The sequence below is a fragment of the Bradyrhizobium sp. SZCCHNS3016 genome (assembly GCF_032484535.1).
Taxonomy (GTDB): domain Bacteria; phylum Pseudomonadota; class Alphaproteobacteria; order Rhizobiales; family Xanthobacteraceae; genus Bradyrhizobium.
Genome location: NZ_JAUETE010000001.1, coordinates 570,297 through 627,967, shown reverse-complemented (window position 1 = coordinate 627,967; position 57,671 = coordinate 570,297). Strand labels below are relative to the sequence as shown.

Genomic DNA, 57,671 nt, shown 5'->3' with positions numbered 1-57,671 from the left:
AGGCCGCATCCATCTCCTTCTTCTTCGACAGGTCGGTGACGAAGATCTGGCCGGAGACGACGCGCGACTTGTCGGTGCCGGCCTCTTTCAGGAAGCCGTCGATCTTGCCGAGAATATTACGGGTCTGCTCGCCCATCGACACCGAGGTGTCGTCGGCGATGGTGCCGCCGATGAAGACGAAGCCGTTGGCCTCGACGATGCGGTGATGAATGGCGGAGCGGATCTTGCGGGTGATCGTCATCATGTCCTCATGTCGTTGACGAAGGGGTGGAAGTCTGAAAGCGCGCAATGCTGAGATCGCCGATGCGCGTCTGGGTGCCGCCGTGCACGATGAGCTCGGCCATCACCGCGCCGGCGCCGGGGCCGAGCTGGAAGCCGTGCGCGGAGAAGCCGAACTGGTGATACAGCCCCTCGTGCCGCGCACTCGGTCCAAACACCGGAATGTCGTCGCGCATGCGCGCCTCGATGCCGGCCCAGGCACGCACGATGGTCGCGCGACGCATCACCGCGAACAGCTCCGCGACAGTGCGCGCACTCTCCGACAATTTGCGCCAGTCCAGCATGGTCTCGTTGCGGTCCTGGTCGGGCGTTGCAAGATGGCCCCCGCCGATCAGCACCGTGCCGTTGGGGAACTGCTTGAACGACAGCTTGCGGCCGCGCAGGATGACGACGGGATCGATGAAGTGCGCGACGGGAGACGTGATCATCAGCATCGGCGCGATGGTCTCGACCGGGACCGGCTCGCCGAACTGTTCTGCAACGCGGCCGGCCCAGGCGCCGGCGGCATTGACCAGCACCGGCGCGGCAAAGCTCTCAGGGCCGACGTCGACATGCCAGAGCTTGCCTTCCTTGCGGATGTTGGTCGCAGGCACGCCCTCGCGAATGAGGGCACCGAGCTGCTCAGCCTTGCGGCGGAACGCGGTGGTGGTTCGCGCGGGCTGCGCGGCGCCGTCGCGCCGCGACACCACACCGCCCGGACAGTTCTCCGCCACCGCCGGCACGAGGCGGCGCAATTCCGTGCCGTCGATCAGCTCCTCATGGGTGAAGCCGCGCGCGTTGAGATCGACGACGCGGGCACGGCAGGCGTCGAGCTCCGCGTCGTTCTCGGCGACCAGCACCTGGCCGAAGCTTTCGAAGCCGCAATCATCGTCGACCAGGTCGCTGATATTCTCCCAGATGCCCATCGAGCGGATCGACAGCGGAATCTCCGCGACGTCGCGCGCGAGCTGGCGCACGCCGCCGGCGTTGACACCGGAGGCGTGGCGGCCGGCATAGTCCTTCTCGATCAGCACCGGCTTCAACCCGGCCAGGCATAGATGCAGCGCGGTCGAGCAGCCGTGGATGCCGCCACCCACGATGATGGCATCCTTCTTCACCGTCATCCGCGCACCACGGCCTTGGTGGCCTCTTCGGTCTTCGGCAGGCTCGCGAGCTCGGACAGCATGATCGGCTTCACCGGCGCGCGCAGCCGGTAGTAGCCGATCTCCTGCGGGCTCTTGCCGCGCGCCTGCGCCATCAGCTCGGTGACGGTGAGGCCGCACAGCCTGCCCTGGCACGGCCCCATGCCGGTGCGGCGATAGGCCTTGAGCTGGTTCGGTCCGGTGGCCCCGATCGCGACGGCGTCGAGCACGTCCTTGGCGGTGATCTCCTCACACCGGCACACGATGGTGTCGCCTTGCGGAATGCGGAATTGCTTGGCCGGCTGGAATAGAACGTCGAGGAAGACACGGCCACGCTCGGCGCGTTTCAACTGCGCTGAATAGTCCAAAACCTTTGCCTGGGGCCGAAGGGCCTTGATGGCGCTGGCTGCCGCGATACGTCCGCGCCACAGCGCGGCCTGCGCACCGCCGATGCCGGCACCGTCGCCGGCAATCGCGATGCCCGGAATCGAGCTGTTGCCGCCGGCGTCCAGCACGGGCGTCCAGCACAGCTGCAGCTCATTCCAGCGATGCTCGACGCCGGCGGCCATCGCCAGATTGACGTTCGGCACCACGCCCTGGTGCAAGAATAACAGCTCGGCCGGCAGCGTCTCCCGCTTGCCGCCCGCGGCGACATAGCTGACGGCGTCGAGCTTGCCGTTGCCGGTGGCGGCGAGCTCCACCACGCCCGTGGTGACCGGCACCTTCGCGCGCACCTCGCGCATCATCGCCAGACCCTTGAGAAAATAGGACGAGGTCACGAAGGCGAAGGCGTGCGGCAGTGCTGTGATGTAGTTCGCGCGCGGCGTGGTGTCGAGCACGCGGTCGATGCGGCCGCCAAGCCGCAGGATCTGGGCGGCGAGCAGCCACAGCAGCGGTCCCTGCCCTGCGATCACCGCCGGACAATCCGGCACCAGCCCCGACGATTTCAGCATCGTCTGCGCCGCGCCCGCCGTCATCACGCCGGGCAGGGTCCAGCCGGGAATCGGGAACGGGCGCTCCTGCGCCCCGGTCGCGATGATGACCCGCCCGGCCTTGATGAAGGCCGAGCCGCCGCCGACGGAGACGCCGAGCTCGAGCTTGCGATCGAGGCTCCACACCGTGGCCCGATGGATGATCTCGGCGCCGCTGGTCTCGGCAGACTTTGCGATCTCGGCCCCGGACCAATAATCGGTGCCGAGCAGCGCTTCACTCTTCACCGGCGTCGAATTGATCGCGCGCCAGACCTGCCCGCCGGGACCAGCATTCTCGTCCAGCAGCAAAGTCGACAGGCCGGCGCCGGCCGTCGCGGTCGCTGCGGCCAGCCCGGCCGGGCCAGCGCCGATCACCACGACGTCGTATTGATCATGCTTCGGCGCCGCGCTCATTTGCCGATCTCCCGCTTGCCCTTCTGGATTTCGATTTGCATGCCCTCGGCGACCGGGACCAGGCAGCCCTGCCGATTGCCGACGCCATCGATGGTGACCAGGCAATCGAAGCACACGCCCATCATGCAGTAAGGCAGCCGCTTGGCGCCGCTGACCGCGGTCGAGCGCCTGACGTCGAGACCCGACGCAAGCAGCGCCGCCGAGACCGTGTCGCCTTCGCGCGCGGCGATCGCCTTGCCTTCGACATGGATCGTCACCGATCGCCTGGCGTCACCCTCTGCTCGCTTGAACATCATCATCTCCGTGCCCGTGCCGGGCCTCTCACTATCAGTAGTAGCCACTGCCGCCCGCTCCCGCTTCGCCGTCGAAGCGCCTGGCTGTGAATGCGCCGACCAGCTCCGGCTCCAGCGCGCCGTCCTTGACCATGCGCGCGATGTCGAACGCGTGGTTCGCCGCGAGCGTCACGCCGGAATGGCAGCAGGCGACGAAGGCGCCTGGGTGGCTCTCCGACTGCTCGTAGATCGGGAAGCCGTCCTTCGGCATCACGCGGATGCCGGTCCAGCTCCTGACGACGTTGAGCCGCGCCAGATGCGGGAAGGTGCGCTGGGCGCGATCGGCCATGACCGCGTTGATCGGATGGTTCTGCACGCGATCGTCGAGCTCATCCTCCTTGCTGTCGCCGATCATCACCGTGCCCTCGTCGGTCTGGCGGATCGTGGTCAGCGGATGCGGCAGGAACGGCATCGTGCGCTCGGTCACGACGATCTGGCCGCGCGTCGGGCCCATCGGCGCCGACAGTCCAACCATGGGGGCCAAGGCCTGGTTGGCATTCCCTGCCGCGAGCACCACCTTCGCTGCGCGTACCTCGCCCTGCGCCGTCGTCAGCCTGAACTCATCGCCCTCACGGGCAATCGCGCCGACCGCGCGTTCCGGCAGATAGTCGACGCCGAACTGCTTCATGCCGGCATGCAGGGCGCGGAAGGTGCGCAGCGAATTCACGTGGCCATCATAGGGACAGAAGCTGCCGCCGGAGACCTCCGGGCCGATCAGCGGCAACATCTTCTTCACCTCTGCCGCCGGCAGCATCTCCATCTGATAGTCGGCGGCGCCGACCTGATTGTGCATGCGCGCCACGAGCTGCGCGCGCTGCTCGTACTCGGCCTCGCCGAGGGTAAGGTGAAAGCCGCCGTTCTGCTGCAGCACGACGTCGAGCCCGGTCTGAGCCTTCAGCTCCTCGGCGAGCTTCGGCCACGCCTTGGAGCCGCGCACCGTCCAGCCGGTATAGGCCGGCATGCCCAGGCCCTTGCTCTGCACCCACACCAGCGCGAAGTTGGCGCGCGAGGCGCGCTTGGCGATATCGCCCTCGTCGAGCACGGCGACGCGCTGGCCGAGCCGGCCGAGCCCCCAGGCAATCGCAGAGCCGAGCAGGCCGCCGCCGACGACGGCGACGTCATAGTCTCTCATCGTAGTGTCTCCTATCGTCCTGCGTCGCCGCCTTTGGCGGTGAGCACGCGGTCGAGCCCGTAGAAGCGGTCGAGCAGGATCAGGACGGTCATGGTGATGGCGATGACGCTGGCCGATACCGATGTCACCAGCGGATCGATGTTGTCCTGGATGTAGAGGAACATGCGCACCGGCAGGGTCTCGGTGCCGGGCGTCGCCAGGAACACGGTCATGGTCAGATCGTCGAACGACTGGATGAAGGCGAGCATCCAACCGCTGACGATGCCGGGCAGGATCGCGGGCAAGGTGACGCGGCGAAACATCGTCCAGCCGTCGGCGCCGAGCGAGATCGCGGCCATCTCGATCGAGCGGTCCATGCCGGTCGCGGCCGCAAGCGTCAGCCGCAGCGCGAACGGAAACACCACGACGACATGGGCGATCACCAGCGCCACGAACGTGCCGCCGATGCCGACCGACGTGAAGAAGCGCAGGAAGGCGATGCCGAGCACCACATGCGGGATCATCAAGGGCGACAGGAACAGCGCCGACAGCGCGTCACGGCCGCGGAAGCGATAGCGGCTGATCGCGAGCGCCGCCGGCACCGCGAACAATAGCGCCACGCACGACGACAGCGCGCCGAGCCACAGGCTTACGCCGAAGGCGTGGACGAATTCCGGATAGTCGGCGAGCGCCCTGAACCAGCGCAGAGAGAAGCTCGTGATCGGAATCGACAGAAAGCCTTCCGGGGTGAACGCGACCCAGCACACGACGACGATCGGCGCCACCATGAAGACGACGAAGACGGCATGGAAGATCAGCGCCAGAGGACCGTTCCTGCTCATCGGAACATCTCCTGGTAGCGGCGCTCGATCAGCGCATTGGAGCCGACCACGATCAGGACGAGCGCGATCAGCAGCAGCACGGCAACCGCGGCGCCGAGCGGCCAGTTCAACGTATTGAGGAATTCGTCATAGGCGAGCGTCGCGGCGACCTTGAGCCTGCGGCCGCCGATGATCGCCGGCGTCGCAAAGGCGCTGGCGGACAGCGAGAATACGATGATGGCGCCCGACAGCACGCCCGGCATGATCTGCGGCAGCACGATGCGGCGGACCACCGTCAGCGAGCTTGCACCCAGCGACAACGCCGCATTCTCGACCTGCGGATCGAGCCGCTGCAGTGCGGTCCATACCGCGAGCACCATGAACGGCATCATCGCGTGCGCCAGCGCGATCACCATGCCGGTTTCGGTGAACATGAACCGGACCGGTGAATCGATCAGGCCGAGCGTCATCAGGAGCTTGTTGGCGAGGCCGTTGTTGCCGCCGAACAGCAGCGCCCAGCCGAGCGTGCGCGCAACGACCGAGATCAGCAGCGGGCCGATGATCACCAGCAGGAAGAGGCCCTTCCACGGCCCCTGCATGCGGTTGAGGATGTAGGCCTCGGGCACGCCGAACACCGCCGTGATCAAGGTTGCCAGCACCGCGACGCGGAAGGTGCGCCAGAACATCTCGGCGTAGTAGGGGTCGTCGAAGATCTCGATCCAGTTCTTCAGGATGAAAACCGGCTCGATGCCCTTGTACTGGCCCCAATCATGGAACGACAGCATCACCGTCATCGCCAACGGGATCACGACGACTCCCAGGAACAGCATCAAGGCCGGCAGCGCCAGCGAGAGGCCGGCGCGCGTCTCGGACGAGTTGGACGCGATGGTCGCGCTCATGCTGCAGCCTTCGCGGCGCGCAGGCTCATGTCCGAGACCTGCCAGACGAGATGCACCGCTGCGCCCTGCTCAGGCTGCGGCTGGCCGTCATTCTGCCGGATCACGGTGGCGGGCCCGCATTCGGTGTCGCATTGGAACAGCCAGTGATTGCCCTGGAAGATGCGGCTCGTGATGCGCCCTGCAAGACCGGCGTCACCGAAGTTGATGCGCTCGGGCCGGACGCTGACGGCGACGGAGCCGGCCACGCCGGCCGGCGCCGGCGCGCTCCAAGATCCCGCCACCAGTCTGGCCTGCCCCCCGGTGCGGTCCACGGTCGCAGCAAACTCGTTGGTCTTGCCGAGAAATTGCGCGACGAAGGCGGAGGCCGGCTGCTCGTACACCTGCTGCGGCGTGCCGATCTGCTCGATCCTCCCCTTGCTCATCACGACGATGCGGTCGGACAGCGACATCGCCTCGATCTGATCATGGGTGACGAGGATGGTCGTGGTGCCGAGATTGCGCTGGATCTGGCGCAGCTCAATCTGCATGTCCTCGCGCAGGCGCGCATCGAGATTGGACAGGGGCTCATCGAGCAGCAGCAGGCTCGGGCGGATCACCAGCGCACGCGCCAGCGCGACGCGCTGCTGCTGGCCGCCGGACATGCGGCGCGGATGACGGTCCTCATAGCCGGCGAGGCCGACCAGCGCGAGCGCCGCGCGCACGCGCTCCTCACGATCCTTGCGCGCGACCTTGCGCATCTCCAGGCCGAAGGCGACGTTCTCGGCCGCCGTCATGTGCGGAAACAGCGCGTAGCTCTGGAACACGATGCCGAGCCCGCGCTTCGCCGGCGGCATCGCGACCAGATCCCTGCCCTCGAGCCGGATCGCGCCGTGCGACGGGTCGAGGAAGCCCGCGATCATCTGCAAGGTTGTCGTCTTGCCGCAGCCGGACGGCCCCAGGAACGAGATGAACTCGCCCTTGGCGACGCCGAGGCTGAACTCCTCGACCGCCGTGTTGGGGCCGAAGGACTTGCCGACGCGGTCGAGCTCGAGGAAGGACATGCTTTGGATCCAGATGGGCGAGGAATGCTGGCGCCGCGCGCACGGTGCACTCCCCTCGCCCTTGCGGGGAGGGGCCGGGGGTGGGAGGCGGCCCGAAGACCATTGGTGTGGTCCCTCCCTCCCAACCCTCCCCCACAAGGGGGAGGGAGAAGACCGCCGTCGACGAGAGAGGTTCGCAACAAGCGACTGATTAGCGCTCGACTTCGCGATTCCAGCGCTTGGTCCATTCCTCGCGCTTCTCGTTGACCACGCTCCAATCCGGCGCATAGACCTTGGCGGCACGCTCGCCGATCGGCGCCATCGCGCCGACGCCCTCGGGGACCACGACGGACTTCACGACCGGGCCATAGCCATATTCCTTCAGCATCGTGAGCTGGATCTTCGGATCGAGCAGCAGCTTGATGAAGCTCGACGCCAACGGCGAGACCGAGGCCTTGGCGATCGGACATGCCGTCGTCAGCAGGCTGACGGCACCTTCCTTCGGATAGACGAAATCGACCGGGAAGCCGGTGTTGGCAAAGCTCTGCACACGGCCGCTGCCCCACACGGCGATGACGGCCTGGCCCGATTGGAAGAGCTCGGTCATCTTGCCGGGCGACGGCTCGTAGGCGAGCACATTCGGATTGATGTCGGTCTTGAATATCTTGAAGCCGGCATCGACGTTGGCTTCGCTGCCGCCGTTCATCTTGGCCAGCATCAGCAGGACGTTGAGGCCGTAGGTGTTGTTGATCGGCGGGATAACGAGCAGCTGCTTATATTTCGGATCCTTGAGATCATTCCACGACGTCGGCGCGGCCCAGCCTTTCTCGGCGAACACCTTTTTGTTGTACATCAGGCCCGTCGCGACAAGACCGATCGCGACCGCCTTGTCGTCCTTGAAGCGCGCGACATCGAGGAGATCGCCAGGCAGTCCGGTGACCTTGTCGCAGAAGCCGAGTTGGATCGCCTGGTACATCGGACCGTCATCGACAATCGCGACGTCGATCTGCTGATTGCCCTTCTGCGCCTGCAGCTTCGCAAGTGTGTCGGTGGAGTTGCCGGCGACGTATTCGACCTTGACGCCGTTGGCCTGCTCGAACGGCGGGATCACTTCCTCGCGGATGGTCTTCTCGAACGAGCCGCCATAGCCGGCGACATAGAGCGTCTTCTGTTGAGCCCATACCTGGGAGGCTGAAGCCAGGACGGCGACGCTGACCGCCATCAGGAGTTTAGGGTGCTTCATCGGACCGATCTCCATCATCTTGGATATGAGACGGTATTAAATAACCGTCCCAGGGAGATCGGGCTTGGCCGATGCATCCGCAGTCCAGAAAACCCGGAGCTGACGAGCCTAAAAAACGAGCCACCCCTCACCCTGCCAAAAAAGATCGCAGCAGAGGCTTTGATCGTCCAATGAATAATGGCACCCTGTTCATACGCAAATGTTATGGACTGGAGGACTGATGGCGCGGATCAACTCGCGGCAGGTCGAAGCCTTCCGGGCGATGATGCTGAGCGGCAGTGTGACGGAAGCCGCCAAGCTGATGGCGGTGACGCAGCCGGCGGTCAGCCGGCTGCTGCGCGACCTTCAGGCTTTGCTCAAGATGGAGCTGTTCGAACGGCGCGGCACCGGGCTGGTGCCGACCGCCGCGGCAACAGCGCTCTACATGGAGGTGGAACGCTCCTTCGTCGGGCTCGATCGCATCACTGCAGCAGCGGAGGAAATTCGCGGCCGGCGCACCGGCACGTTGCGCATCGCCGCCCTGCCCGCTCTTGCCAATGGCTATCTGCCGCGGCTGGCGGGCCGCTTCCTGCAGGAGCGGCCCAATCTCAATCTCGCTTTTTTCGGCGTGATCTCGCCGATCGTGATCGACTGGGTGCTGAACGCGCAATGCGACGTCGGCTTTGCCGAGGTGCCGATCGCCCATGCCGGCCTGCCGAGCATCAAGCTGCCGGCGCTGGCGCGCGTCGCCGTCCTCCCGGCAGGCCATCGGCTTTGTGCGAAGACAATCTTGGTGCCGCGCGACTTCGAGGGGGAGACCTTCATCTCGCTCTCGTCAGGCTCCACCAGTCGGCATCTGATCGATCAGATCTTCCATCGCGAGGATGTCAGGCGCGTGCTGCGGGTCGAGACGACGCTGTCGGAAATCATGTGCGGGATGGTGTCGTCGGGACTGGGCGTCTCGATTTGCGATCCGTTCACCGCGCGCGAATTCGACGGCCGCGGCGTGGTGATGCGGCCATTCACGCCGCGCATCGATTTCGAATTCGCGGCGGTGTTTCCGCCGCAGCGCAGCCCCTCGCCGGTGGCGCTGGACCTCGTCGAGTCGGTGCGACGGGCCCTGGAAGAGCTCGGCCGGGCATCGATCCCTGGAGAAACCGGGGAAGGCTTGGTGGGAGAAAGGCTAGGTGGGCGAACCTAGGACCCGCTGATTGAGCGGCGTGTGATCCGGTCCTTCGCTTAGACCAGCGGCAACCGGTCAGGCCGCGGGCGCTTCAGCGATTGCGCCCCCAGAGCCGGTATCGCGCGGAAAGCGCCATGTCGACAGCTCCGCAAGCTCAGCCTCGGGCCGTTGTGCGACGATTTCGCCGCGCCCCAGGTAGAGACGGCCCGTATTGCCGTCGACGGTGATCCAGTCGCCGAGGGACACGACCGCTGCGCCGATACGTGCCTGCTGCGCTTCACCATCGAGCCGGATCGCGGCGCAACCGACCACGCAGGGCTTGCCCATCTGACGGGCGACGAGCGAGGCATGCGCAGTGCGGGCGCCAACGGCCGTGACGATCCCGGAGGCCGCGGCGAAGCCGGCGATGTCCGCGGTGCTGGTGTCGTGACGGATCAGAATGACCGGATTACCTGCCGCCGCGAGGCGTTCCGCGGACGCGCTGTCGAAGGCCGCCCGACCCGTTGCGACACCGCCGGAAGCCGCAACTCCGACGGCTGCGGGCTGGCCGGCCGAAACGAGCGACGTCTCCGTGAGTGCCTCGACATCGATGCCTTCAAGTCTTCCCAGGGCCTCTTCCCGCGTGATCGATCCTTCGTGCACGAGGTCGACCGCGATGCGGAGCGCGGCGCGCGGGGTGCGCTTGGCGGCTCTTGTCTGCAGGATCCACAATCGGCCTTCCTCGATGGTGAATTCGATGTCCTGCACATCGCGAAATTCACTTTCCAGCCGCTTCAGAGTTGCACGCAGCCCCAGCGCCACATCCGGCAGCGCCCGTGACAGGGCCCTCTCGGTTTCCGGCGTCCTTCGGCCGGAGACGACGTCCTCGCCCTGCGAATCGAACATGACGTCGATGACCGGCTCGTCCGCTCCCGTCGAGGGATCGCGCGAGAATGCGACGCCCGCACCGGACGACATGCCGCCATTGCCGAACACCATGGCCTGCACCGTGACCGCCGTGCCCTTGAGATGCTCGAGGCCCTCGAGCCGGCGATAGGTCCGCGCCCGCTCACTGGTCCAGGATCGATAGACGGCCCGCGCCGAGCGTTCCAGCTGCACCGCGGCATCTTCGAGCCATCCGTCATCATCGGCCTCTTCCAGGAGCTTGTGTTCGTCGCAAACCAGCCGCTCGAGCGCCTCGCTGTCCAGCTCACGCTCGTTGCTGACGCCTTCAGCGGCAATCATCTGGCTCAATCGCTCGGCGAGCGGGGCGGGATCGATCCCGATGACCGTTTCGGCGTAGCTCTCGAGCAGGCGCCGCCGGCAGTCCCAGGCCAGCCGCGGCCGCCCCGTTGCACGCACCAGACCGCGCACGGCGCGCGACGTGCAGCCGACATTGAGAACGGTATCCAGCATGCCCGGCATCGACCGCGCCGCACCGGACCTGACGGACACGAGCAGCGGATTGCGCGAGCAGCCGAACGACTTTCCGGTCGCCTGCTCGAGAAAGGCGATCCCTCCTTTCAGTCCGTCAACGAGCTGGCGCATTGCCTGCCCCTTGCCGGCCACCACGTCGGCGCAGAGCTGCACCGGCAGCACGAACGCAGGCGGCACCGGCAGACCCAGCGCCGCCATCCGTGCGAGATTTGCCGCCTTCGCCCCGACCTCTTCGGCGCCAGGCAGCTCGCGCCGGCCATCCCCGATCCGCACCATCATCATCACTTCGTTCCCTAGGCCGAGAGGTCACTCATCGTGTAGCGCCGCAGCAAATGGCCGAAGCTCGCCAGGCAGTCGGTCGCGCGCTCGATCGCCCGCGCGAGCTCCAGAGCGCCAAGAGAGGCTGCCAGATCGAGCCCGCCGGAGAACACGCTCGCAGTGATTTCCCGTTCCTTGGCATCCGCCTGGTGCTCGGCATCCATCAGCCGGGCAACCGCCGCCAACGCATCTTCCGAATCTGCTCGGCGGCCTTCCTGGACCTCGGCAGCGGCGGCGAGGCCCGACGCGGCGTGCTCGGTTGCTGACACCGCCACCAACGCGAGCGCCCCCAGTGCGGACCTGATCTCGGGCTTCAGCGCGCCCGGCGCCAGCGACGCAATGAACGCAGCCTGCTCCAACTCATCGATCGCCTGCTCGATCCGGTCGACCAGGTCGCCGATCACCGGCCGCGCAGCGAGCCGCGCGATTTCCGCACGCGCCTCGATGGCGATCCTGTCGGCCTTCCGCTCGATCCGGCCCGCCCGCTCCGCGAGCTGCCTGACCAACGTCGGCTCCGGCTCGATCATCGACACGGCCTGTTGGACCAGCGCCGCCACATCGCGCGCCAGGCCGATCTGTCGGAGCACCATCGCGAGCAATTCGCTATCGACGCGATCGAGATGCCTGACCAGGTCGGCGCCGATCCGGTCCCGCGCCAGCCGTGACGACTGCCCCTCGCGCAAAGCCTCGGTCGAGACCTGCAGGCACGTCTTGAGGAAACCGATCGCGGGCTCTCGCCCCAGCACCTGGTCGAGCCGCTCGCCGAAGCCGATGCGCGTCGGTGCCGCGCTGCGCACGGCTGCGCCGAGCAGCTCGCTGCCGCCAAGCTCCAGAAAGCCGCGGTGACCGACACGCTGCCGCGCCGCCCATTCCAGGATACGAACCGCATCGGTCTTGGCGACCCAGCTGCGCAGCAGTTTGCGCGCCTTGTTCCAGTCGATCAGGAACACCAGCGAAGATCCGATGGCAGCGAGCAATTCGTCGCGATCGTCGGGCGCTCCATACTCATAAGATCCGGTGACGAGATAGAACGTCCCGTCGTCCTCGAGCCCCGCGGCGGCATGCTTGTCCAGGCCGCTCCATTTCAGCGAACACTCGTCGAACAGCGATACGAAGAACTTCGCGCGCGCCAGATGAACGTCGGTATAGGTGATGGTCACGACGCTCGCCGTGACCACGATGACGATCACATGCGCATCGGTGGTGCCGATGTCGTTCTGGATGACCAGCCGGTCGCCCGCCCGGATTGCGGTCGTATCGAGCCCGGGATGATTGAACTTGAGCGGTCTCGTCTCGTTGAGCCCGCGCATGAAGCTCGCGATCGGTGCGCGATCGGCGTCCTGCACGCCGAAGACATGCGCGCCGGCGATGACCTCTTCCGAGTTGCTCGCGGCCAGACGGTTCAATGCCTTGTGCAGGTCCATCACCAGCCGATGCAGGCTATCCGGTCCGTCATGCTCGACCCCCGTCAGCCGACCGACGCGGGCGATCTCGATCTCCGGCGTCGCTTCGAGGTGACCCGCGCTGCGGATCGAGGCCAGGCGTCCTTCGAACTGCTGGCCTTCCGACGGATTGCCTGCGGCGGCGGCACCGATCATCGCGAGAATATCGCCCTCGATGCCCTTCAGCAGAGGAGCGAGTCCTGGTGCGACCACCTTGTCGTCGCCAGCAAGATGTGCGCCGCCGATCAGTGTGACGAGCGCCGCAGGCGCCAGCCCGGCAGCGCGGCTCTCCATCGCGAGATCAGGCACGTTCGCGCGCGGCTGTCTTGCATGTTGGACCGCGGCCTGCAGCGCGCTGAGGCGGAGCTTGATGCGATCGTTGGCGGCCAGTCCATCTGCCACGAGCTGCGGCAGCAGGATGTCGGGTTGTCCGAGCTCTCTGACAATTTCAGTTTTCATCGGCGCACGTCGCAGTTTGATAACGGCCTCGTAGCAGCCGGCGAACGGTGCGGTATTGCGCTGGATCATTCATCGAAATGTCACATGCGGCGATCAGCGCTGGAGCTCGGCAGTCCGCAGATTGCGCGCGTCTCTCCCAAAATGTCGCAGTCGTGCGATCGATGCCTTCGTCCAAGCCTGCGACGACAGAGCTGAACCCTTCGTCTGGATCGAGAAAAAGGCTCGCCAGCGCCCCTTCAAAGGCCGACGTATCCCCCGGCTATGAGTCCGGGTACTAGAACTCGATCAGTACCTTCAGGGCGTGCGTACTGGCAGCTGCTCCGAAGGTCTCATAGGCGTCCAGGATCTGTTCGAACTTGAACCGATGGGTGATGAGCTTCTTCGCGTCGATCCTGCGAGATTGTACCGTTTTAAGCAGCATCGGCGTGGTGACAGTGTCGACGAGCCTTGTCGTGATCGCAATATTGCGGTCCCACAGTCGCTCCAGGTGCAAATCGACCTTGACGCCGTGAACACCGATATTGGCAATGACGCCGCCGGGCGCAACGATATCCTCGCAGACGATGAAGCTCGCCGGCACACCGACCGCTTCCATGGCGGTGTCGACGCCGCGACCGCCCGTCATCTCCATGATCTTTTCAACAGCCTTGCCATCCTTGTTGTTGATGACAGTTGTGGCGCCGAACCGGGACGACATCTCCAGGCGATTGTCGTCGAGGTCGATCATGATGATTTCGGCCGGCGAGTAGAATTGGGCCGTCAGCAGGGCTGCCAAGCCGATCGGGCCGGCGCCGACGATCGCCACCGTCGAGCCGGGCTGGACCTTACCGTTGAGCACGCCGCACTCGAACCCGGTCGGAAGAATGTCGCTCAGCATTACCAACGCATCTTCCTCGGTTCCGGCCGGCACATGATAAAGGCTAGTGTCAGCAAATGGAGTACGCACGTATTCCGCCTGCGTTCCGTCGATTCGGTTGCCAAGGATCCAGCCGCCGTTCACACAATGGGAATACATTCCGCGCCGGCAATAGTCGCAGGTCCCGCAGGAGGAAATGCAGGAGATGATGACGTGATCGCCCGGCCCGAAGGCGGTAACGGCGCCGCCGATCTTGTCGACGATGCCGACGCCCTCATGGCCAAGAATTCGGCCGGGTACGCAGGTCGGAACGTCGCCTTTCAATATGTGGAGGTCAGTCCCGCAGATTGTCGTCTTCACAAGCTTGACGATGGCGTCGGTCGGAGCCGAAATCTTGGGTTTCGGCCTTTCCTCAACGGCCTTCTTTCCCGGACCGTTATAGACGAGCGCCTTCATGACCATCTCCTCTGCGTCGCGGACGAAAATTCGCAGAGGAAGCTAGATGGGTGACGATGCGCGAGCTTGATGTTGGTCAAACCTCTCCATCCAGCCGCATCACGATGATTTGTCGGAACCAAAATCCAGCATCGAGAGCCAATCCACCGCATGGCCGTTTGCCGCCGTACCTAGGCAGCTAGGCGGAGCGCGTGCACATCGACCTCACCCATGTGATAGATCTTGCCGCCTCATCTCCGCCGACGCTGCCCAAGGCACCTCGAACGCCGGACCGACGGGAATCTCGACCAACCTCTCGTTCCCTCGCTGGATAAGCAGGGCACTGAGGCCCTGCTCCTGCGCCAGCGCCTTGCTCTGCACCGGACCGAGGACCATGAATGCCGTCGCCCATGCGTCAGCATCCATGCAGCTTGCCGCGACGACGGAGACTGAGGCGATTGCGTTGTCGATGGGACCGCCGCGTGACCGGTCCATGGTGTGAGACAGACGTTTTCGCCCGAGATCGATCCAATGCCGGTAATCGCCTGAAGTAGCGACCGCCGCGTCCCATAATTCAACGACGCCAAGCGGACCGCGCCGTTCGTAGTCGGGCTTTTCCACCGCCACGCGCCACGGTGTTCCGTCCGCCTTGGCGCCTCGTGCTTTCAGCTCTCCATCCAGACTGACCAGCGCATTGGAAATACCGAAGGCCTCGACCGTTCGCATCATCTCGTCCACGGCGAAACCCTTGGCGATTCCTGAAAGGTCCAACGTAGACTGCGCGTGTTTGCGCACCCTGCTTCCCGGCACATCCAGCTCTAGAACCGTATGGGTTGGCGGCAGTCGCTCACGAAGCGCCATCTGGATCGCGTCCTTGTCGGGAGCAGAGGCAGCAGGTCCGAAGCCCCAGGCATTGACCAGGTGCCCCAGGCCGATGTCAAAGGCTCCGCCCGATGCATGTCCGATCGTCACGCCCCGTTGCAGAACTTGCATGATCTCGACAGGTAGGGATACCCAGACGCCTTGCGCGGCCGAGTTCAGTCGCATCAGATCGCTGTCCGGCTTCCATGTGGACATCTGGCGGTCGACGCGATCGACGGCACGAGCCAGGGCGGCCTCCAGCGCAGCAATGTCGGTGTCAGGAAAAGCATAGACCAGCGCCGACCAGCGCGTTCCCATCGTGGCGCCGCTCAATGCGTGGCGAACAAGATCAGTAGACATCTTCAGCAAGCCTCCCCTGGGCTTTGAGCGCAATCGGCGTCAGGCCGGTCGGCGCGAGTACATCAGCTATCGCCTCCGTCACGCCCGCCGCCATGTCGCGCCCACCACACACCATGACCTGCGCTCCACCGGCGATCAGGGCTCGAAATCGATCGGCGTCCTTGCGCAGCCGATCCTGCACATAGCCGCCGCCTTTCACGCGCGAGAAGGCGGTGGCGAGGCTCGTCAGCCGTCTGTCATGCAGCCAGCCGGCGATCTCGGGCTCATAGAGGAAGTCCGAGGCTGGATCGCGGCCGCCGAAATAGAGATGCATGGGCCTGCGCGAGAAATTGGCGCGGACCAATCCCGCCAGGGGACCAATGCCGGTGCCGGCGCCGATCAGGATGACCGGCTTTCGTCCGCGCGCCGGACGGAAGGCTGGATTGGCCTTCACGAAGGCCTCGACGCTGTCGCCCGGCTCAAGCCCGTGCAGCAGGCCCGAGCAAAGCCCGCCGGGATGTTTGCGCACGCAGATCTCGACAAATCCATCGCTGGTCGAACTGGCCAACGAATAATAGCGCGGTGAGGTGCAGCCCGGCGGCACGATGCCTATGAGGTCGCCTGCCGTGAAGCGCGGCCAGCCGCCCCCTGCGACGCGCGCGAACATGTGGCTCATCGGCAGCGCGAAGCGCAGCACGCAGGTTGGCGCCTGCACCTCCGCGCCGTAGTCGACGCGGTCGACAAGCGTCAGGGTATGCGTGCGCGGCCGCTCCGGCACATGCAGCAGCGCCAGCTCTTCGCCCATGACCTGCGACAGCGCCTCGCCCCATCGGGCGAATTCCTGCTCGGATTGGCGGTCGATCGTCTCGAGCGGCATCAGCGACGCCCAGCCCTTCCGCGCCAACGTCGCTTCGACGTCGCGAGCGAAACGGCAGAATTGCGGGAATTGCCGGTCGCCGAAGCCGAGGACCGTGATTGGGAAAGGCGGCGGCTCTGTGATCCCGTCGAGGCGTTTGAGGAACACGCTGGCCGTCGCGGGAGCCGCGCCGTCGCCATAGGTCGCGGCCAGCAAGAACATGCGCCGCGCCGATGGATAGGATCGCAACAAGCTATCCATCGAGGCCGTATGAACCCCGTGTCCGTTAGCCGTCAGGGCGGCGTGCAGCGTGCGGGCGAAGCCCCATGTGCTGCCACCCTCGCTCCCGACCAGGATCACGGTGTCGGCGTTCTTGGCGATAACGTTGTCAGCAATTGGAGCATATGCACGGCGCCGGCTCCACCACATCACAGCTCCGCTCAAGCCAAGTACCGGAACGCTGAGGGCGCTGACGCCCAACAGCAGGCCGAGCCACCAGAGCCCTTGGCCGGTGTGCAGCATGTAGATGAATTCGTAGATCTGCCGGGCGATTGAATGGTCGTGCCAAGCCAGCAGGCCTCCGCCCGCGGGATCGACATATCCTTCGCCGGTCGCGGTGGTCAGGTGAAAGACGTCGTCCGGGTTCGCCGGGTTGGGAAAAGTCAGCACCCGGAGCTGGGAAAGATCGATCCCGCTCAGAGCCGCGATTTGCTCGACGGGAAGAGCCGGGCCGCGGGTCGTCGCCGTCGGGAAAGCGGGCGCCTGCGACATGCCGTCCGAAATCAGTCCGAACGTGGTGAGCGACAGATAGAGCGCCGTCAGAGTTGACAGCAGAAGCCCACCAGCCGCCAGCCGGCCGAGGTCGGTATGTAGTCGCTGAATGCCATCGCCGCGCGCCCGGCTGAGAATCTGTCCCCATCCTCCCATGCGTCGGGCGGTCATCTGCAGGCCAGACAGCAGCAGGACCAGCATCGCCAGCGCGCCGGCGCCGACGGCCACGCGCCCGCTATCGCCGAGAAAGAACGAACGATGCAGGTTGGTCATCCAGCGTTCGAATGCCGAGCGCGTGTAGTCCGAAACAAATTCACCGCTCACAGGGTTCACCACGCTCGCGGCCGGGCCATCGTTCCCGGAATAGAAGGCGATGATCTTACCGGAGGGCAGGCGTTTGAGCTCCTCCACACCAGGATAGGTGCCGACGACTCGGCCAGCCAAAGCGGCGACGGTGACACTGCTTGGCGAAATTGCTTCAGCCCGATCCCAGGCCGGAATCGCCGACAGCACCGAACCGCTGATCGCGAGTGCCATCAGCGGAATGATGACGAAAAGGCCTAGAATCCGATGAATCCAGCGCGGCATGACATCCATCCCTGTCCATAGGCCTACATGGCGTAGGTGAAGGAGCGGACGTAGCTGCGGCCCGCCACGGGCCGACCTGCTCCCGCGGATGTCAGCGGCACGACCACCTCGGACGGGCTGTCCCGCATGTCCTCAGCGGCGGCATCGATGTGGAGCTTGTAGCCTGCATCGAAGAGCGCATCCGCGAGGTCCAGCGTGACTTTCAGCGTCCGGCCGGCACCGACGCTGGCACCCGTAATGCCGTTGATTTCGGCGGGGTTTCCGCGGGATCCTCGGTTCCAACCGCTGAGATGGCTGTAATATTTGGACTTTGAGCCCGCCACCCACAGCGTGCCTTTGTAGGCTCCGGTCGCATCGGTGACGTAAAGCGCGAGATAGGCTCCGTTCCCGCCATAGTTGCTGAGCGTGGTGGTCAGCGTGACAGGACGCGCCATGGCGAGCCCGGGAGCGGTCAGCGCGGTGGTGACGGCAAGGACGGCGAGCAGCGATTTCATTGTTGGTCTCCAGCAGTGGCGTATTGATCGCACCAAGACTGAAGACCGCAGATGACGTGCTCCTGAAGGTCGATAGGAATCTGCTTCAGGCAGCCGTCAGGTTGGACCTTTTCAAAAACGGCAAACGCCCCGCAGCAGGCGGGGCGCACTTGAACGCGATGTGTTCGTTCGCCTCAGGCAATGGACAATGGCGCCGACTCTCACCTTCTCTGATCACGGCTCCAACGAGATGGACTCCGCACCACGGCATCACTTGACTTCGGCCTTGGGGGCGGCACCGCCCTGAAAAAGCCCGTTGGAAGGCGGTACTCCCGCTGGCTCAGGGGCTCCCCCCGGCCCGGAGCGTCCACCACGCCGGGCACCGTCTTCCTCATCATCGCGGTTCCTGCCGTGCTCTCCACGCTTTTGTTTCACGCGGATCACGGCGAGCGATGCGGGATCTACCTTTGCCTCGATGTCACGACCGTTCTCGTCCTGCCCTCTAATCTCGAAGCATCCGTCGTCGATCTTGATCCTTCGCACGGTCCAGCCGCGCGCCTTTACCATTTGCTCGACTGCTTCGCGCGGCTGCCATTGGGCCATGGGAACCTTGCAGTCGTCATTATCAGCCACCGCCAGACCCGGCGCCAGAGTGCCCATCAGAATGGCCACGATCACTGCTATCGCTTTCACGTTTCCTGCTCCCGTTCGAAGCCTCAACCTGTCGTCCTTGTGAGCCGGTTTCCTGACGGCGACCTGAAGACGCTGTGGCTTTTGCGTCAGGTCAACGTCAGATTCCCCTCTATGACTATCTATGATCCGAGATGGATGGGGGGGGGTGGGCGGAATGAGGCGATGCGGATATTGCTGATTGAAGACGACACGATTCTGGGCGCTGCGGTGCGCGACCAGATCGTCTCCGATGGACACTCAGTTGACTGGGTTACCCGCCTTGATGCCGCGCAGGACCATCTGCGCAGCACGGCCTATGACCTGCTTCTGCTGGATCTGATGCTGCCCGACGGTCGCGGTATCAAGCTCCTGCGCGATCTCCGCACCGAGGGCACGGTGACGCCGGTCATCATCCTGACGGCACTCGATCAACTCTCCGATCGCATTGAAGGCCTCAACGCCGGCGCGGACGATTATATGATCAAGCCCTTCGATCTTTCGGAGCTTTCGGCGCGGTTGAACGCCGTCGCGCGTCGTTATTCCGGTAATCCGAACCCCCTTGTCGGGATCGGCGATCTCCAGATCGATCTGGCCGCCCGCTCAATCACCCGTGCAGGAAAGAACATCAACTTGACAGCGCGGGAATGGGTGCTGTTCGAGACCTTCGTGCAGCGACCGCGTCGGGTCCTGTCAAAGACCATTCTTGAGGAACGGCTCTATTCATTTGGAGAAGAGATCGAGAGCAACACCATCGAGGTGCACGTCAGTCGGCTTCGCAAGAAGCTCGGACACGACGTCATCGAGACGGTGCGTGGTCTCGGTTACCGACTGGGACACAGCGCATGATGCCGCCGCGCAGCTTGCAGTGGCGCATCTCGCTGTGGCTAGGACTCGGCATCGCACTTCTCTGGATCGTCGCAGCCGTCGCGACAGCTCAAAGGCTGCGCCACGAAATGAACAGGGTTTTCGATAGTGCGCTCGAGGAAACAGCCCAGCGCCTTCTTCCACTCGCAGTGCTCGACATCCTGGACCGCGAGGACGGCGACACGTCGCAGCGTATTGCGACCCTGAGGGAGCATGACGAGTACTTCACTTATATCGTGCGCGACGCGCGCGGGTCCGTGCTGCTGCGCTCGCACCGCGCTGACGACGCGATATTTCCGCCTTTCGCCAAGACGGGGTTCGTCGACACAGCGACCCACCGACTCTACTTCGACGCCGCGCTGCGAAACACGGTGACGATCGCCGTGGCAGAACCGCTTGCCCACCGTCGCGAGGTCGCAAACAAGGCTCTCCTCGGCCTGGCTCTGCCGCTCGGCCTCTTGGTGCCTCTCGGTCTTGTGGCGGTTTGGGGCGTCGTGCGCGTCTCGATGGCGCCGGTCAGGCGCCTGGGGAGGGGTATAGAGGCGCGTGGCAGCGGCGACCTGTCTCCGATTCCGGTCGCAGACCTGCCCTCCGAGATCGCACCGATTGCCGACGCTGTGAACCACCTCTTGGAAGGGCTTCGGCGTGCACTGGAAGCCGAGCGAAGCTTTACTGCCAACTCTGCGCACGAATTGCGTACACCGATCGCCGCCGCGTTGGCGCAGACACAGCGGCTGATCGCGGAGACGCAGGACGCTGCGGCGCAAAGTCGGGCACAGCAGATCGAGACGGCGCTGCGGCGGCTTTGGCGACTGTCTGAAAAGTTGATGCAACTGGCAAAGGCCGAGGGCGGGCGCCTTCAAGCCAAGGAGACGATCGACATCGCATCCGTGCTGAAATTAGTCTCAGACGAGATAATGCGCGATCCGGCCACGGCCGGCCGGCTTGTTCTCAATATTCCTGCGACGCCGGTTCTGTTAGATATTGATACCGATGCTTTTGCCATTCTGGCGCGCAACCTGATCGAGAATGGCCTCAAGCACGGAGCGTCGGACGCTCCGGTCACAGTGACACTTTCAAACATTGGCGTGCTCACGGTGACCAACGAAGGACCGCCGGTTCCGCCAGAGTTGCTGACGCGCCTGTCCCGCCCCTTCGAGCGCGGTCGTACTGATGCAGAAGGATCCGGCCTGGGCCTGGCCATTGCAAGAGCCATCGCCTCCGGCGTTGGCGGCGAGCTTATTCTAACATCTCCGTTGCCTGGAGCGCAGAGTGGTTTCCAGGCCCGCTTTTCCCTCCAAGCCTTGGGCCCGGTTGAAGAAAGTGCGAGTAAAAAGGGAAAAGACCCGGGCTCGACGCATTGCATGTGATGAGAATACGAAAAACCGGGCGCGTCCGCACCTGTCCACGACGGGAGGCCGGGCTGGCAGACCGACGGCCGCTAGGTCACTCCGGAAGGCGAGCGGCTGACCGACGACTTCCGGCGCACCGTCTGACTCCGGATCGTGCAGGACTGGATCGTCCGGGCGCAGATGAGAACCGTGCCCGGCGTTGCCGGCGCCGGACGCTATCGGCGGCTTCGTCAAGCAGTACCAGGTGCAGCCGGATCCGGCGAAGCTCGTTGGTTACGGGTTGTCCTTGAGGCAGATGATCGACGCGATCGAGGCCAACAGCGCCAGCCGCGGCGCGAACTACATCGAACACAACGGCGAAGGATGCGTGATACGCACGGCCGGCCATGTCGAACAGCGACGGCCGCCGCGAGGTTCTCGGCATGGACATCGGCCCTCCGAGACCGAGACATTCTGGACGGCGTTCCTGCGCGTGCTCGCCCGCCGTGAGCTGTGCGGCGTCAAACTTGTGATCTCCGACGCGGATGAAGGCATCAAGGCTTCAGTCAGCAAGGTCCTGTCCGCATCGCGCCAAGCTGCATTCGACCGATCCGATCGAGCGGCTCAATGGCGAGATCAAGCGCCGGCATCTTCCGAAATGACCGCTTGTCGGAATGGCTTCACGGTATCAGCCAAGAGTCCTTGAAAGGCTTGGTGGGCGCACTAGGGCTCGAACCCAGGACCCGCTGATTAAGAGTTCAAGATCGGGGCTTCGCTGCAGTTTCCAAGACCGCGCCACACTACGATGACATCGAAGAAAACCTCTTAGTTATCCGGACTTGTCGCATAGCCTCTCGGTCCGGCGAGCCCAAACCGTTAGACGTCTCGGGTCGCCAAAACCGTTTGAAAACCGTTTCAGCAGTCCCCCGTACTCTCATGACCGACATTCGCATTCTCCTGAGCGACAAGGCTATCGCCCAACTACCTACCCCGAAAGATGGCTGGTATCTTGCTCGCGACACCGAATTGAAGGGCTTCTTTGTCGTTGTAGGGAAGCGAAAAAGAACCTTCACCGTCCAGGGCGATCTTAGGTTCGGAAAGAAGCGGGCGTCATCCATCCGGGTGTCGATCGGAGATACCCGCGAATTGACGACCCGAGCAGCGCGCGCGATCGCCAAGGAGCATCTTGCTCAGATCAGCAAGGGGCTGCACCCCAAAGCGAGCCAAGGGGGAGATACCGAACAAGCTGGGACAGACCAGAAAGCTGCCTCAGCGTCCGTTAGCCTCAGGCAGGCTTGGCAACGTTACCTAGAAGCCCACCTGATCCGCAAAGGACGCAGCGAGAAAACGATAAATGGCTATCGTGATCACGTCGAACGCCTTTTTTCGGAATGGCTCGACACCCCTTTGCTCGATCTCGCGAAAGATCCGGTTAGCGTCGCGGAAAAACACGATCGGCTTACCAAGGAAAATGGCCCCTACATAGCGAATGGCAGCATGCGGACGCTGCGAGCCATCTACAATCATGCCCGGAAGACCAATCGATCGCTGCCGCGTGACAATCCGGCAGATGCTGTCGACTGGAATCAGGAAAGGCGCCGAAATACTGCTATGGGCGCCAGCGATCTGAAAGGATGGTTCCATCAGCTGGCCAACCTCGATAACCCAGTCCGGCGAGAGTTCCATCTGTTCACGTTGCTATGTGGATCTAGGCCAGCAGCATTGCAGCAGGCCCGACCCAGTCACATCGATTTTCGAAGACGAACCTTGCACATCCTAAAACCTAAGGGTGGCAGCAAGCGAGCGTTCGATATCCCTCTTTCTCGGGAAATGATCCTGAGCCTCATCCGAGTAGTTCGTTTCGGTCGGCAAATGTATCCCTCTCAAGCGCAAGAATGGTTGTTTCCAGCCGAGAGCGCCGCGGGACATTTGGCGGAAGCCAAGGAAGATCGAGAGGTCCTATCAAAGTGGGGCAACGACCTTCGTCAAACATTTCGAACGATTGCCACCGCTGCCGGTGTCTCTGAATTCGACGCGAAGCTCCTGATGAATCATTCAATCCCAGGAGTGAACGCGGGATACGTCACTAGACATAAGTTACTTGAAGGTCATCTGCGAAGCCAGCAGCAGGCAATTAGCACGGTGGTCTTTTCCGCTATCGGTAGGTCGCTTGCAGAAGGAGGGCCTTTGGTAGATTGGCTCGGTCACGAGCCAAGCCGACGGGTCGTCAGCCATTTCCGATTGAAGCCAACCGCGCAACGCCTGCGAGCCGATGGAGGACATTTCTGCAATCGAGTGTAGGCGGATCTCAAAGCCCCTGCCTGTCTTTGATTAATCCACCGGAGATCGTTCGCGAGGTATGCGAGTCCCTGGGCTTGTTGCCGATGGGCATCAAAATCGAACACCCGCAGGCGCGAGCAGCGTTTCGAAGAAGCCGTGTCTCGCAGCAGGCGCTCAGCGGATATTCAGGCGAAGTCATCACGCGCGGAGCTATCTATCGGCGCGTCAATCGAACTCCGGGCTGGTCACCGTCGATGAATTGAACGCCCGCAGACGCTGCATTATTCGATCTTGAGAACCAATTTCTAGCTCTGGTAGCTGAACTCGACCGTCATGTTGGCGATCCAGCGCAGCCTGACGAGTACCTGACAATAGAGGACGAGGTTGTGCTTGCCCGTCTGGATCCCATTGAGCGAGCGATCATGGAAACCCCCGCCTACACTATGATGGGCTTGAGTGTGAAGGCGCGCCATTTGGCCCATGTTCTGTCGGAATACTGGGAAGCTCCGATCGCTCAGATCACCTGGGAAGGACGGGCGGTACGTCTGCTCGTCGAAACGATATGTAACGCTGCGAACGCGCCTTTGCGGATCCGAGAACGAAGGGCCGAGAGATAGCGATACCGAGCTTCGGCGGAAGTGGCGATCTGACCGGGTGACCTGAGGCTCCCATTCCCTAGGGAAGCGAAAAAAGCCAGCAAAATCAGTGAACTAAGAAACCGTTTTGGGAAAAATGGCTTCGTTGTTTTGCAAGACCTTTCAAAACCGCCGCCCAAACGACAGGCTTCGGTGTGCTCGGCCGGGGTTTCGGTGGCCGACTTCATTCAAGGCCCAGCACCCGCGATCGAGGCCGAGCGGTGCCCGCATCGATCGCCGGCTCGGAGAATTCCTCCATGCGGCGACTGGCCAACTGCGAGCAAGGAAGTCGTTGCCGGGATGGAGACCTGCTCGGCCCAACGGCGGATGCGGTCAACCTACCTTGCTCATGACGTTGACCAGATCGGCATCGGCAGGCGCGTCGGCAGGAACCAGGGTCGGAGAGGTCGCACGTTGTGGCCGCACGGACTGAGCCGTGGCGACAACGCTCGAGCGGCCGACGATGATGTGGGCGGTGATGACAGCCGGAACGCCGAGCCCGAACGCAATGTGGACCGTGCTGATCCAGGGCCGAAGCGCTTCGGATCCGACGTAGTAGAGCCCGAACGCCGTCGCGATGAGCAGACCATACATCGCGAGGCTGACGATACCGGTCGCTCGATTCTTCCCGGCACGCCACGCGCGCTGGACGTGCACGGGACCGAGCGCCCCAAGCAGCATCAGCGTCACCATTGCAGTTCCGCCATGCATGCTCAGCAGAAATGCGGCGGCCTGCTGCCACATCTCGCTGTCCAGCTCCGTGCGGGTCTTCATCTGATCGGCATAGATCCACAGCGCCCCGCTGGCGAACAAGAGTCCGAGAATTCCGTAGAGGGCGAACCGAAACAAGCCTTTAAGCCGCATGCTGGTGAACTCCTTGCCAGTCCGGTGTCGTATGAATGGCGCCGTTCGCCGCAATCAACATCGCGCTCGCCTGGAAGCGCGCCAGTGGCGCCGCAGCCTGTTGGCCAGCCACCATCACGACCTTGGTGAGGGCGTCGGCAACCATGCAGGTTGGCGCGCTCACGGTGGCGCCGTGGGCCGCCCCTGTGGGCAGCCGGGTCGAAGGCATGACGACCGCTGTATCCATTGTTTCCGTCGATCGAAACGGGTCGAAGCGGCGCGCCGACGACGCGAGCGCCCCATTGCTTACTTCGACCTGGCACAAAAGCCTGTCTGGGAAACGCGGGTCGCGAATGTGGACGATGCGGGCATCGGGCCCGAAGGCGGCGAGGTCCCCACCTGCATTGACCATTGCGGAGCGCACGCCGCGGCTCTGCAACGCCGCGATCGCGCGGTCCACGGCGAACCCCTTGGCGATGCCGCCGAGATCGATCTTGACGGCGGAATCGCGGAAACGGACGCGGTCGTCGGCGAGCAACTCGATCGCAGTCGACTGCGGGACATCCGCTTGCGCCGTCGAGCCCACAGACGGCCTTCCCGCGCCGGCGACGGCAACGTCGAAGGCGCCGTCGGAGTGATGGGTCACATCGAGCGCCATCTTCAGCACGGCGTAGGTCCAGGAATGCACCTTCACGACGCCGCTCGATGCCGCGCGGTTCAGCCGCGACACGTCGCTGTCGGGATCGTGGAAACTCATCAGCCGATGCACGTCGTTCACCGCGGAAAACGCAGCTTCAACGGCATTCTCCGCATCGCAGCGGTGTGCATCCGTGACGTCGATCTCGACGAATGTCCCGAGCAGAGCCCGTGCTCGTCGAAGGCTAGCGGAAGTGGCTGGCATGATACGACAGCACCTTCTTAACGCCCTCGGTCAAGTGGGTCGAGGACAGCGTGGCGCCCGAGATGTTGCGAATGTCGGAGTTGATGCGAAGCTCGTTCTGACTGCTCTTGCCGACGAACTGACCGAGCCAGCTGGCATCGTGCACCTCGCCGCCATAGGATTCGCGATAGTTCAGAATGTCGACGCGACGCACCCGCCCGTCGGGTCCGACGGCAACCGTGTAGTCGATCAGTAGGTGCTTGCCGACGACGTGATCGTAGTAGAAGTAGCCGCCATTGCTCGCCTTCCATACCCTGCCCGGCTGGACTTCGGAAAAGCTGGCTCCCGGAAAAGCGGCCTTCTGCGCCTCTTCGACGCTCATGTACTGAATGGCATGGGCCGGTGCGGCGATCGACATGACGGCCACTGCGGGCGCCGTCCATTTCAACCAATCGCTCATCTCGTCCACCTCAACTTTGTTTCCATGGTACGCCCTCCCTCGCCGAACGCATTTTCGTCTTCTCAGGGCATCAATCGCTGTCAACCTCTCCTGCGAAGCCGTCTAAACGGCAGCAGCGACGCTCCGAACCATCCAGTTCAGTGCGACAATGAACCCGAGCGATCGATCACACTTTGCCTCGGCAACAGCCCTACCCGTTCGCGGGTCTGCCTCCGTCCTTGCGACGTTCGCAACCAAGCGCGCTGCAAATGGCTCCGAATGTCAGTCGAGAGAGTAGTGTTTCGATTGCGGCGAATTGCCGCGTCGATGTTGGCGATTTGCCGGAGCGGCTGAGGAATAACAATGTTGCTGCAGATCGCCACATCGCGGGGACCGCGCTCGTGCAGCTTGCGGCACGCGAGCCTGACATTTCAAAGTCATGCAAAGACGTTTGCAGCCGTTTAGACCGATTCAAAATGCGTAATTCCTTCTTCGAACCGGACCAGGAAAGCGCGTCGCGTTTGGCAGGCGATCGTCCTTCGCGGCGGTAAGGCGGCCGCGCAAGAGCATCGCTGCGCACAAACGAAGGTCGGCGCCGCAGATGTGGCGCCGACCTCGTGAACGACATGGCAGAAGACCGCTGCCGCAACTACCACGGCATCTGGTTCATTGCCTCCCATGGATTGCCGCCATAGGGCGAGGGCACGACCTTGATCTTCGCCATCATGCCTCCGTCCTCATGTTCGAGAATATGGCAGTGATAGACGAACTCGCCGACCTGTGAGAACGGGATATCAACCACCACGGGCTTCGACGTGCACTGCCCGTTCCGCCACTGCTCGATGCTGCAGACCCCGCTCTGGGATTCCATTACTTCCGGGACGTTCGGAGTCGCGACGCCGAGCGGGACGTTGTCCTGCAGCATGCCCCCGCCGACGCTCCTGTTCAGCGATACTGATAGCGGCGTGTTCTCCCCCGCCTTGCTGTTGACGGTCCGGAAGCGCGTCTGGTGAATGTGGAAGTTGTGATTTTCCGTCGACAGCTGCACCAGCTCCCAGGTCTCGTGGACGGGGCGCTGTCCCGGCGCGAGCGGCAGGCAGACGATGTTCTGCGACGGGTCGAACTGGCTCACCGGAAGCTGGGTGCCGGGCACCGGGTTGCCTTTCTGATCGACCTCCTCATAGCCGAGACCGAAGGTGCCGTCGTCGGTCAGGTCGGCGATGCCGAAGAAGATCCGGCGGCGATGTCCCGCCGGCAGCGGACGGCAGCCGGCACGCAGCGGCGCAGCGTTCGCATACGGCACCTTGGCATCGAGGATGCCTGATGGCTGCATGGTCGCCAAGGCGTCGCCCCTGATGTCCATGGCGTAGGCGATGTGGCTGCGCCAACCGCGCTGGTGGAAGTGCACCTTGGCGAGATCGACCGCCGGCCACTGATCGCCGCTGCCCATCGTCAGTCCGGCCATCTTGAAGGTCGCGGAGGCAGACCGCCCGAGGCTGGCGATCGCACCCGTCGCGGGATCGCGATAGGTGACGAACACTTCGGTGCGCGAGCTCGGCATCATGACCATTTGGGTGACGCAGACCGGCTTGGAATGGAAGCCCGACGTCGGCGACGGCGGACAGGGAACGACCCTGAAGCGGGCGCCGCCGAGACGAACCATGGTGTCCATCGTCGTATCCTGCGGCAGGTTCACGCTCACGCCGTCGACCGAGATCAGCTGCATGACCATCGGCTTCTGCGTCTCGTCATCGGTCAGCTGAAGATTGTAGGACAGGCTGCCGGACGCATTGGTGAGCCGCCAGACCTCGCCATCGGGATCGGTGACCTTGATCTTCGGGAACGTCTGGCCGTTGACCGTGAAGAACCATTTGCCGCCGGAGAAGTTGGAGCCGCCATCGGCCGACAGATCGACGCCCGGGCACGACCCTTCACGCACTTCGGAGCTGTCTGCCGGAAACTGGGCGCAGAAGCCCGGATCCTGCTGGTTGATCACCTCGCCCGGCTGGACGTCCACCGGACCGCCGTCGAACTGCACCGGGCCGCCGGGCGCGACCTGAAGATCCTTCAGGATCAGATGGCGCACGCTCGCGTCCGGAAACGGCGAATGCCTGGCATCGCCATGCGCGTAGTCCGAGACCTCGCCGACCGAGATGATGCCGGCCAGCCCCTGCGAGACCTGGTTGAGCGAAATGCCATGGATGTGCGGGTGAAACCAGAACTGGCCCGACGGGTGGTTGCGCGGAATCTCGATGCGGAAATCCGCGGAGTCCATCTTGTTGGAGCCGTGCTGGTGGGTGGTCTGCGGCACCGGCATGCCGTTGGCCGAATTGAAGATCTGGACGAAGACGTAGTCCCCGAAGGTCTGGTCGGTCAGCGTCGGCGCACGCGGCTCGACGATCAGCCCATGGGTATGAAGGTTGGTCGGGTTGCGAAACAAATTGGCCTGACCGGGATCGGTGTTGTGATTCACCTTGGCCGGGTCGAGCTGCGGCAGCTGGTTCACCAGCCTGATCTTCAGCGTATCCCCCTTCTGCAGGGCAAGTCGCACGCCACCGTAGTCCGCCACCGCGGCGCCGGCCGGACATTTGTCGCCTGAGGCGGGCCGCCGACAGATCTCGTAGACCCAGCCGGTCGGGTTCATCGGCGAGCCCCCAGGGGGCGCATAGGTGATCGTCGAGATCGGCTTGGGGCGTGCGATCATCAGCAGATCGAGCACGCCGTGCCAGCTCCTGAACACCGTCGGCTCGGCCAGATCATGGGCCTGCGCCGCAGGACCCGCAACGGTCAAACCGGCCAACATCGCGGCCGCCGATGTCAGTAATCGCAGAGTTGGCTTGCGCACACGCCCAACTAACATGCCTGATCCCCATCTGGCTCGAGATACACCGGTAGGAACGATCACCGTCCCCGGGATGCGGAATTCGAATGAGCAGTCCGAACTCATCAGCCGATCTGCCGCCTCGTCCCCCTCTGCCTTCGTCGCTACGTCGGGTGGCTCCTTTGTGACGTTTTCTTTCGCTTTGTGAGAATTGCCGACCGGTGTTTAAGAATCGATCTAACTACACGTCCAGCCGGCTGCGTTGTGCGCATGGCGGACAGCAGCGACACAAAAACGACAACCAGCTCTCGTAGCTCGCCATGAAGCTCATGAGGTCGTGTCGGACGCGAATGCTGCCGGACATGTTTGTGAGTGCCCCGCTCCGAGGAGACCGAACGATGCTGCTTGCTGTTGTTCTCGCATGGGCCTGCAACGTGACCGGCATGGCCTGTGGAGCACCGACCACCGAGATCATCCAGAAGGCCTATGAGCAGGAGGCGCCGTCATCCGGCGTCCGCCACGACAAGGGCCTCAAGATCGTCGAGGCGACCTGCGACAAGGGCGACGAGGACGGCCGTTTCCTGTGCCAGGTCTCGTTCGTGTCGGAGGACGATCCGGACAAGCGCCTGTATTTCGACATCGTCTCCGCGGCTCTCACGGACAAGGGATGGGTGCTGACGAGCGGATTGTGCAAGCGCTGAGCGCCACCGACCAACAACCGCATCGGCTTCGATCGGGGCATGCCGGTGCGGCCGTCCGGCGTCCACCGTCGCGCCTCGATCCAGATCGGATCCATCCTCACAATTGGCGGCGTCCCGAACGTTGGCGTTGATGCATCCGAAGTAGCCTGGACTCAGGCGACAGAAAGGGCGGCCCTGCTTGAGCCAGCGGAGGCGCCGTGGGGGTTGACGGCATCTGCGCAAAACTTTCGTTAGCTGAATTTGTCGGCTGGGCCGGCGCCGGCGTCGGCAGCAGCGTGAGAACGGTGACGTCTTCGCCCCGTTGCAGCGTGACCGATCTCGCCTCGACGAGACGCAGCGTCCAACCCCGATAGTCTGCGCCGGTTCTGATCCGCAACGGCGTCTTGCTGCTCGTATCGACGAACACGGCAAGGCCGCGGTCCCCGTTCACGACGGTGCCGACGAGCGCGAGCTGCGGCCGTTCCGGAACGGACGGCTCCTGCACCACCGGAGCGGCCACGACGGCCGGCGGCGGGACATCGGTCGGCGGAGGGCGGCGAGACGGCGAGAACAGCGGGCGTTCGCGCGTTGCCGACAGCTGCTCGAGCGGAATGCCCCACAATGGGTTGCCGGTGCGCGACGGCGGTCGCTGCGCGATGGACGAGGCTTGCGCCGGTCCGCTCGGCTGTTCGGCGGAGACCGCTGCCGAGACATCGAGACCGGCCGAATGGGCGATGCCAAACGCCGACGCCACCGCCACAACGCAGCAACAGCCGATCATGCAAAGCTTGGCGAGACTGCTCATTGCGGGCCCTGCCACTGTCCAGAGACCGTGATCAGCACGCGCAGTTTTCCGCTGGATGCCGCCGCGGGGGCGTGCCCCTCGACGACCAGCTCGTCGACGAACAGACAGGGCATGCCGGCCTCCAGATCGTAGAGGATCGGCTGCAGGTCGGACTGACCGGCCTCGAAGCTCGCGCTCCCGCTGATATGACCGTCCTTGGCACGGGGGCCCTGCACATCGAGCTGCGACGACGACACGCTGCCGCCATGACGCGTCACCACGTCGCCGAGGCGCTGCAGCAGCGCTGCTCCTGCCACGGTCACGGTCGGTCCTTCGAGAAAGGCCGATCCCGTCATGCCGGCATCGCCGTTGCCGTCCTGACGCGCGGCCGCCATGCTGTGGGCGTCCAGCAGGTGGAGTGTATCGGCGAGCGAGGTCACTTCGCTGCGCTGATCGATCATGCTCTTGATCGACAGCACCGTGACCGAGATCAGCACGATCAGCAATCCCGCATAGGCGACCGCGGCGATCGAGGGCGATGCGGAATTTTCCGTGACGAGCTTTGCGACGCTCATGTGCCAAGTCCAAAATGGGGCTTGATGCCAGCTTCGATATGGAACCGTTCTCCGGGATCCTCAGCCGAACGCGTGGTCGGCGCGAAGAAGGTCGCGCGCGTGAAGTGCGCCGACTGCTCGATCAGCTTGACGAGTGCCGGCGCATCCTGGGTCATTCCGACGATCTGCAATCTGTCTTTCTCGATCCGCAGCTCGGTCACATAGGTGTTGTCGGGCAGGATCCGGGACAGCGCCTCCATCAGCACGACCACCGCGGGGCTCTCCTGCTTGCGTCGCATCAGGCCGCGCAGCGCGGCGCTGTCGGTGCCTTGCAGATCGAGGCGCAGCGCCGCGCGCCAGTCCGAAATCCTCTGCGTGAGCTGGCGTTGCTGCACGTCCAGCTTCTCGCCCAGCAGGCTCGCCGCAGCGAAAGACAGCGCCGCTGAGATTGCCGCGACGATCAACAGAGCGGCCAGGACCCGACTGACACGGCCGACGTCGAGCGATCCGCCCAGGCGCTGCTCGGTCAACCTCGTTGCATTGGTTGCGGTGAGCTGGTCGTCGACCGGCATCGGCGCCGTCTCGGGCGCAGCAAACAGGATGATCGATCCAGCCCGCCAGGACTCGCCGAGGCGAATGAGAGACTCCAGTTTCGGCCTTGGCGCGGCGATCACCGTGGTCCGGATGCGCTCACTCGATATCTCGACCGGCGCAGTCCGACCGAACACGGCCTCATGCGCCGACCACGGCGTCAGCCGATCGAGCTGCGAGCGGACCATGGCATCGAGAAACTCGACGGCGCGCTTGGGCAGATCCAGCGGCCGCCAGAGAAAGCGGTCCGGCCTCAGCACGACTTCGATCCGGCTGCCGTGAAGGGCCGCCTTCCAGCTCTCCGGAGGCGCGGGCAGGCTCGCGTTGCCGTCCGGCAGGAGAATGCGACAATCGGGCGGGACGGATCGCCCGGGTCGCGCGATCATCCGCATGATGAAGACGTTCCGTTCGGTCTCGATCAGCCGGACAGGCGGCTTGATCTTGAGCCGGCCCATCGCGGCAACCACGGCTTCGGCAACGGAGCCGATCCAGACCGCCAGTTCGCGGCGCACGCGCGTCGACATCGTCATCTCGGCGCCTTTCCTGTTTGCCGGAGCATCCCCGGAGCATTGCCATCATCCCGCCACGCCAGGACGCGGTAAGGATCCTCACCATCGCCCAGCAGGATGACCGCTTCCGTTGCGGCCCTGCGACCGCCGTCAAAGCCGATCGTGACCCACACGCGGACGGCATCGGCGACCTCCAATGTCGTTCCAGCGCGCGCCGGCCCGAGCGCCGCGTTGAGCGACCTGACGTCGCGGCGCAGGCCGGCTCGCTGATCGAGAAAGCCTTTCAGTTGATCCTGGGTCATCCCGGGAAGCGCAGCCACTACCTCGGGGGCAGCCTCCAGCGCGTCGATCTCGCGCCGGCCGCTGAAGACGGTGACGTAGGACATGGCTTTGTCGACCAGCTGCGGCGGCAGGTTGAGCACCAGCCGGAGCTCCTCGACGTTTGCAAACGGCGCGGAACGAGGCATGTAGTCCGCACCGGCCTTGCGATAGAGATCGCGCTCCGCGTCCGCAACGTTGTCGGCCGGCGGCGTTCGCCAGCCGACGATCCGCTCGGCATACTCGCCGGCCTTGTCAGCGCGCGCGCCGAGAACCTCGAACAGGTTGGCCAGCATCTGCCGGGACGCCTGGTTGAGATCGATCCGTGCGGCTTCCGACCGGAACGTGACCGAAACCTGCGCATGATCGAGCCGGAACGAAAACGCCCCGGCTGCAGGACGCTGCGGCTTGGGCGATGCGGACAATCTGTAGGCCGCAAGCTCGAGGCCTGCCGAGGCCAGCGCCGCCGATCGCAGGCGAGCATCATCGAGCGACAGGCGTTGAGAGGTGCTAACGAGATAGACGGACAAGGCTCCTGCCAATCCTGCCAGCGAGACCAGGAGCCACAGCACCGCAACGAGCACGAAGCCGCCTTCCCGATCATCGGGATCCGGAGTTCGCGGATGCTTCTGTCGCCACATCATCATTACTTCGATGCCATGGAGGCACGCCCGACCGTTGCATCGGCCGAGAGCGCATGTCTGTCGCAGGTGGCGTCTGCGGGCCGACAGACGCTGTCGAGCGGCGCCGAAACACGAATGACGGCGATCCGTGTGAGCGATGGTGCGCTCGCGCGGCTTCCGTCGTGCACCGTCACCCGCACGGCCGCAGGCAGCCTTTCTGCATTCTGCCACGATGGACTCCAAATCCGGTCTGTCCCCGCATAAGCAAACGACACCCGATATGGCGCCTTCAGCAACACCACCGGATCACCGAAATCCCGGGCGGACGCACTGCCGGGCGCGAATGCCGCGCGAGTGCGGGTCAACCCCGCGCGATCGCCGCCGCCTTCGGCGATGCGGACCACGTCCAGTCCCCGGCCCCGATGCGATCCGAGCGCCGTTCGAACGAGCGTGATCGACGTCTCCGACCCGTCGAATAGAACGGACTTGGCCTGCCCATCCGGCTTGATGAATTCGGAGGCCGCGATGTCGGCGCCGATGCGGTCGAGCGCCACGCTCACGGATTCGCTGCGCTGGATGCGATGCAGGCCACGATCCCAGTTCGGCAGCCATTGCGACGTGATCGCGAGCAGCCCGGAGACGATCAGCCCCATCAAGACCATCGCGACGAGGGCTTCCACGAGGGTGAAGCCTGCTTGCGCATCGTCGGTCCGCGTCGCCATCACTCGCCCCGCCTTCGAAACAGCCGGACGGTCTCCAGCTCCATGGTCGCGCCCGATGGCGATCGCACCTGGAGCACGATCTTCATTGGGATCCACGCCGACGCGCTGTCCGGCGCACCGCCATCGATTGCGAAAGGCTCCGCCTGCGCGCGCCAGAGATGAGCCGTCGACTCCCCCGACTGAGTCGGCGATGCCGGCGGCAGGCGGGACGGAAAGGCCAGCCACAGCGCGTTATAGGCCGCCTGTACCAGAGCGACGTGCTGCTCCAGCTTCCTGCTGCCGCGCGCCGAGGCCCCCATGAGCGCGCCGATGGCGACGAGCGACACCGCCATGATCGCAAGCGCGACCAATGTCTCGATCAGGGTAAATCCTGCCGTCGCCCTATCGGCTCGACAGACTAGTGCCCGGGACAATTTCGATCCCTCCTGTCAGCCAGTTGACGCGAATTTGGTAGCCCGCATCGAGATGGGTGAGCGTGATGACGCCGCCGCATGACATGCCCGTTCCGAAGAAGCTGATGGTCTGGAATGCGGGCCGGTCGTCGCAACGACGCGGCAGCACCGTTTCGACCCGCACGTCGGTCGGCAAGCGAACGACCTGCCCGTTCGCTCCCGAGCTGAGCGAGCGCGCCTGCGCGTCGACGCGGGTCGCGACCTCGAGGCCTCGCCTGATCGCGGCGTTGCGATCGGCCTTCAACAGCGCAGCAGCCTCGACCGCATAGGCCTCGAGTTGCGGCCGCGAGGTCTGCCGCGAGACGGCGGGGACCGCGACGGACGCCAGCAGCGCGACGATCGCAAGCACACAGACCATCTCGATCAGGGTGAAGCCGGCTTCGCAGCCGTCACGGCCAAGCATCGTTATTTGGCACCGATCGTGATCGACGAAGAGATGTCGGCGGCGATATCCACGCCGCCCTCCTGCCCGTCCGATCCGTACGACACGATTTCATAGGGCACATGCTGTCCGGGCGACCGGTAGACGTAGGCGTGATTCCAGGGATCGTTCGGAACATTTCCTCCCTTGAGATACGGACCCGCCCAGCCTGCGATGGTCGAGGCAGGCCGGACCAGCGCGGTCAGACCTTCGGACGAGGTCGGATAGCGGCCGGTGTCGAGATAGAACAGATCGAGCGCGCTCGAAAAACTCTGAATTTGAATCCGGGCGGTCTTGACCCGGGATTCGTTCAGGGATGTCAGCACACGCGGTCCGATCAGACCCATGATCATTCCGATGATGGCGATGACGACCAGCATCTCGACGAGCGTGAAGCCGCTCTGAGGGTCGTCGCGCGCAACCTTTATCCGCCGCGCGGTGCCGCTGATCCCTGCCTGTTTCATGCGATGGTCCATCTTGTGCTACCCGACGAGTTGCGTCACCGACAGGAGTGCAGTCATCACCGAGACGATGAGGCCGCCCACGACGGTACTGATGAGAATGATCGCGGCCGGACCGACGATGCCCACGATGCGATCGAGGCCGCGCTGCAGCTTCGCCTCGTAGAACTCGGCGATGCGGCCGGCGAGGACCGGCAGCTGTCCGGTCTCCTCGCCGATCCGGATCATCCGCGTGGCCATGGCCGGCAGAATGTTCGTCGCGGCCAGCGCTTCCGACAGCTTGCCGCCCTGACGAACGCGGTCGGCCGCGGCGTTCCACGCCGCAGCGCTGCCGGTGGCCGCCATGATGTCGACCAGGATGCGCAGCGTCGCCGTCAAGGTCAGCCCGCTGCCGAGCAGGATCGCGAGATTGCGGCAGAATACGCTCGTGCGATACGACCTGAACACGGTCGCGAGGCCCGGAAGCCGGCAGACCCGCGCGATCGCGGCAGCGCGCACGCTTGCGCGGCCAAGGAGAAGGAGAGCGGCAGCAATCAGCGCGCTCGCCGACAGCGCGATCGCCGCGCCGTTGCCGCGGACGAAATCGGAGATGTCGAGAAACGTGTTGATGGCGGCGTCGGGCCTGGCGCCGAAATCGCGCAGCACCGCCGAGAACTGCGGCAGCACGACGATGAAGAAGAACAGCATCACCAGAAAAGCGGCGATCAGGACAAAAAGCGGGTACTGCATCGCGTCGCTGAGCTTGCGACGCATGGCTTCCGCGCGCGCCCGCTCGGCGCCGAGCACATCGAGCACGTGATCGAGAGTGCCCGAGACCTCCCCGACCCGCACCAGCGCGACATACATCGCGGGAAACTGCAAGGCATGATGCGTCAGCGCTTCGGCGAAACTCTCTCCGGCCAGAACGCTGGATCGCAACCGGCTGACGATCGGACGCAACCGCCCGATATCGGCATCGCCGGCCAGAAGCTCGAGCGAGTCCTCGAGCCGTGCTCCGGCCTTTAACAACAGCGCCAGATCACGCGTGAAGGTCGTGACATCACCAGGGGTCGGACCGCCGAACAGCGCCAGCGTATCGCGGGCGAGGACGCTCGCGGCCTTTTCCTCGACGGTCTCGATCGGCAGCAGCCGCAGATACTCAATCCGGTCGATCACCTCCTTGGCCGTCGTAGCCGAGATCGTGCCGTGAACGACGTCGCCGTTCTCGGTCAGTGCGCGATAGCGGAATTTGCTCACCGGCTCACCGTAACGTTGTGACGCGCAGGATTTCCGCGACCGACGTGGCGCCGGCCCGGCACTTCGCGACGCCATCGTCGAGCATCGTGGTCATGCCGTTCAGAATGGCGCTGCGGTCGATCACGGCCGCATCGGTCGTGCCCTGGATCAGCGACCGGATCTCCGGATTCAGCTCCAGAACCTCGAAGATGCCGAGCCGGCCGCGATAGCCGGTGCCGCCGCAGCGCTCGCAGCCCGCCGGCTCGTAGACCGTCTCGCCGACGTCGAAGCCCACCGCGGCATAGCGCGGGTCCGCGCAGAGATCGTCGGCGCTCAGCATCCGCTTCGACCTGCAGCGCTCGCACAGCCGGCGCACCAGCCGCTGCGCGATCACCGCGCGGAGCGTCGAGCGCAATAGAAAGTCCTCGACGCCGAGATCGAGCAAACGCGGCACAGCAGCCGCGGCGTTTTCGGTATGCAGCGTGGTCAGCACGAGATGGCCGGTCAGCGCGGCATGGACCGCGACGTGGGCGGTCTCGCCGTCACGGACCTCTCCGACCATGATCACATCGGGATCCTGCCGCACGAAGGACCGCAGGGCGGAGGCGAAGGTCAGCCCGATCGATGGCTTGACCTGCGATTGGTTGATGCCCGGTATCTCATACTCGACCGGGTCCTCGATGGTGAGGATCTTGCGCGTCGGCTCGTTGAGGATCGACAGCGCGGTGGCGAGCGTGGTGGTCTTGCCGCTGCCGGTCGGCCCGCAGATCACGATCATGCCGTGCGGCAGCGCCAGCAGGCGGCGGAGCGATCGATCGTCGTGGGGAGAAAAGCCGAGCTTCTCGATCGCGAGCAGACCCCGGTCCTTCGGAAGCAGCCGGATCACCGCCGACTCGCCATATTGCGTCGGCATCACGGCGACGCGCACGTCCAGCTCGATGCGGCCGATGTGAAGCCGCGCAGCGCCATCCTGAGGCAGGCGCCGTTCCGCGATGTTCAGCCCGGCGACGATCTTGATGCGCGAGATGACGGCTTGGGGCAGCACGCCGGACGGCTCAGGGAGCGGCTTCAGCAGGCCGTCGACACGCATCCGGACCGATAGCCCGCTCCGCATCGCCTCGATATGGATGTCGCTGGCGCGCAGCTCCACCGCCCGCTCGAACAGATCGTTGACCGCGCGTACCACCGGCGCTCCGGTGGCGAGGTCGCGCAAGCCCTCGATGTCGTCGTCGCGCAGCAGCGGCTCAGCCGTTTCGTTGCGCGCCGGTACCTCGTCCTCTCCGGCGAGCCGGTTCAGCGCGGTGGCAACATCCTCGGCGGAGGCGACCACCAGTTCGACCGCCGTGCCGAACACCAGCTCCGCGGCGCGTGCCGCTGCGGTGTCGCGGGGATCCGCCACCGCAAGGCATGGTCCGTCCCCGGCGGATTGGAACGGGAAGACCATCGTCTCCCGCAGGAAGCGCCGTGAAAAATGTTCTGTGAGCGGTTTGGACGCCAGCAAATCGGACAGCGCGATCCGAGTCAATCCGAGCTGCCGCGCGATGTCGTCGGCGGACTCGGGACCTGCGGGATTGGTCGCCGTCGAAGATCCCATCCCCGCGCTCTCCTGCGCCGCAGCGCCGACCCGTCCAGCGGCGAGCCGGACCGGCCCCCGGCTATCCCGCAGATCGTCGGCCAATCGTAGAGGAGGAGTCGAGCTCATGGCGCGTCCCGTGACGGATCGTTGTCGATCACTTCATTGCCGAGGTCCGGATTGTTGAACAGTTCGTTCTCGATACCAAAGATGACCCTTCTGCGGTCAGCTGATTAGAACAACTACAAACCCGAAATCGATGCGGTCGCGCGACCTCCGCCGGGCTGCGTCGGCCGCCATTCGAGCGCGAGCCGCTGGCCGTCGGCGATCTGATCGGGCGACATCTTGAACGCGACGGCGTCCCGGATTCGCAAATAGGGTTCGCGCAGAAGATTGGACGCTGCGGCCGCTGCAAGATTGAGCCATTTGTAGGCCAGCACGAGGTCCTGGCAGACGCCATGCCCCTTGTCGTAGCTCAGGCCCAAGAGGTGCTGCGCCGTCGGATCGCCGCGCTCGGCGGCTCCGATATATAGATCGACCGCCGCCTCGTAGGACTGCGGGACGCCGAACCCGTTTTCATACATGTAGCCGAGCGCGGTCATGGCGCGCGGATGTCCACTCTGCGCCATCGGTGCCAACGCTGCGGCCGCCCTGACATAATCGCCGCGCGCCAGCGCGGCCCATGCGTCTCCGCGCGGCCGCGCGTCGGCCGCGGCGATGCCGAAGGCGAGCGCCAGAACAGCGAAGGCCGTTGTCGCATGCCGCATCATCGATTGACCCGCGGAGTCTGAAGCGCACTTGTCGAGACAGGCCTGATCGTGCCGCGCAGCTTGGAGCGCAGCTCCTCGGCGACGTAGTGGGCGTCGGTGCCGTCGCGGATGATCTGGGGGCGAATGAAGATGATCAGCTCGGTCCGCCCGCGGCTGCGGTCGTTGTTGCTGAAGAGGTCGCCGAGACCCGGGATCTGGTCGATCCCCGGCACGCCACTGCGGGTGCCCTGATGGGTTTCGCTGATGAGACCGGCCAGCAGCACGGTCTGGCCGCTGGCAACTGCCACCGAGCTCTTCACCTTGCGCTGGGCGACCGTCGGCGTGAGGCTGTTGGCGGTCTGCGGCGAGACGTTGCTGATCTCCTGCTCGATCTCCAGCCGCACATTGCCGTTCTCGTTGACCCGCGGTGCGACGCGCAGGATGATTCCGGTGTTTCGGTAGTCGATCGTGTTGACGACCGTGTTGTTGGTCGTCAGCACCGTGGCGCTGCCGGTCGAGACCGGCACCTGGTCGCCGACCTGCAATGTCGCCGCCTGGTTGTCGATCACCACCAGCGATGGGTTGGACAGCACCTTGACATCGGTGACCGTATGCAGCGCGCTGAGGATCGCGCTCGGCTGGGATTCCGACCCGATCAGGAAATTGAACCCGGGGAAGGCGCGATTCAGGAAGGCGTTGGTGATCGTCCCCGCGGCCGAGGCGACCGACGCCGGCGCCGATATCGACGTGGTGTTGAGCAGGGACCCCTGGTCGGGTCTCAGGCCGAGGTTCTTGCTGGTGAGATAGGCCTGCACGCCGTAGTTCAGCGAATCGTTGAGCGTGACTTCGGCGATCGTCGCGTCGATCGCGACCTGCAGCTGCGGACGATCGCACTGACGCAGGGTCGCTTCGATCAGCCGGTAGTTTTCCCTGTCGGCATAGATGAGAAGCGTGTTGTTGACGACGTCGGGCGTGATCCGCACGCCGTCCATGAGCGGCTTGCCGCCCGAACCCGATGCGCGCGATTCCGATCCCGTATCAAGGCCGGCCTGGGTCGGCGGCGGCGCCCCGCCGAAGCCGCGGTTGGCGACCAGGCCGCTGTTGCCTTGCTGCTGGCCCGAGAAGCCGCCCGACTGGGCCATCATGCCGGCGGCCGACAGCCGCTCGCTGCTCGAGGTCGACGATGCTCCAGACCCAGGGGCGAGGTCCGAGGACGACGCCTCGGCCGCACCGCCCGCATTTCCGGTGAACATGTCGTTCAGCACCCGCGCCATCTGCCGTGCCTCACCATACTTGACGCGGTAGACATGGACGCTGTTGCGAAGCGTGTTGCCGGCATCGAGCCGCTTGATCCAGGTCTCCGCCGTATGCAGCAGCGCCGGCTTGCGGCTGATCACCATGACCGCATTCATCCGGCTGACGGTCTGGAACTTGACCATGTTCTGGCCGAGCCCGCTCTCGCCGGTGTCCATGATCTTCTCGAGCTCGGCTACGATCGGCTCCGGATTGCCGTTGACGATGGGAAAGATCCCAACCGACTGTCCGCGCATCCAGTCCGCATCGAAGCTCAGCGCGGCATCGATCGCGGTGCGTCGCTCGGCGCCCGTCCCCTGGATCAGCAGCACGTTGCGGCCGGGATCGGCGCGCACCGTGCCGGGCTTGAGCGCAAAGCTGTCGAGCAGCTTCAGCAGTGTCGGGGCGGAGACATATTGCAGCGGGAGCACCGAGATGCCGTAGCCTGGCTCTGCCGAGCCTCCAGCGGGATCGACGTTGCCGGCACCCACTGCGTCGCCGAGTGGAATCAGCCGGTATCCGGAGTTGTCGCGAACCAGCGCCGTTCCGGTGAGCCGGAGCGCGTTCTCGAGCACGTAGGCAACGTCCGATTTCGGGACCGGGCGCACCGAGGACAGGCTGACCGTTCCCTGGATCCTTGGATCGATAGTGTAGCCGACGCCGAGGACGTCGCCGAGCACGACCTTGGCCACCGTCGCGATCGGCGTATTCTCGAAGTTCAGCTCGAACCCGTTGCCAACCGGCTGCGAATGCGCGGCCACCTGCTGGATCGAAAGCGAGCCCGCGGCCGGCGCTTCCGCTCGCGCATCCCTGGCATCTCGTGCATCGTCGTTGCCGCCATAGATTTCGGCACGGGCGCGCCGCGCCGCCGGCGACTGCTCCGGCATGGCCTGCCTGGGATAGCGCGGCGAAAGGTCGATCCGGCCCACCTTGTCAAGGACGTCATCACCGCGGCTATCGCTGCTGAGCGTCGCCGGGTTGCAGCCCGCCAACGCGATCGACATCGTGAGCAACGTTGCGAGCGTGCGGCATCGCAGCCAGCCTGCGCTCAAATCAGCAATCTCAACCACTCGCCCGCCCACCCGATCTGCCGAGTCCGTTCTTCGTTTCGAGGCACACCCGGGCGGAGAGCGGTCGCTTTCCGCCCGGGTGCTCCAACCTGTGTGTTGCGAGGAGACGCCGCTGCCGTCAGGCCGCCGCCCCTTGCTCGCGTCGGTCGGCTACCAGAGCCAGCCGACGCCCGCGAGAACCCGGTCGGACATCGCCCCCGCCGCGCTGTGGTCGATCACCTTGGTGTAGTTCAGCTTGTAGACCAGGCTAGGATTCGGAAACACGGCAAGGCCGACGTCGTGGAACGTCATGTCTCCGCTGCCCGTGATGTTGTTCAGGCCGTTGGTGAGATCGGAGCCGAGCATGCCCGACGTCTGGAAGTTCTGCCGGGTATAGCGATAGAATGGCACGATGTCGTAGTCGTTGGGCGCCCTGAAGTGGTAGGCGATCTCGCCCGAGTAGCCCCACATGTTCTTGCCGACATTGTTGTCGTCGACGAGATCATTGTTGGCGCGGAGGTTCTCCGGATTGGAGAAGTTCACATGGGCATATTCAGCCCTCAGCTCCAGCCCGGTGTTCGGAACGCGATAGCGAGCCTCCGTATTGAAGATCGTCATCGCGTTCTTGCCGAGCGGCACCTCGCTGCCGTCCGGCAACGTCGCATAGGCGCCCCGCGGCGTGACGTTCGGCGAATAATAGATCGCCGAGCTTCCGGCAAAGCCGGGGAGGAACGATGGCGTGTAGCTCAGCCGGAGCGTATAGGCGAGCTGGTTGCTCAGCTGCCGATAGTCGCCGATCGGCGCTCGCGACAGCGCGAGCGCTTCCGAGCCGCTGATGCCGCCTTCATAGCCTCCCGGATTGATGTGACCATTGTCGCCGCGATGGTCGAATCCGTCGCCGAAGTCCTCTGCGCTCTGGCTGACCTGGAACTGGTAGTTCAAGCCATCGATGATCTTGCCATGAAATCCTGCCGATGGCGCATACCAGGTCGTCGGGATCAGGCCGTTGGCGAGCTCCGGCCGATGCACGCTGTAGAACAGCGTCGGCTCGTGATACAGGTTGGTGAAGGAGATCGGGATCAGGTCGATACCCGGCGAGCGCAGGGTGAAGTGGTCGTTGAACTTGATGTCAAAGAAGGCCTGCTCGACCTCGACCGCACCATGCAGCTTGTCGTCATTGTCGAACGCGATGCCGCCATGCTCCCATTCCAGCTCCGCGTTGAAGGTGATGGAGTCATTGACCTGATAGGTCGGCAGCAAGACAAGGCGGGCCATGTCGAAGCCGTTCTGCCACTGACCGTTCGCTGCGGGATTTTGCACCGAGCCGAGCTTGATCTCGCCGTACATGCCGATCTTCATGCCGGGGACCGGCGACGGCGCGGCGCCGAACAGGTCTCTGCTGGGCTGCGGCGCAGGTGCTTTTAGATCTGCTGCCGGCAGGAATCGCGGCTTAGAATCCGAATCGGCGAACGCTGCCGCCAGCCGTGATGCCGGGGATGGCGATGGTCCGGCATCAGCCCCCTTCGACCCACTGTCCTTGACGTCCTTCGAGTCGGCGAGCGCCATGGCGTTGCCGACCGGCTGGCTCGACGCAGTCTGCGCGTTGTCGGACGCTTTCGCACCTCCGGCACGCGCGTCCTTGGCGCCGATCAGAGGCATCGGGTCGGCCGGGCGGCGAGATGCGAGTGATGCGGACTGCCCGACGCTGGTCGTCTTCTTTGCCTTGGCGTCCTTGAGCTCGACTTGAAGACTGTTGATGCGCTGCTCCATGGACTCGAGCTTCGCCATCAGTGCTTTGACGGCTGCCCCGTCCGTGGACCGCGATGAGCCGGCGTCGGCCGCCTGGGCTGCTGCGGCGCTCAACGCCAATGTCGACACGGCGGCGAGTAAAGTTGACGGGAGTCCGCTGCGGCCACGAAGCGAGCGACCGCCCTTGCCAATACTCAAAGCACCGTCGGGTGAAGACGCGGAGAAACCTGCGCGTCTTCCGCTGCGGCTAATCAAGACCATCAGTCAAACCTCCCCATGATGATGCGCGGACGCGCATCCCCTTCGCCCGCGCCGCCGTGAGCACAGAACTCGTGCGCGACTGCGAGCCATTCGCGCTAGAAGCCCGCGATGTCGATACTTGGGCTCGTCGGGGATGCTCGCGTGTCAGCACTTGGGCGAAGCTCATTGCGCGACAGAGGTACGCCTGGGCAGACCAATCGCGCCGACACCCGCCGAGATCTGGCTAAGTAATTTCAGTCATTGATCATTGCTGCCGGATGCCTATCCGGCGCGCCGAGCGTCGAGCAGCACAGCGTAGAGCTGCATTCACGCGCTTTCATCGCGAAGTAATAAGCGACGCCACACTTCGTCAACGACGGCCTCACTCCGAAAGAAATTACGTTCACGCGATGGCGCAGCTCGGACGAAGCAATGAAATCCAACGGCAAACCGGAAGCGAGCGCGGCTGAGATTGCGGCGAGGCGCCGCATGGCTTATTCACAGCGGCGGCGCGCCGACGCATGCGAATACCAGCCGTTTCCGATCAAGGCAGTCAAACCGGAAGGACGCCGGCTTCTTTAAAGAGATTCTAAACAGATTGCGCGAACCGGCGGCGGCGGTTCTCGGAATGACAACAAATCAGTTTGGTGCAATTTTCCGATCATAAGCAAGTCTGGCAGCGCTCCCATCATTACGCCGCATTGCGTGATGCTACTATTCGCCAGTTAGTGTGGTCTATCTGACGTTCGTCTTAGTATTCCCGCGAATGCCGTAGATGAAAGACGTCGCTTGGCCACATCAGGATCGTAAGTATTCAGACGCGTCCATCTTGGCCTTGTTGCTCGTGGCAGAGCTTGCCGCAAAGCGGGACGAACGTCGGGAGGGGAGCTGAGAGTGAACCGGTTGCTTCACTTAGTCGCCGCGATCATTGGAGAGGCACTATGAACGCTGTCCATCGGTTGGAGCCGGCGGCCGGACCGTTGCAGAATGTTCTTGGGCATCTTACCGAGATGATCCTGCGCGACGCACGCGTGGTCGAGCGCCTGGCTGACCATCGGCTTGCGGGCGGACAATGCTTCGTATTTCATCAGCATGAACTCGAGAAGCTGCCCGGCATCACCCACAACACGTTCGACGCGGATGGCCCCGTGTGGCTCTCCGTCGAATGCCTGGTCGCCATCGATCCTCCCGCCGTCGAGTACGACCTGGCGATGTGGATTGACGTGTCCGCCGATCCGGACCGTCGCCCGCTGGTTCGACAGCGCGTGACGATCACTGTGAGCGCAGCGGAAAAGGACCGGCTGGTCGCGGCGGGTCACGCACGCGCCGAACACAGCTCGCCGGTGAACGGGCCCGAGGTGGCCACTGGGCTCTGGAGCGTGCGATTGCACCTGGAGCAACGCTCCGACATCGTCGAACGTCTGGACCGCTATCTCGCCGGCTCGTGGGCCACGTGGGCCGCGGCCGAACGGCCGCGTCGAAGGACCATCGCGTTTCACCAGCGATTGCGCGAGATGGCTCGCGTGGCGGGGGCCCGAGGCAGCGACGACAGCTGCGAGATCGTGTGGGGCGTTGGCGTCTCACGCTGGCGGCGACAGGGCCGCGAGTTGGATCTGCCGCTGCTCGAGCGCTTGGTCGAGATCGAGGTCCTCGATGGCTCCGATACCGAAATCAGAATCCGACCCCGCATGGCCGGTTCGACGGTCAATCTCAAGGCATTCGAACCGTTGACATCAGCGACCGGATCGGCACGTCGAACGGCCGAGCAGTTGCTCGAGACGATGGAGCGCGGCAACGAGCTTTCGCCATTCCAGCCCACCAGCTTCGAACCAATTCTCAGCGCCATCGGCTCGCAGCTCGACCCACATGGGATCTACTGTCCCACCATGCCCGACTCGGCGTTGCTGCCTCCAGAGGAGGGCGAGCAACTGGTCGTCTCCGATCGCTGGGTGATCTTTGCGCGGCCCCGCTCGGACGCGCTGCTGCTGCGCGACATCGAGCGGCTGAAGCGAGCGATCGAATACGCGCCAGGCGACGCGTGCTGCCTGGCCGCACTGTCGCACCTCCGGCTTGGCGCGCCGGACCACGAAGCCAATGACGGTGCGCGCCGGCGGCTGTCCGGCGTCATCGGTGACCCGATCGACAACAGTCCGAACGCGCAGATCGCGGCGGATCACGGCGACCTGTTCTTTCCGCTGCCGACGAACTCCGACCAGATGGAGATGGTGCGACAGCTCCGGCGATCGGATGGACTAGTCGTGCAAGGCGCGCGCGGGTCCGAGCGCACCTCCGCCCTCGTCAATCTGGTTTGCCATCATCTCGCGCTGGGCCTGCGCATTCTCGTCATATCTCGCAACGAGGCTGCACTTGGACTGCTGTCCGAGAAGTTGCCGCGCGCCGTCGGCGATCTGACGCTCGATCTGACCGGCTCAGACAAGGACGTCTTGAAGCATGCGGAGACAGTCGTCAGCCGGCTGCTGTCGATCCTCAAGACGATGAACCCGCGCGAGCAGGCTGAGCAGGTCAATCGGCTGGAGCGTGACATCATCGCGACCAGCATCGAGATATCGCGTATCGATGACGCGTTCGCAGATATCGCCGGCCGCAGCATGCTGCGGTCATCCGGAGTCACCGACCTGCCGCTCGACGCGTTGACGACCCTGATCGCCGACCGCGACGCCTATGCCTGGTTTACCGATGAACCGTCACGGTTCGTGAGCGAGAGCGACCTTCTGGTTGCGGCGGTTGAGCAGGCCCGTGAGGCGCGTGTTCGGCTGGGTGCCGATCTCGCATATGTCGACGACGCGCTCCCGGAAATCGCGGCCCTGCCGGACGCCGTGACCGTGAGACGTTTGCACGAGGACCTGCAGCCGGCACGGATCGACGGCGAAAGCCATGACAGCCGGCTTGCCTGCCAGATCATCGCGGAGCTCGGGCCGGACGGAGCGGACTTGCTCGCCGGCGACCTCGACGCGCTCGCGGCGGCCCACCGGGTCATTGCCGACGAGCCCTGGCTCGCAGCGCTGTCGCCGGTCGGCCGCAAGGCCGATGCAATGTCGGTTGACGGTGGCATCCTCGTCGATTTTGCCCGCGATGCGTCGTCCCTGCTGTCGCAACGTGCCGGCTTCCTGGTTCGGCCGGTGGAAACGCCGGCGGACGCCTTCGCCAGCCAGGAACTGCTCACGATTGTCGAACGGCTGTCGGCCGGAGCAAGGCCGTTCGCAACATTCTCCCTGTCCGGCCGTGCGTTGAAGCAGACCGTGGAGGCGATCAGGGTGGCGGGCTTCGCGCCGAAAGGCGCGGCCGACTGGGGCCATGTTCGCGACTATCTGACCTGGCGTCGTCACCTGCATTCGCTCGACGCCAGATGGCGATCGCTGGCGGCCGAAATCGGTGCGCCTGCGCCCGAGCCGGACTCCTCTCACACGTTCCACGGTCACGAGCGCGTCGTCAAAAGCGTCGAGGCCGCGATCGTGCTGGCGGCGCTGGCGAAGCGCAATGTTCTCACCGCCGCACCGAAGGTGTCGATGCCGGACGACGCGATCGCCGGATTGCTCGGCGACGGCCGAAGACTGTCCGCGCTCGCAGCCGCAGTGAGGAGCATGGCTCTCCGCATCGGCAAGCAGCGGCTGGAGCTCACTCGGCTGAACGAGCTGTTTGGCGGCAGCGGCAAGATCGCAACGCAGGCTCATGCCGACGTACTCTCGCAGATCGGCCGCGACGGTGTCGAGCCGCGCGACATCGAGGCGCGCTGGAGCACCCTTCGCACCCGGCTGCAGTCGCTGCACGACCGGCGCCAGGATCTCGAGCTGCTCGACGAGGTCTGCCGAGCGATCACCGAGGCCGGAGCGGACGCCTTCGCCCGGCGGATCAGGACCGAGCCGGCACATCCGCAGACCGGCGATCCGGTGCTCGTTGCAGATTGGATGATGGCCTGGAATTGGGCGGTGCTGATGCGGCAGAACGAAGGCATCGGTCAGCATCAGCGCTTGCGGGATCTGTCCGACCAGCGCGCGGCGATGGAGATGCGACTGCGCGAGCTGTTCGGCCAGGTGGTCGTGGCACGGATGCATCTCGGCCTGGTACAGAACACCGGCAGCAGCATGAGGCAAGCCCTCACCGTGTTCATGACCACGCTGCGAAAAACGGCAGCGACCTGTTCCGGCCCCACCGCATGCCGGTTGCGTCAGGTTGCACGCGAGGCACTCGAGAGCTGCTATGAAGGAATTCCATGCCAGCTGATGCCGGCATGGCGCGTGGCTGAGCAGCTACCGGCTCGGCTGGGCGCATTTGATCTCGTCGTCATTGACGATGCCTCGCAATCCGATCTGCGCGAACTCGCTGCGATGCTCAGGGCGCGCAAGGTCGTCGTCATCGAGGACGATCGGCAGACCGGCGAGCGCGTCGCGCAAGGTGAGCACGACATCGAAACGATCGCACGCAGCATCCTGCGCAGCGGTCCGGCTGCCATGCGCCAGTTCCTGCTGCCGGGCGCAGCGCTCTGCAATTTCGTCAAGATGCTGTTTCCCGACCGGATGATCAGACTTCGGGAGCACGCTCGCCGGGTCGATCCGGTCGCGCTTGCAGCCGTCGGCTCACCGCAGCCATCGGCACAGCCGGCAACCGGTACGCATCCGGCTGCCACGGGACCCGCTGCTGGCACGGCGGCGGATCACCCTGCATCTGCGCAATCCCTGACGCGCCGCGCCTATTCGCTGGAAGACGAGATCGCCACGGTGGCCGAAAGCCTGTCGATGGCCCGGCTGTCGGAGCAACGCGACGAGCCGGCCATCTCGATCGAGAGTCCGGTGCCGGATGGGCTGAGCAACAGGACAGGCGCCGGCATCGATGCACGCCCATCGCGGCGCCGGGCGCGTGAGGTCGCGACCGACGAAACGCCTGCCGCCTCGTCGTCTGATACGCCCGCCTCTGCGCCGCCAGCGTCCGTCGCGCCCGCAGCGCCGGTCGACGTCGTGGAGAATGAGCCGCCCGTGGCCGATCGTTTTGCGCAGGCTGCAGAGTCGCCGGCGGACGATGCCGCGGTCGCACGAGTGGCCGTGCTCGCCCACGAGGTGGAAACGTCCGAAACGATGACACCCGGTCAAGCCGAGTTGGAGCCCGCCGCTGTCCGTATCGATCATCGCGGGCTGTCGCCGGGTCGGCGTCCGCGGCCTGATCATGGAGCGAGGCGTCCACACCGCTCGCTCCGCCGGCACATGATGGCCGCTGCCGCCGGCTTGGCGGTCGCGGTGGTTGGCGCATCGATCTACTGGCAGCCGGCGGCGAGCCGGATCACGACGTCCTGGCAGACGGTCTTGAACCGACTCCCGGTCTCCTGGAATGCGGCCTCGCCGGCCGCCGCGCTACCGGCCGGCACCGAGCCCCGCAAGGTCACCGCGGATCGGATCACGCCCGACGTCAGGGGCGGTGCAGGCGGCGATGCGATCACCACGGGGAACGCGACCGCGACGATGGTATCCCACGCCGTGCTGTATCAGGAGGATCCGCAAGATCCGAACGGCAAGCGCTATCTCGGGAAGGTAACCTGGCATGTCGAGCCTGCGGCAGGAGCGGTGCCGGCATCGATCAAAGGCGATGTGGAGATCGACAAGAGGATGAAGGCGACGTTGTCGCTGCGTCCAAACAAGGAAACCGAAATGCCGGCGAGCCACATCATGGAGATCAAGTTCAACTGGCCGGACGATCCGTCTCACGTCGGGGTGGACACTTTGAAGGGCGTCAGCATGAAACCCAAGGAAGCGGGCCGCGGGACCCCGTTGACCACCATGACCGCCAAAGTGACGCCAGAGTTCTTCATGATCGCGCTGTCGGCGGGTGATGTCGACATGAAGCGGAACGTGTTGCTGCTCAAGGGCAAGGACTGGATCGACATACCGATCGTCTACAATGGCGGCAGCCGGGCGGTGCTGGCGATCGAGAAGGGAGCGGACGGTGAGCGCGCGTTCAAGGATGCGTTTGCCGCCTGGGGCCAATGACCAGACGGCAAGGCCGGCGCACGAAAGGCGTCCGATGATCGGCATCGACGTCGTCGCGCCAGCGCAGGCGCCGGCCACCGATCGGGACGAGCGACCGCTGACCGCCGTCACCTATCCGGTGCCTTGCGAGCAGTGTGGCCGGATCGTGCGGGTGGCGATGAACACGCTGCGCCCGCCCAGTTTCCACCGTGTCGACGAGCAGGTCGCCTGCCCCGAGATCCAGGAACGCCGCAGCAGGGGCGACGGCGGACTGTTGTTGATGATGTGCGGCCCCTTGAAGCAATCGCTCGCCGCACGATGCGATGCGGCCGAGGTCGAGGCCACGGCTCCCGGTGACGGACAGGCGGGACGGGTCGTCTGCTGCATTCCCGGCGTCTCGATCGCTCAATACACCCCGAACGAGGCGCGCAGCCGCGCGGAGATCTGGCAGGCGCACGGCTACGACAAGCTGGCCACGAGGCTTCGTGCGGCCGCGGCGAGGGCGGAGCGCAGGCCGCTGGTCTGGACCCGCGCTGCGGCGGCCGGCCTCGGCGCATTGTTGCTCGCTGCCGCCGCTAGCTGGTTCCTGCTGGCGCGGGAGCCGGCCGCTCCCCCGCCAACACAGCCGCAAGCCGCCGAGGCCTCCGTGGCCGCGTCGAGCCGCGCAAGCGTCGAGAGTTCGGTGCGCGTCGTCACGGCAGAGGCCATGTCGGCCGCGACCGCCCCCGCCCCGGCGCCGATGCCGGACGCGCCCTCGGACACTGCAACGCTCTCGCGTTCCGCGGAAACCGCGCCGCTCGAGGCGCCCGCCCTGCTCGCGTCGGCAAGCGCTGCGACCGCTCCCGAGACTGCGCCGGCAGCAGAGTCGACTGCGACCCCAGGGCCGGCGGAGGCAGCGGCGATTCGCCTGCCTGACATGGTGATGATTCCAGGAGGGGCATTCGCGATGGGCGGCGTCGAGCGCTCCGAGCTTCCGGTCCACCGCGTCACGATCAAGCCGTTCGCGCTCGGCAAATACCCCGTCACGATTGGCGAGTGGAGGGCGTGCGTGGCTGACAGGGCATGCGCCGACGTGATGAGCGGCCCGGACGACAACCCCGTGACAAATGTCGGCTACGACGACGCCAGGGACTATCTGGCTTGGCTCTCGCGGGCCGTCGGCAAGCCGTTCCGGCTCCCGACCGAGGCCGAATGGGAATATGCAGCGCGCGGCGGCGCAACGACGGCGTTCTGGTGGGGCGACCAGATGCGCTCCGGCATGGCCAATTGCAACGGATGCAACGAGCCCGGCGCGCCCGCGCAGCTCATGAAGGTCGGAAGCTTTGCGGCCAATCCGTTTGGCCTGTTCGACATGGGCGGGAGCGTCGACCAATGGGTGGCCGACAGCTGGCACAAGAGCTATCAGGGCGCGCCGTCCGATGGCTCGGCATGGATCGACGAGCAGAGCTTCGTCCATGTCATTCGCTCGGGTTCATGGAAGAAGGATGCGAGCTATGCCCGCAGCGGGAGCCGCGACCGCTATGATGGGCGCGTCAGGTATCCGACCCATGGTTTCCGCCTCGCTCTTTCGCTCTGATGCGGCCGCTGTATGCCGAGCCAGGCCAGCGTGCCGTCGACGCCGATGCCGGGCCTGCGCCCGCAAATGTCTCGCACCACAGCGAACACCAGCGTCGCAGATCCGCAGGATCGCCTGTTCTGCCGAGCCTCTTTATTCAAATTCTTATCGGGAATCGTAGGACGAGACCGATCGAAACCTCAAATTTGCCGCGCTACGCCCCATTCATGGACCGGCTACACCGTTCGATATTTGCGATCGATGATCGTCGTTGTTTATGAGTTGGGGATTTATGTGGAGTGAGAAATCTACGCGTCGCGCGCCGCTATTGGATCTGACGCCCTGGCGACGACGTCGTCTCGCCCCAGTCGCGACGCTCGGGTCCACCGTGTTGGCCTGCACGCTGGCGCTGTTGCCGCCTCTCGCATGGGCGCAGGCAAAAACGGCGCCGAAGGACGCCTACCTGTATTTCATCACGCCAACCGACGGCGACACCGTGAAGAGCGCGTTCTGGTGCCGCTTCGGACTTCGCAACATGGGCGTGACCCATGCCGGTGACGCCTTTGCCAACACCGGCCATCATCACCTCCTGATCGACGCCGATGAGCCGATCAGCCCGGGCGAGCCGATTCCGCAGGACAGAAAGCACCTGCACTACGGCGCGGGCGAGACCGAGGCTCTGATCGAGCTGCCCCCCGGCAAGCATACCCTGCAGCTCGTCCTGGGCGACGGCATGCACTTCAACTTCGATCCACCGCTGGTATCGAAGATGATCACGATCACCGTGAGCAGTGCTTCGCAGAGGCACGGGCAGAGTGCCACTCACGCCCACCGGCGGACGCGGCATCTTCACGCGCACACCGCGCGTCTGGCGGCGCAACCGTCGGCCGCCGAAGCGCCGCCGCCCGATCCGGCAAAATCGGCGGGAGCCGTCGATTTCATCAAGAGCTTCCTGTCGGGTACGAAATGAACCTCCGCCGCTCCCGATGGAGCCGGTTCGGCCGGCATATCGGTTCATCGCGACGTGCCGGAGCCTCCAACCGCAGCGCTGCATTTGTCCGGCTCGGCTCTATTGATACGACCTCCAGACGCGTGGCTTGCTTCGCCTCGGCGAGCGCCAAGAGCGATCATCAGCATCGGTCCAAGCTCGGAGGCGAGGCGCTGGGAGACCACGCCATTGATCGTCCGGAACAGGTACGACAGGAAATAACCAGCCGCGAATGGAATGAACACCAGAGCCGTAACGGTCCAGCCTGGGATTGCGGCACCACCGACCTTGGCGTCAACGCCCATCCTAACTTAGCGACCACGAATGCTGTTGGGGGTCGCCGCACCAGAAACGCATCTGCTTTCGAACGCAGCAACAATGCGCGCCTTGAGTTCGTTCGGCGTGCCCCTCGACATAACTAATTAGTCGTATATTAATAACAAATAAGTATCTGGTCCGGAATCGGCTTTCTGGATATTGGCGCATTTCCGATTGCAGGCGTTGGCAGAGACGAAGCTCGGAAGCCTGAAACTTGCAGATTGGGATTCCCTTGAAAGCGCCATCGTCGGCAATTGCGCCGCGAACTCGAAGCAGTGTTCGAGACGCCGCTGGCCCGCGCGAACCAGGTCAGGTCACAGCAGCAGCGCCAGCGCGGCTGGAAGCTCTATTCCTTCCACGCGCCGGAGGTCGAATGCATCCGCAAGGGCAAGGCATCCACGTCTTACGAGTTCGGCGTCAAGGCTTCGATCGTCACCACCAACGGCCGCGAACCGGGCAGCCAGTTCGTGCTCCATGCGCAGTCCCTTCCCGGCAATCCCTACGATGGCTATACGCTCGGAAGCATTATTGAGGCGACCGAGAAGCTAACCTGATGCGCCATCGAGAGTGCCTATGTGGACAGGGGTAGCGCCATACGACGGAACGTCCGCGCCGCGTCTTCATCTCCGGGCAGAAGCGCGGCGTATTCGACGTTATCGAACGCGAGTTGCGCCGCCGCCCAGCCATCGAGCCGATCATCGGCCACATGAAGAGCAATGGGCATCTCGGCCGCAGCCATCTCAAGGGCCGTGAGGGTGACGCCATCAACGTCATCCTCACCGCCGTCGGCCACAACCTCCGCCACGTCCTCGCATGGCTGAGGGATTTGCCGGCCTCAATTCTGGTCACCCTCTGGTGGGCTGGCGTACGCCATTCGGACGTCAAGCAGCTTCTTAACGTTCAAAGAGATTGGAGCTGGACAACACCGAAGATCGCGGCTGGCCGGCCGCACGTCCTCTGGTCCGCTTTTCAAATTATTGAGAGCAGGGTGTCGAAAAACACCGTTTGAAAAACCGTTTTAGTTCTTCAACCTCAAACGGTGTTTCGGCGCAAGTCTTTGAAAGGCTTGGTGGGCGCACTAGGGCTCGAACCTAGGACCCGCTGATTAAGAGTCAGCTGCTCTACCAACTGAGCTATGCGCCCGGATCTTGCATCCGGAGAAAGCCTTCCGCGAGAGCCGGTCGTTTAGCAAAGCGATTCCGAGATGTCCAGCGATCCCTGAGGATTTTTCGGCACTTTCGATGCAGAAAAACCGCCGGCGGGCGGCGGTCTTCCCCAAATGAAATCAGAAGGATCGTTAAACGGCTGTCAAAGCCGCCCGGACTCGCGTTCCTCCTCGGACCAGCCCATGCGGCCCATCGGTCCCGGGCCGAAACGATGCTCGCCGAAGCCCGGACCATCCTCCATGCCGCCCTCGCCGCGCTCCATCCAGCGGTGATGGCGCGGACCGTCCGGTCCCATCATGCGCCCCATCGGCCGGGTCAGCATCGACAGCCGGCGCTTCTGGCCGTCGTCGAGCGTCTTGTAGAGCGGGTCGGCGGCGTCGGCGACCTTCTTCATCGCATCCGCCGTGACCGCCATGGTGTCGGCACGCTCGCGCAGCCGCGCCACCGGATCGACATCCTTGTCCTGCGCCTCATCGGCTGCCTTCATTCGCGCGTTGGCACGATCGAACCGCAGCTTGACGAGATCGCGCACCGCGCTCTCGACCGGCGGCCACAATTTCTCCTGGTCCGCCGTCAGCTTCAGGCCGGCATGGACGGAAGCGATGCGCGCATCGAGCATGGCGGCGCGATCTTCCGGATTCATGCGCGCATGATGCATGTGATCATGAAACCAGCCGCGCTGGGCGTAGACCGCGGTCGAGCCGGCGATGGCGAGCACGGCGACTGCGGCGATGGTGAACTTTCTCATGCCAACCTCCTTGGAAACTCGGATCAGCATGAGCCTGCCGTTCCGCGCCTTCAACTTACAGTTTGGACAGAGTGTGCGACCTTACGAAGATGTAATTGCTTCAAATACCTTTCTGTTTTTGCAAATCAGTTTCAGTTTGTTGCCACGCCTCAAAGCATCCCCAGCATGCGCGGCAACCACAGCGAGATTTCCGGCACGTAGGTGACGAGCGCGAGGAAGCCCAGCATCGTCAGCAGCCAGGGCATGACGGCGATGGTCAGCTCGGTGATGCCCATCTTGGCAATGCCCGAAGCGACGTAGAGGTTGAGGCCGACGGGCGGGTGGCACATGCCGACCTCCATGTTGACCACCATCAGGATGCCCAGATGCACCGGATGGATGCCGAGCTTGACCGCGACCGGGAACAGGATCGGCGCCATGATCAAGACGATCGAGGTCGCCTCCATCACGTTGCCGGCGAGCAGCAGGAGGATGTTGACGACCAGGAGGAACACGATCCAGTTGACGCCGGCCGCCGCCATCCAGTTGGCGATCTGTTGCGGGATGTTCTCATTGGCCATCAGGAACGAGAACAGCACGGCATTGGTGATGATGTAGAGGATCATCGCGCTCATATTGGCCGAGCCGAGCAGCACCTTCGGCACGTCCTTCAGCGACATGTCGCGATAGACGAACACCGCGATGACGAAGGCATAGACGGCGCTGACGGCCGCGGCCTCGGTCGGCGTGAACTTGCCGGTGTAGATGCCGCCGAGCACGATCACGATCAGCAGCAGGCCCCAGACGCATTTGCGGAAGGCCGTGAAGCGCTCGGCCCAGCTCGCCCGTGGCATCCGTGGATAGTCGTTCTTCCAGGCCCGATAGAAGGTCGTGAAGCCGAGCAGGCTCGCCAGCATCAGCCCAGGGATGACGCCGGCGATGAACAGCTGACCGACGGAGGCCGAGGAGACGCGATGACCGGCCGGATCGAGCGCGATGCTGCCGCCGGTCGCCACTGCATAGACCACCATCACGATCGAAGGCGGGATCAGGATACCGAGCGCGCCTGACGTCGTGATGACGCCAGCGCCAAAGCGCTTGGGAAAGCCCTGCTTGACCATCGCCGGCAGCATGATCGAGCCGATCGCGATCACGGTCGCCGGCGAGGAGCCGGAGACGGCGGCGAACAGCGCACAGGCCACGACGCCGGCAAGGCCGAGGCCGCCATACCAGTGCCCGACCATCGAGGTCGCGAAGTTGATCATCCTTCGGGCGACGCCGCCATGGGTCAGGAAATTGCCGGCGAGGATGAAGAACGGGATCGCCATGATCTCGAAATTGTCGATGCCCGTGAACAGCTTCAGCGCGACCGATTCGGTCGGCACGTTCGTCATGAAGAACACGAACGACAGAACGGTGAGGCCGAGCGCGATCGAGATCGGCATGCCCGTCAGCATCAGGAAGATGAGCAGGCTGAAGATGAGGAGGCTGCTCATCGCAGGGCCTCCGTCGCCGTCGGGTCGACGCCTTCGACGTAGGCGTGGTCGTGATGCGGCAGCTCGTCGTGACGGAGATAGTGCCAGGCGACCTGCAGGAAGCGGAAGCACATCAGATAGGAGCCGAGCGGGATGCAGAGATAGACCAGCCAGCTCGGCAGCTCCATGTCGGGCGTCACCTGGTCGGTCTGCGACAGGCCGTAGACGAACTTGGCGCCCATGGTGCCGATGATGGAGGTGAACAGCGCCCCGCACAGCAGGCCGAACAGGATGGTCACCTTACGCAGCGACGGCCGGAGCATGTTGACGACGACGTCCACGCCGACATGGATGCCGGTGCGCACGCCATAGGCGGCGCCGAACTTCGCCATCCACACGAACATGTAGATGCAGAGCTCCTGCGCCCAGGACAGGTCGATCGGAAACAGGATGGGATAGAGGAAGGGTATGCCGACCAGATAGCGGTGCAGCACGGCCACGAAGATGATCGAGGTCGCCGCCGCGATCAGGAATGCGATCAGGATCTCCTCGAGCCGATCGAGGATGCGCAACAGAAAGCCCAAGTCCCCTCCCCCACAATCAAACGTCCGCGGCGCTTGGCTGCGCCGTCTGCCTTCTTGCGCGCCGAGTGCTTCGCCCCCTCGGTGCGCGGACCATGGCCCGCGCACCGCTCGTCTCACGCCATCAGTTGGTCGAGCCGCGCGTCTCCTTCAGGAACTCGTCGATCAGCGGCTGGCCGACGCGCCCCGCGACGTCCTTGTACACCGGCATCATCGCCTTGCGCATCGCCTCGTCCTGGGCCGGCGTCAGCTTGACCAGCTCGGTCTTGCCGGACTTGCGGATCTCCTCCAGCGCGTCGTCGTTCTCCTTCGCCGACTGGTTGTTGCCGTAGGCGGTCGCTTCCTTCATCGCCTTCTCGCAGGCGGCGCGGATATCCGGCGGCAGGCCGTCCCAGAACTTCTTGTTCACGACCACGACGTAGCCGATGTAGCCGTGATTGGTCAGCGTGATGTACTTCTGCACCTCGTGCATCTTCTGGGTATAGATGTTCGAGGGCGTGTTCTCCTGGCCGTCAACGACGCCGGTCTGCAGCGCCTGGTAGACTTCGGAGAAGGCCATCACCTGCGGGATGGCGCCGAGGGTGCGGAATTGCGCGTCCAGCACCTTCGAGGACTGGATGCGGAACTTCAGGCCCTTGTAGTCGGCGGGATCGACGAGCTTCTTGTTGGCGCTCATCTGCTTGAAGCCGTTGTCCCAGTAGGCGAGCCCGATCATTCCCTTGGGCTCGAGCAGCTTCAGCAGCCTGGTGCCGAGCGGGCCGTCGGTCACCTTCCGCAGGGTGGCGAGGTCGGGCAGGATGTAGGGCAGATCGAACACCTCGAATTCCTTGATGCCGATCGGGCCGAACTTGGAGTTCGAAGGCGCCAGCATCTGCACCGCGCCGAGCTGCAGCGCCTCGAGCTCTTCCTTATCCTTGTAGAGCTGCGAGTTCGGATAGACTTCGACCTTGACCTTGCCGTCGGTGTACTTCTCGGCCAGCTCCTTGAACTTGTCGGCGGCGAGGCCCTTCGGGGTGTTCGACGCCACCACATGGCTGAACTTGATCACGATCGGATTGTCGGCAGCGAGGGCCGGGCCGGCCAGAGCGAGCACCGCGAGCGAGGCGGCGGTGGCGATCACATGGCGAAACTTCAAGTGCAAGGTGTCCTCCCGACGTTTCGGGGGACATTGCAATGACGCCCCCGCTTTGTATGCCAAGGACATTGTTAGCGGGTCGCCGGCCGGAATGCCATTGACCGTTAGCCGCAGAGGCGGGGATTCCCGTGCTGCAGCGCAAAAATGGTAGTGACTGTCATTCCGGGGCAGCCGCGCAAGCGGCTGAGCCCGGAATCCGGAGGGTATTGGCGTTGGCGCAAGCCAAGCTCGGGATTCCGGGTTCGACGCTGCCGCGTCGCCCCGGAATGACGAAGCAAGGTTCGGCCCCAACCGACGATCGTGAACTCAGCTCGCTGCTGCGGCCGCCGTACCCGCGCCCTGCGCTACGTCGCGCTGGCGCTTCATGACCAGCTTGTTGAGCGCACCCAGATAGGCCTTCGCAGATGCCACCAGCGTATCCGGATCCGCCGCGCGCGCGGTCATCGAGCGGCCATCCTGCGACAGCCGGACCGAGACCTCGGCCTGCGCGTCGGTGCCCTCGGTGACGGCGTGGACCTGGTACAGCTCCAGCTTGGCCTCGTGCGGCACCAGCGACTTGATGCAGTTGAAGACGGCATCGACCGGCCCGTTGCCCTCGCTCTCCTCGATCTTCGTCACGCCGTCGACGTCGAGCTTCATGGTGGCGCGCTGCGGACCGCGGGTGCCGGCAATCACCGACAGCGACAACAGCTTGATCCGGTCATGGGCACTGACCATGCCCTCGTCGATCAAGGCCTCGATGTCCTCGTCGTAGATGTGCTTCTTGCGATCGGCCAGCGCCTTGAAGCGGACGAAGGCGTCCTCGACCTGGTTGCCT

Annotated in this window: 48 protein-coding genes, 1 tRNA gene and 3 pseudogenes (2 of these 52 cut by a window edge); 11 read left to right on the top strand and 41 right to left on the bottom strand. The window is 64.4% G+C overall.

Going from position 1 to position 57,671, the window contains the following annotated elements; all coding sequences use genetic code 11:
• The 9 genes from QW881_RS02885 to QW881_RS02845 form a co-directional block, all read right to left on the bottom strand.
• Window positions 1-241, bottom strand: the 5' portion of a protein-coding gene (locus QW881_RS02885; protein WP_315737085.1) for a RidA family protein. Its footprint begins 107 nt before the window's first position; 241 of the gene's 348 nt are visible here — the first part of the coding sequence; it begins with the start codon at window positions 239-241; the stop codon falls past the left edge of the window.
• Between the two features lie 7 nt (window positions 242-248).
• On the bottom strand, window positions 249-1,382 hold the full coding sequence (locus QW881_RS02880) for an FAD-dependent oxidoreductase (RefSeq protein WP_316158043.1): 1,134 nt from the start codon (window positions 1,380-1,382) through the stop codon (window positions 249-251).
• Window positions 1,379-2,785, bottom strand: coding sequence for an NAD(P)/FAD-dependent oxidoreductase (locus tag QW881_RS02875; RefSeq protein ID WP_315756283.1), 1,407 nt, complete (start codon window positions 2,783-2,785; stop codon window positions 1,379-1,381). The genes QW881_RS02880 and QW881_RS02875 overlap by 4 nt, the downstream gene beginning before the upstream one ends.
• Window positions 2,782-3,078 carry a (2Fe-2S)-binding protein gene (locus QW881_RS02870; protein WP_315736978.1) on the bottom strand — a complete coding sequence of 99 codons (297 nt, stop codon included), beginning with the start codon at window positions 3,076-3,078 and terminating at the stop codon, window positions 2,782-2,784. The genes QW881_RS02875 and QW881_RS02870 overlap by 4 nt, the downstream gene beginning before the upstream one ends.
• 34 nt (window positions 3,079-3,112) lie before the next feature.
• A complete protein-coding gene (locus QW881_RS02865) occupies window positions 3,113-4,249 on the bottom strand; it encodes an FAD-dependent oxidoreductase (RefSeq protein WP_315756285.1) in 1,137 nt (378 codons plus the stop codon).
• Between the two features lie 11 nt (window positions 4,250-4,260).
• A complete protein-coding gene (locus tag QW881_RS02860; RefSeq protein ID WP_315756286.1) occupies window positions 4,261-5,070 on the bottom strand; it encodes an ABC transporter permease in 810 nt (269 codons plus the stop codon).
• Window positions 5,067-5,948 (bottom strand): ABC transporter permease, encoded by an 882-nt coding sequence (locus tag QW881_RS02855; RefSeq protein ID WP_315756287.1) that lies wholly within the window; start codon window positions 5,946-5,948, stop codon window positions 5,067-5,069. Before QW881_RS02855 ends, QW881_RS02860 begins: the two co-directional genes overlap by 4 nt.
• A complete protein-coding gene (locus QW881_RS02850; protein WP_315756288.1) occupies window positions 5,945-6,988 on the bottom strand; it encodes an ABC transporter ATP-binding protein in 1,044 nt (347 codons plus the stop codon). The genes QW881_RS02855 and QW881_RS02850 overlap by 4 nt, the downstream gene beginning before the upstream one ends.
• 190 nt (window positions 6,989-7,178) lie before the next feature.
• Window positions 7,179-8,210, bottom strand: coding sequence for an ABC transporter substrate-binding protein (locus tag QW881_RS02845; protein WP_315756289.1), 1,032 nt, complete (start codon window positions 8,208-8,210; stop codon window positions 7,179-7,181).
• Between the two features lie 220 nt (window positions 8,211-8,430).
• On the opposite strand from QW881_RS02845, the gene QW881_RS02840 reads away from it, so the two are divergent.
• Window positions 8,431-9,390, top strand: coding sequence for a LysR substrate-binding domain-containing protein (locus QW881_RS02840; protein ID WP_315756290.1), 960 nt, complete (start codon window positions 8,431-8,433; stop codon window positions 9,388-9,390).
• A 57-nt stretch (window positions 9,391-9,447) separates the two neighbouring features.
• Here QW881_RS02840 and QW881_RS02835 read toward each other — a convergent pair whose 3' ends face one another.
• From QW881_RS02835 to QW881_RS02805, 7 genes are all read right to left on the bottom strand, one after another.
• On the bottom strand, window positions 9,448-11,070 hold the full coding sequence (locus QW881_RS02835; protein ID WP_315756291.1) for a PEP/pyruvate-binding domain-containing protein: 1,623 nt from the start codon (window positions 11,068-11,070) through the stop codon (window positions 9,448-9,450).
• An 11-nt stretch (window positions 11,071-11,081) separates the two neighbouring features.
• Window positions 11,082-13,007, bottom strand: coding sequence for a hypothetical protein (locus tag QW881_RS02830; protein ID WP_316158044.1), 1,926 nt, complete (start codon window positions 13,005-13,007; stop codon window positions 11,082-11,084).
• Between the two features lie 274 nt (window positions 13,008-13,281).
• A complete protein-coding gene (locus QW881_RS02825; RefSeq protein WP_315756293.1) occupies window positions 13,282-14,319 on the bottom strand; it encodes a zinc-dependent alcohol dehydrogenase family protein in 1,038 nt (345 codons plus the stop codon).
• 204 nt (window positions 14,320-14,523) lie between these two features.
• Window positions 14,524-15,528 (bottom strand): FAD:protein FMN transferase, encoded by a 1,005-nt coding sequence (locus QW881_RS02820; protein ID WP_409998982.1) that lies wholly within the window; start codon window positions 15,526-15,528, stop codon window positions 14,524-14,526.
• A complete protein-coding gene (locus tag QW881_RS02815) occupies window positions 15,509-17,713 on the bottom strand; it encodes a PepSY domain-containing protein (RefSeq protein WP_315756295.1) in 2,205 nt (734 codons plus the stop codon). Before QW881_RS02815 ends, QW881_RS02820 begins: the two co-directional genes overlap by 20 nt.
• Window positions 17,714-17,736: 23 nt before the next feature.
• Window positions 17,737-18,207, bottom strand: coding sequence for a DUF2271 domain-containing protein (locus QW881_RS02810; protein ID WP_315756296.1), 471 nt, complete (start codon window positions 18,205-18,207; stop codon window positions 17,737-17,739).
• Window positions 18,208-18,456: 249 nt separating this feature from the next.
• Window positions 18,457-18,879 (bottom strand): PepSY domain-containing protein, encoded by a 423-nt coding sequence (locus tag QW881_RS02805; protein WP_315756297.1) that lies wholly within the window; start codon window positions 18,877-18,879, stop codon window positions 18,457-18,459.
• Between the two features lie 162 nt (window positions 18,880-19,041).
• Here QW881_RS02805 and QW881_RS02800 point away from each other — a divergent pair, with 162 nt between their 5' ends.
• From QW881_RS02800 to QW881_RS02780, 5 genes and pseudogenes are all read left to right on the top strand, one after another.
• Window positions 19,042-19,704 carry a response regulator transcription factor gene (locus QW881_RS02800; RefSeq protein ID WP_315736961.1) on the top strand — a complete coding sequence of 221 codons (663 nt, stop codon included), beginning with the start codon at window positions 19,042-19,044 and terminating at the stop codon, window positions 19,702-19,704.
• On the top strand, window positions 19,701-21,092 hold the full coding sequence (locus QW881_RS02795) for an ATP-binding protein (protein WP_316158045.1): 1,392 nt from the start codon (window positions 19,701-19,703) through the stop codon (window positions 21,090-21,092). Before QW881_RS02800 ends, QW881_RS02795 begins: the two co-directional genes overlap by 4 nt.
• A 3-nt stretch (window positions 21,093-21,095) precedes the next feature.
• Window positions 21,096-21,468: pseudogene (locus tag QW881_RS02790) on the top strand (efflux RND transporter permease subunit); the annotation flags it as partial.
• Window positions 21,467-21,648 (top strand): annotated as a pseudogene (locus tag QW881_RS02785) (transposase); the annotation flags it as partial. The pseudogenes QW881_RS02790 and QW881_RS02785, both read left to right, overlap by 2 nt.
• A 341-nt stretch (window positions 21,649-21,989) precedes the next feature.
• Window positions 21,990-23,354 (top strand): tyrosine-type recombinase/integrase, encoded by a 1,365-nt coding sequence (locus QW881_RS02780; protein ID WP_316158046.1) that lies wholly within the window; start codon window positions 21,990-21,992, stop codon window positions 23,352-23,354.
• 947 nt (window positions 23,355-24,301) lie between these two features.
• On the opposite strand, the gene QW881_RS02775 is transcribed toward QW881_RS02780, so the two are convergent.
• From QW881_RS02775 to QW881_RS02760, 4 genes are all read right to left on the bottom strand, one after another.
• Window positions 24,302-24,832 (bottom strand): hypothetical protein, encoded by a 531-nt coding sequence (locus QW881_RS02775; protein WP_315775888.1) that lies wholly within the window; start codon window positions 24,830-24,832, stop codon window positions 24,302-24,304.
• Complete coding sequence (locus QW881_RS02770; protein WP_315756300.1) at window positions 24,822-25,712, bottom strand: FAD:protein FMN transferase; 891 nt, start codon at window positions 25,710-25,712, stop codon at window positions 24,822-24,824. The genes QW881_RS02775 and QW881_RS02770 overlap by 11 nt, the downstream gene beginning before the upstream one ends.
• On the bottom strand, window positions 25,693-26,151 hold the full coding sequence (locus tag QW881_RS02765; protein WP_315715594.1) for an FMN-binding protein: 459 nt from the start codon (window positions 26,149-26,151) through the stop codon (window positions 25,693-25,695). The genes QW881_RS02770 and QW881_RS02765 overlap by 20 nt, the downstream gene beginning before the upstream one ends.
• A gap of 628 nt (window positions 26,152-26,779) precedes the next feature.
• Window positions 26,780-28,774: a multicopper oxidase domain-containing protein gene (locus QW881_RS02760; RefSeq protein ID WP_316158124.1), complete on the bottom strand. Its 1,995-nt coding sequence runs from the start codon at window positions 28,772-28,774 to the stop codon at window positions 26,780-26,782.
• Between the two features lie 575 nt (window positions 28,775-29,349).
• Here QW881_RS02760 and QW881_RS02755 point away from each other — a divergent pair.
• A complete protein-coding gene (locus QW881_RS02755; protein WP_316158047.1) occupies window positions 29,350-29,652 on the top strand; it encodes a hypothetical protein in 303 nt (100 codons plus the stop codon).
• Window positions 29,653-29,749: 97 nt separating this feature from the next.
• Here the strand turns inward: QW881_RS02755 and QW881_RS02750 are convergent, their stop codons facing one another.
• The 15 genes from QW881_RS02750 to QW881_RS02680 all read right to left on the bottom strand — a co-directional run bounded on the left by QW881_RS02750 (window position 29,750) and on the right by QW881_RS02680 (window position 44,253).
• Window positions 29,750-30,436 carry a hypothetical protein gene (locus QW881_RS02750; RefSeq protein ID WP_316158048.1) on the bottom strand — a complete coding sequence of 229 codons (687 nt, stop codon included), beginning with the start codon at window positions 30,434-30,436 and terminating at the stop codon, window positions 29,750-29,752.
• Window positions 30,433-30,990 carry a type II secretion system protein GspM gene (gene gspM, locus QW881_RS02745; RefSeq protein WP_315756303.1) on the bottom strand — a complete coding sequence of 186 codons (558 nt, stop codon included), beginning with the start codon at window positions 30,988-30,990 and terminating at the stop codon, window positions 30,433-30,435. Before gspM ends, QW881_RS02750 begins: the two co-directional genes overlap by 4 nt.
• Entirely contained in the window at window positions 30,987-32,090 is a 1,104-nt protein-coding gene (locus QW881_RS02740) for a PilN domain-containing protein (RefSeq protein ID WP_316158049.1), read from the bottom strand. Before QW881_RS02740 ends, gspM begins: the two co-directional genes overlap by 4 nt.
• A complete protein-coding gene (locus QW881_RS02735; protein ID WP_316172324.1) occupies window positions 32,087-33,028 on the bottom strand; it encodes a type II secretion system protein GspK in 942 nt (313 codons plus the stop codon). The genes QW881_RS02740 and QW881_RS02735 overlap by 4 nt, the downstream gene beginning before the upstream one ends.
• 5 nt (window positions 33,029-33,033) lie before the next feature.
• Window positions 33,034-33,732, bottom strand: a complete 699-nt coding sequence (locus tag QW881_RS02730) for a prepilin-type N-terminal cleavage/methylation domain-containing protein (RefSeq protein ID WP_315756306.1) — start codon at window positions 33,730-33,732, stop codon at window positions 33,034-33,036.
• Window positions 33,732-34,145: a type II secretion system protein gene (locus tag QW881_RS02725; RefSeq protein ID WP_315756307.1), complete on the bottom strand. Its 414-nt coding sequence runs from the start codon at window positions 34,143-34,145 to the stop codon at window positions 33,732-33,734. Before QW881_RS02725 ends, QW881_RS02730 begins: the two co-directional genes overlap by 1 nt.
• Window positions 34,114-34,587, bottom strand: a complete 474-nt coding sequence (locus QW881_RS02720; protein ID WP_316172323.1) for a prepilin-type N-terminal cleavage/methylation domain-containing protein — start codon at window positions 34,585-34,587, stop codon at window positions 34,114-34,116. Before QW881_RS02720 ends, QW881_RS02725 begins: the two co-directional genes overlap by 32 nt.
• Before the next feature lie 2 nt (window positions 34,588-34,589).
• Window positions 34,590-35,081, bottom strand: coding sequence for a type II secretion system major pseudopilin GspG (gene gspG, locus QW881_RS02715; RefSeq protein ID WP_315756308.1), 492 nt, complete (start codon window positions 35,079-35,081; stop codon window positions 34,590-34,592).
• Window positions 35,082-35,087: 6 nt separating this feature from the next.
• Complete coding sequence (locus QW881_RS02710; protein WP_315756309.1) at window positions 35,088-36,302, bottom strand: type II secretion system F family protein; 1,215 nt, start codon at window positions 36,300-36,302, stop codon at window positions 35,088-35,090.
• A gap of 4 nt (window positions 36,303-36,306) precedes the next feature.
• Window positions 36,307-37,983 (bottom strand): GspE/PulE family protein, encoded by a 1,677-nt coding sequence (locus tag QW881_RS02705; RefSeq protein WP_409998983.1) that lies wholly within the window; start codon window positions 37,981-37,983, stop codon window positions 36,307-36,309.
• A gap of 113 nt (window positions 37,984-38,096) precedes the next feature.
• The gene (locus QW881_RS02700) at window positions 38,097-38,624 is read right to left on the bottom strand and encodes a tetratricopeptide repeat protein (RefSeq protein WP_315756311.1); all 528 of its coding nucleotides are present in this window, start codon (window positions 38,622-38,624) and stop codon (window positions 38,097-38,099) included.
• Window positions 38,621-40,978, bottom strand: coding sequence for a type II secretion system secretin GspD (gene gspD / locus QW881_RS02695; RefSeq protein ID WP_315756312.1), 2,358 nt, complete (start codon window positions 40,976-40,978; stop codon window positions 38,621-38,623). The genes QW881_RS02700 and gspD overlap by 4 nt, the downstream gene beginning before the upstream one ends.
• 138 nt (window positions 40,979-41,116) lie before the next feature.
• A complete protein-coding gene (locus tag QW881_RS02690; protein WP_315756313.1) occupies window positions 41,117-42,733 on the bottom strand; it encodes a porin in 1,617 nt (538 codons plus the stop codon).
• A gap of 455 nt (window positions 42,734-43,188) precedes the next feature.
• Window positions 43,189-43,425, bottom strand: coding sequence for a hypothetical protein (locus QW881_RS02685; RefSeq protein ID WP_315756314.1), 237 nt, complete (start codon window positions 43,423-43,425; stop codon window positions 43,189-43,191).
• A gap of 417 nt (window positions 43,426-43,842) precedes the next feature.
• The gene (locus QW881_RS02680) at window positions 43,843-44,253 is read right to left on the bottom strand and encodes a hypothetical protein (RefSeq protein WP_315756315.1); all 411 of its coding nucleotides are present in this window, start codon (window positions 44,251-44,253) and stop codon (window positions 43,843-43,845) included.
• A gap of 195 nt (window positions 44,254-44,448) precedes the next feature.
• Here QW881_RS02680 and QW881_RS02675 point away from each other — a divergent pair, with 195 nt between their 5' ends.
• The 4 genes and pseudogenes from QW881_RS02675 to QW881_RS02655 form a co-directional block, all read left to right on the top strand.
• Window positions 44,449-48,930 carry a helicase gene (locus QW881_RS02675; protein ID WP_315756381.1) on the top strand — a complete coding sequence of 1,494 codons (4,482 nt, stop codon included), beginning with the start codon at window positions 44,449-44,451 and terminating at the stop codon, window positions 48,928-48,930.
• Window positions 48,931-48,964: 34 nt separating this feature from the next.
• Entirely contained in the window at window positions 48,965-50,485 is a 1,521-nt protein-coding gene (locus QW881_RS02670; protein WP_315756316.1) for a formylglycine-generating enzyme family protein, read from the top strand.
• A 370-nt stretch (window positions 50,486-50,855) separates the two neighbouring features.
• On the top strand, window positions 50,856-51,434 hold the full coding sequence (locus QW881_RS02665; RefSeq protein WP_315756317.1) for a DUF4399 domain-containing protein: 579 nt from the start codon (window positions 50,856-50,858) through the stop codon (window positions 51,432-51,434).
• 584 nt (window positions 51,435-52,018) lie between these two features.
• Window positions 52,019-52,626 (top strand): annotated as a pseudogene (locus QW881_RS02655) (IS5/IS1182 family transposase); the annotation flags it as partial.
• Between the two features lie 211 nt (window positions 52,627-52,837).
• Here QW881_RS02655 and QW881_RS02650 read toward each other — a convergent pair.
• From QW881_RS02650 to QW881_RS02625, 6 genes are all read right to left on the bottom strand, one after another.
• Window positions 52,838-52,913: transfer RNA gene (locus QW881_RS02650), tRNA-Lys, on the bottom strand.
• Between the two features lie 165 nt (window positions 52,914-53,078).
• Window positions 53,079-53,684 carry a Spy/CpxP family protein refolding chaperone gene (locus tag QW881_RS02645; protein WP_315756318.1) on the bottom strand — a complete coding sequence of 202 codons (606 nt, stop codon included), beginning with the start codon at window positions 53,682-53,684 and terminating at the stop codon, window positions 53,079-53,081.
• 149 nt (window positions 53,685-53,833) lie between these two features.
• Window positions 53,834-55,159, bottom strand: coding sequence for a TRAP transporter large permease subunit (locus QW881_RS02640; protein WP_315756319.1), 1,326 nt, complete (start codon window positions 55,157-55,159; stop codon window positions 53,834-53,836).
• On the bottom strand, window positions 55,156-55,722 hold the full coding sequence (locus QW881_RS02635; RefSeq protein WP_315756320.1) for a TRAP transporter small permease: 567 nt from the start codon (window positions 55,720-55,722) through the stop codon (window positions 55,156-55,158). Before QW881_RS02635 ends, QW881_RS02640 begins: the two co-directional genes overlap by 4 nt.
• Before the next feature lie 121 nt (window positions 55,723-55,843).
• Window positions 55,844-56,860 (bottom strand): TRAP transporter substrate-binding protein, encoded by a 1,017-nt coding sequence (locus QW881_RS02630; protein WP_315756321.1) that lies wholly within the window; start codon window positions 56,858-56,860, stop codon window positions 55,844-55,846.
• A 300-nt stretch (window positions 56,861-57,160) separates the two neighbouring features.
• Window positions 57,161-57,671, bottom strand: the 3' portion of a protein-coding gene (locus QW881_RS02625; protein WP_315756322.1) for a 2-isopropylmalate synthase. It continues 1,067 nt past the right edge of the window; only the last 511 of its 1,578 coding nucleotides appear in the window; the start codon falls outside the window, past its right edge; the stop codon is at window positions 57,161-57,163.

Coding starts and splice junctions, on each gene's coding strand:
- QW881_RS02880 (WP_316158043.1), bottom strand. CDS start 1,382: ATGACGGTGAAGAAGGATGCCATCATCGTGGGTGGCGGCATCCACGGC.
- QW881_RS02875 (WP_315756283.1), bottom strand. CDS start 2,785: ATGAGCGCGGCGCCGAAGCATGATCAATACGACGTCGTGGTGATCGGC.
- QW881_RS02870 (WP_315736978.1), bottom strand. CDS start 3,078: ATGTTCAAGCGAGCAGAGGGTGACGCCAGGCGATCGGTGACGATCCAT.
- QW881_RS02865 (WP_315756285.1), bottom strand. CDS start 4,249: ATGAGAGACTATGACGTCGCCGTCGTCGGCGGCGGCCTGCTCGGCTCT.
- QW881_RS02860 (WP_315756286.1), bottom strand. CDS start 5,070: ATGAGCAGGAACGGTCCTCTGGCGCTGATCTTCCATGCCGTCTTCGTC.
- QW881_RS02855 (WP_315756287.1), bottom strand. CDS start 5,948: ATGAGCGCGACCATCGCGTCCAACTCGTCCGAGACGCGCGCCGGCCTC.
- QW881_RS02850 (WP_315756288.1), bottom strand. CDS start 6,988: ATGTCCTTCCTCGAGCTCGACCGCGTCGGCAAGTCCTTCGGCCCCAAC.
- QW881_RS02845 (WP_315756289.1), bottom strand. CDS start 8,210: ATGAAGCACCCTAAACTCCTGATGGCGGTCAGCGTCGCCGTCCTGGCT.
- QW881_RS02840 (WP_315756290.1), top strand. CDS start 8,431: ATGGCGCGGATCAACTCGCGGCAGGTCGAAGCCTTCCGGGCGATGATG.
- QW881_RS02835 (WP_315756291.1), bottom strand. CDS start 11,070: ATGATGATGGTGCGGATCGGGGATGGCCGGCGCGAGCTGCCTGGCGCC.
- QW881_RS02830 (WP_316158044.1), bottom strand. CDS start 13,007: ATGAAAACTGAAATTGTCAGAGAGCTCGGACAACCCGACATCCTGCTG.
- QW881_RS02825 (WP_315756293.1), bottom strand. CDS start 14,319: ATGAAGGCGCTCGTCTATAACGGTCCGGGAAAGAAGGCCGTTGAGGAA.
- QW881_RS02815 (WP_315756295.1), bottom strand. CDS start 17,713: ATGCCGCGCTGGATTCATCGGATTCTAGGCCTTTTCGTCATCATTCCG.
- QW881_RS02810 (WP_315756296.1), bottom strand. CDS start 18,207: ATGAAATCGCTGCTCGCCGTCCTTGCCGTCACCACCGCGCTGACCGCT.
- QW881_RS02800 (WP_315736961.1), top strand. CDS start 19,042: ATGCGGATATTGCTGATTGAAGACGACACGATTCTGGGCGCTGCGGTG.
- QW881_RS02795 (WP_316158045.1), top strand. CDS start 19,701: ATGATGCCGCCGCGCAGCTTGCAGTGGCGCATCTCGCTGTGGCTAGGA.
- QW881_RS02780 (WP_316158046.1), top strand. CDS start 21,990: ATGACCGACATTCGCATTCTCCTGAGCGACAAGGCTATCGCCCAACTA.
- QW881_RS02775 (WP_315775888.1), bottom strand. CDS start 24,832: ATGCGGCTTAAAGGCTTGTTTCGGTTCGCCCTCTACGGAATTCTCGGA.
- QW881_RS02770 (WP_315756300.1), bottom strand. CDS start 25,712: ATGCCAGCCACTTCCGCTAGCCTTCGACGAGCACGGGCTCTGCTCGGG.
- QW881_RS02765 (WP_315715594.1), bottom strand. CDS start 26,151: ATGAGCGATTGGTTGAAATGGACGGCGCCCGCAGTGGCCGTCATGTCG.
- QW881_RS02760 (WP_316158124.1), bottom strand. CDS start 28,774: ATGAACCCGACCGGCTGGGTCTACGAGATCTGTCGGCGGCCCGCCTCA.
- QW881_RS02755 (WP_316158047.1), top strand. CDS start 29,350: ATGCTGCTTGCTGTTGTTCTCGCATGGGCCTGCAACGTGACCGGCATG.
- QW881_RS02750 (WP_316158048.1), bottom strand. CDS start 30,436: ATGAGCAGTCTCGCCAAGCTTTGCATGATCGGCTGTTGCTGCGTTGTG.
- gspM (WP_315756303.1), bottom strand. CDS start 30,990: ATGAGCGTCGCAAAGCTCGTCACGGAAAATTCCGCATCGCCCTCGATC.
- QW881_RS02740 (WP_316158049.1), bottom strand. CDS start 32,090: ATGACGATGTCGACGCGCGTGCGCCGCGAACTGGCGGTCTGGATCGGC.
- QW881_RS02735 (WP_316172324.1), bottom strand. CDS start 33,028: ATGTGGCGACAGAAGCATCCGCGAACTCCGGATCCCGATGATCGGGAA.
- QW881_RS02730 (WP_315756306.1), bottom strand. CDS start 33,732: ATGGCGACGCGGACCGACGATGCGCAAGCAGGCTTCACCCTCGTGGAA.
- QW881_RS02720 (WP_316172323.1), bottom strand. CDS start 34,587: ATGCTTGGCCGTGACGGCTGCGAAGCCGGCTTCACCCTGATCGAGATG.
- gspG (WP_315756308.1), bottom strand. CDS start 35,081: ATGGACCATCGCATGAAACAGGCAGGGATCAGCGGCACCGCGCGGCGG.
- QW881_RS02705 (WP_409998983.1), bottom strand. CDS start 37,983: ATGAGCTCGACTCCTCCTCTACGATTGGCCGACGATCTGCGGGATAGC.
- QW881_RS02700 (WP_315756311.1), bottom strand. CDS start 38,624: ATGATGCGGCATGCGACAACGGCCTTCGCTGTTCTGGCGCTCGCCTTC.
- QW881_RS02690 (WP_315756313.1), bottom strand. CDS start 42,733: ATGGCGAAGCTCGAGTCCATGGAGCAGCGCATCAACAGTCTTCAAGTC.
- QW881_RS02685 (WP_315756314.1), bottom strand. CDS start 43,425: ATGCGGCGCCTCGCCGCAATCTCAGCCGCGCTCGCTTCCGGTTTGCCG.
- QW881_RS02675 (WP_315756381.1), top strand. CDS start 44,449: ATGGCTCGCGTGGCGGGGGCCCGAGGCAGCGACGACAGCTGCGAGATC.
- QW881_RS02670 (WP_315756316.1), top strand. CDS start 48,965: ATGATCGGCATCGACGTCGTCGCGCCAGCGCAGGCGCCGGCCACCGAT.
- QW881_RS02645 (WP_315756318.1), bottom strand. CDS start 53,684: ATGAGAAAGTTCACCATCGCCGCAGTCGCCGTGCTCGCCATCGCCGGC.
- QW881_RS02640 (WP_315756319.1), bottom strand. CDS start 55,159: ATGAGCAGCCTCCTCATCTTCAGCCTGCTCATCTTCCTGATGCTGACG.